Genomic DNA, 50,368 nt, shown 5'->3' on the forward strand with positions numbered 1-50,368 from the left:
TCTTCACGCCCAAAGAATGCGCAAGCTACTTGGCAAACTCAGGATATGCACGAACCTAACTTCATCACGCTCTAGTCCTCGGAGATTCAAAATGAGACGCTGCGCGCAGCGCCCCCTGGCGCGAATAAAGACCGCATTTGAATAAAATGATGTCAGCGGGGGGCGATCGCGGTCGATAATCCAACATATTGGCCGGTAATTGTTTTTTGTGCTTAACGGCAGCTTAAGGAAGGGTGAAGGAAGGCTTAACCTGCACCTCGCGCGCAGCCTTTGCGGAAATCTTTCCTAACGAGGCAAGACTTGCTTAACCAAGCCTGCGCCTGATGTCCTCGCGCATCTGTTCGCGGAACTGAGCTTTGCGCGCCGGCCGTTCCTTCTCCGGGACGTCATGGCGGTCGAACACGTTGAACTTCTCGAGGATCGGATAGTGCTCGCTGGCCATCGCCAGCACGCGCAGGAGATCGGCGACTTGCGCGCTCGGTCCCGTCACCTCCCAGCGGCGGACGGTGTTGGCGCCCTCGGGCCCTTTCAGTCCGCACAGCTTCGCCATCTCGGCCACCGTGAGTGGCCGGCCAATGGCCTCGCCCAGATGCTCGCGAAGCTTTTTCAGCTCTGGGCCGGTCATCGATACCTCATTGGGACCGGAACAGATCCGGAAAAGTGGGCGCCAGCTTTCGAAGCGTCTGCGGGAATATCATGCTCACACAAAAGATAGAGCGGAATGACGGTTCATCACGCTTTAGTGGCGCTGCATTCGGATGGTTTGTGAACCAGATCACATAGCGCATCGCGGAAGCAAGTTATACCGCACGCCGATTCCTGATGAGGAGGAGATCATGCGCAGCTTGATTGAAAGCCTCACACCCGACGCTTGCCGAATCGACTGGAAATGGATCGGCGCCATGTTCGCGTTTTATATGGCAGTGGTGGTGATTGCGGCCGGCCTCTTGATGACCCATCGATCCACGAAAGGCTCGGCTTACGAGCTGTCGCTGGCTGCGGTCGCTTGCGTGTCTTGCGCGCTTGCCGCCGATTGATCGGCTGGATCATGATCCGGCCATACGGATATCGGCTCGTGACCTCGTTTTCTATTTGAACGTGATATTTTTCGAAAAACTACTTTTCCGGATCACGGCTAAGCTTCCGAATGATGCTCGATCACATCGGGCGGCGTGGCCACCATCAATAATCGCGCCGGTCCAAGCCCGGCATTGCGGCCCATATGCGGTCGGTCGCCGAACAGATGGACGCAATCGCCCTGGTCGAGCACGAAGCGTTCCTCGCCGATCTGAAATTCGATCCTGCCCTCGAGCACGTAGAGGATTTCCTCGCCCTCGTGGGACAGCAGCTTGATGTCGAGGTCCGAGGTGACCGGAAAATCAAGCACGAAGGCGCTGAGCTTGGGGTCTGCGAGGTCGCCCGAGAGCCAGTGATAGTCATAGCCGTTGGCGGAGTGCGGCGGAGAGGTCTCGCGCTGGCGCCGGCGCGAGATCGTATAGTATTTGGGCGCCTGGACGTCGCCGGAATCCTCGAACAGGTCACGGAGCGGCATGTTCAGCCGGGTCGCGATCAGGATCACATTGGCGATCGACATCGCCGCCTCGCCGCGCTCCACCCGCGAGAGATAGGCCGCCGAGAGGCCGGTATCGTTGCCGAGCGCCTGCAGCGTGAGCTTCCGATCCGTGCGCGCTTTGCGAATTCGCGCTCCAAGTTGCCGGGCGATCAGCCGCGCCTGATCCATGGCCCCTCCCGAAAGCTATCGTGATGGCTTACCGGGACCTGCTCTAGAGGTGATTTGCATCGGGCGCAAGATCAGCGGCAAAAATGGCGCAAGCTCCGGCTTGCGCCATATCATAATGTGCAAGTCACTTCTTGATCAGCGGGCACACGCTCGCTTCCAAAGGCGGAAACACCTTGTCAGCGGGCAAGGTGGTTAGGATATTGTAATAGTCCCACGGCTCCTTGGATTCCTGGGGCTGCTTCACCTGCATCAGGTACATGTCGTGCATTAGCAGCCCGTCCTCGCGGACCCTGCCATTGTGGGTGAAGATGTCATTCACCGGCAGCTCCTTCATCTTCGCCATCACCGCGGTTGCTTCATCGGTACCGGTCGCTTCGATTGCGCGAAGATAATGGCGCACCGCCGAATAGACGCCGGCCTGCGTCATCGTCGGCATGGCTTTGTGCAGCTTGAAGAACTTTTCGGACCAGGCGCGGGTTTCCGGATTGCGGTCCCAGTAGAAGGCCGAGACGAAGCGCAGGCCTTGGGTGCTGGCGAGGCCCATTGCGTGGATGTCGGTGATGAAGACGATCGGCGCCACGAAGGTCTTGCTCTTGTTGATGCCGAATTCCGCCGCCTGCTTGATTGCGTTGGCCATGTCGGCGCCGGCGCTTGCCAGCGCCACCACCTTGGCCTTCGAGGATTGCGCTTGCAGCAGATAAGAGCTGAGGTCGGCGGTGTTGAGCGGGTGGCGCACTTCGCCTTCGACGGTGCCGCCGCCTTCGGTCACCGCCTTGCGGATATCGTTGGCGAACGCATGGCCGAATGCGTAGTCGACCGTCAGCAGAAACCAGCTCTTGTCGCCGGCGTCGGTCATCGTCCTGGCGAGGCTGTAGCCGTTGGAATAGCTGGTGTAGACCCATTGCGCCGAGGTGGCGGTGCAGGCCTTGCCGGTGAAGTCGGAAGAGGCCGCCATGATGATGGCGATCTTGTCCTTGTCCTTCGCCAGGGCCTGCACGGCAAAGCCCACCGACGAGTTCGAGAAATCGGCGACCATGTCGACACCATCCCGGTCGAACCATTCGCGCGCCTTTGCCGCGCCGATGTCGGCCTTGTTCTGATGATCGGCGGAGACGAGCTCGATCTTCTTGCCGAGGACCGTACCGCCGAATTCCTCGATCGCCATTTTCGCCGCAACCACCGAGCCCGGACCGGCCAGATCCGCATAGAGCCCGGACTGGTCGTTCATGATGCCGATCTTGACGAAGCCGTCCGAGATCACCGGTTCGGCGGCCCGGCCCTGCTGCATGGCCAGGACCAAGCCGATCGGCACGGCTGCAAGGCTGAGGAATTTCATCAGTGACGGCATCTTGCTTCTCCTTTGGTTTCGCTCGGGGGACGGCGCGCGCTGAAATCTTGCAGTCAGTTTTGCATATCATGCACTTTTGTGCAGGGTTAAATTATCGGCATTTGCTGATCACGAAATAGTCTGGACGAAATTTGCATAATATGCAAAGTTCATTTCTCTAAGCGGGCCGGCCGCCCACGCCGGGAAAGCTAAGAGAAAATAGGAGGTAGAGGATGTCGGACGCCATCCGGATGTCGCTGGCTGACGTGCACAGGTCGGCCAAGGCCGCGCTGCTCGCGCAAGGATTTAGTGCATCGCATGCAAATGCGATTGCGAACACCGTGACTATGGCCGAGCGGGACGAGTGCCGCCATCACGGCCTGTTCCGGCTGCCTTTCTACATGAACGGGCTGCACGCGGGTCAGGCTTCGCCCGACGCCGAGCCCGAACTGTCCATGCTTGCGCCTGCCGTCATCAAGGTCGATGCGAAATACGGTTTCTCGCCGCTGGCACTGGAGCGCGGAGCCGAGCCGCTCGCCGCCCTTGCCAAGAAGATGGGGATCGCGGCGATGGCGGTGAACAACGCGCTCAACGTCGCCGCGCTTTGGCCGGAGGTCGAGCAACTGGCGGAGCATGGCCTGGTCGGCTTCGCCTTTGTCGCTGCCAGTCCCTATGTCGCGCCGGCTGGCGGCACAAGGCCGCTGTTCGGCACCAACCCCATGGCATTCGCCTGGCCGCGAAACGGCAAGCCTCCGGTCGTGTTTGATCAGGCATCGAGCGCCAGCGCCCGCGGCGAGATCCAGCTCCGGCTTCGCGACGGCAAGACATTGCCCGACGGCTGGGCTATCGGACCGGACGGCACGCCGACCCGCGATCCGGCCCAGGCGCTGGCCGGCGCGCAGCTTCCATTCGGCGGCTTCAAGGGCTCCAACATCGCCATGATGGTGGAATTGCTGGCAGGGCCGCTGCTCGGAGATGTCCTCAGCTTCGAAGCCGGCGAGCGCGACAAGGCGAATACGGGCGCCCCGTGCGGCGGAGAACTCGTGATCGCGATCGATCCGGTCCGTTGCATGGCGAAAGGGGATCGCGCCAAACAGCTCGAACATGCCGAATTGCTGTTCGGCAAGATGCTGGCACAGGACGGCGTCCGGTTGCCCTCGGATCGCCGCTACGAGGCCCGCAAGCGCACCGAAGTCGAAGGCGTGTTGGTGCCGAAATCGCTCCACGACTCGATCGAGCTTTACATCGCAGGCAAGCAAGCAGCCGAGCGGAATGCCTATGAGGGCGATCACCTGACGCATCGCAAGGATGCCGGTCAGGCCGTCGCGATGTGAGGGCAGCCATGACAGGCTCGACATTATCGCCGACCGAACGCACCCGCGTCCGGCTTCATCCGGAGCGTGCCGTCTATGATCGCGAGGTGATGTATCGCATCCTCGACGAGGCGCTGGTTTGTCACGTCGGTGTCGTGGTTGATGGCGCGCCGCGCGTGCTTCCGACCGCAATCGTCAGGATCGGCGATTTCGCCTACATCCATGGCAGCCCCGCCAATCAGTCGCTCGCGGCGCTGGCCGCCGGCGCTCCCGCCTGCATCACGGTCACCCTGATCGATTCGATCGTTGCGGGACGATCGGGGTTTGGCATGAGCATGGACTACCGCTCAGTCATGATTTTCGCGGCGGCCGAGAAGATCGTCGATCCCGGCGAGAAGGAGCGCCTCGTCGCGGCGTTCATCGAGGACATCTGCCCGGGCCACCAGGTGCGTGCGCCGAAACCGAAGGAAATTGCCGCCACGCTCTTCATGCGGTTTCCGCTGACCGAAGCCTCGGTCAAGATCAGGAATCAGGGCGTGGTGGATCCCGAAGAGGATTATCGGCTCGACACCTGGTCGGGCGTGATTCCGCTACAGCTTACCGCCGGCGAGCCGCGCAATTGTTCGTCCTTGAAACCCGGTATCGCCGTACCCGACTACGCGAGGAATTATCGCCGCGGCCGGTGAAGCTGTGATTCGAGCTGTATGTCGCTTCGTGCGCCGATGACGATCGGCGCATTGATGTTGGTCAGGTCGCTGCGAGTGAAAGTGATGTGCACATCAAGGCCGCGCGCGGCTGCACGGTCTGATTTGTCGGCTGATCGACCCCCGAAGCTGCTACGGCAACACACGCCGCGGTAGCCGAACTTGTCGTCATACTCGCCGGGCTATTCTCGCCGGATCGCTGACGCTGGCTGTCTCTCTGCCCGCCATGATGCAGATTGCAACTTCTCTTGGTGATGAACGGGTGAGCACAATCGACCGCAACCGTCGCAAAATGCCGCAACCCCGCCATTTGCTTTGACAGCATCGTGATTTATGCCGAAAGAAGGGCCGCATTCTCGATGGGCGAAGTGGGGAACGAACGGCGCGCATGAACCCTTTGTGATGCGCTTGTTGGGCTGTCGACGCTGGCTGAGACTTTTTGGGGGACGTGCTAATTGCTGTTGCCGGTAGTCGATTATGGAGATCGCAGTCCTCGCGATCATCTCTCCCGCGTGGGAGCGGTTCCGGTCATGACCTCTGATCTGAGCCCGCAAGGGCGGATCTGGTGGCCTGAGCGTGAGGATCTCTCGCTTGAGTTCATGCGCCTACTGGCTTCGGTCCAGGAAGGCGGCGCGACTTTTTCGGAATGCTGGCTCACCGCCAGCCGCATCAATTTCACCCGCGACGATGGCGACGATTCCTGGCACCGGGAATGGACAGCCGCCGCGGAGGCAAATCGCGAGCGGGCTTCATCCGCGGCCGCACAGGGCCATCCGGCGACGGCGAGGAGCAACTGGCTTCGCGCCATCAATTATTATCTTACCGCCGCCTGTCCGTTTGATCTTTCGCCGGACAAGCGGCGGTCAGCGATCGCATCGATGCGCGAATGCGCCGCGAACTATCTCAACTGCCGCGAGCCGGTCGGCGAGGTCGTCTCGATACCCTGGCTGAACGAATTCACCTTGCAGGGATATTATCTGCCGGCGCGCCTGTGCGGCGATCGTGCGCCGGTGGTCATCTGTATCGGCGAGCCCGGACATCACAAGGAAGAGTTCCTGTTCAAGCTCGCGCGCCACGCTTCGGAGCGCGGGATGGCGCTGCTTGCGGTGGACGTCCTCGGCGATGGCACCGGCCTGTCGTTCGAGGAGGTATCGCTTCGCCACAACCCGCAGCGGGCCATTGCGTCCATCATGGATTACCTTGTCGGCCGGGACGATGTCGACGAGCAGCGGATCGCGATCCTCGCCGATGGTTGGAGTTCGTCCTTTGTCGCGCGCGGTATCGCCTTCGACCATCGCTTTGCCGCAGCCGTTTGCGACGGCGGCATTTGGGATCTGCATATACGGTCATTCCTGAATCCGCAGAACAGGCCGTTCGGCATTGAGCCGTGTCCTGAGTTAGAAGCCGAGCGCATCCAGAGGAGCATCAGGTGTCCGTTGTTGGTGGCCGCCAGCGGGCACGGCGGACTCAGAGCGGACAGGGTTACCGAACTGACGGATCGGTTGCGGGCAGGGCGGCCCGACCGGGACATTACGCTCGAGATCTTCGAGAGCGCGGAGACCGCGGCAGACCAGGGGCTCTTCGACAATCCAACCCTCGCCAACGAGTTCATCTTCGATTGGATCGCGTCCCGTATCGGGGCGCAGCCTTTAGGATAACAGGATCTAGTCGCAGGCGCGCCGTCGCCCTTCGCGTCTTCGGAGATGATGAACGGAGGCCGGGTGACGTCGCGTCTCTAAAAATCCGCCGCCACTTTCAGGCGGGCTTTCTCCAGCCGCCTCTTGAGGGCGGCGAGTTTGTTGGTCAGATCATCCAGCTCGCGCGGGTTGAACTCCGCGAAAATGAACTCGTTCAGGCTTTCCTGCTGCGAGGTCAGGCCAGCGAGCTGCTTATAGGTCTTGTCGGTTAGCGACATCTTCACGATGCGGGCGTCTTCCTTCGCCGGCTTGCGACGGACAAAGCCTTTCTTCTCCAGAAGCTTCGATTGGGTCGTGACGAACGACGGATCGACATGCAGCATTTTTGACACAGCGTTGACCGGCACGCCGTCGCCCTGATCGAGATCGGCAAGCGCCACGATCATCATCCATTGCGGTCCGCTGATTCCGAGCTTCTTGGCCCAGAAGTAGCGAATCTCCTCGAGATGAACGCTGATCGCCGCGATCTCCCAGGCGAATCGCCGAATGACATTCTCGCTCTTGGTGGCGGACTCATCCATGGGCACTGTACTCACCCCCTTCAGACTCCATAGCGGATGTGCGGCGGAAACGACACCGGTAATCAGTTATATATGTCAATTCGCACGGGAAATTTGGCAACAGGTGGTCCTTCGGTAGCGGCGCGCTCAGTTGCCGAAAAGACACATCGCGTTGGCAATCAATATATGAGTGAGTAAACTAATTTGATTATCTAAATAGCACATGCATAACTTTCATTCCGACGGAGGGGGGCACCCGACCGTCTCGTCTCAGGTGGTTCTCATCAGTCCACCGGCTTGAGAGATGCGTTGATCTTCAACGTTTTTTTCGAGGGCAGTCTAATCCGCTTTGCACGGGGGTTCGTGCATAGCACTTACTTGGAGGTTAACAATGAAGGTGGCAAAGAGCCTTATCCTCGGCTCAGCGGCGGCTCTGCTCGCCGTGGGCGGGGCACAGGCGGCCGATCTTCCCGTCAAGGCCAAAGCGGTCGAGTACGTGAAGGTTTGTTCGCTCTACGGTGCCGGTTTCTGGTACATCCCGGGCACCGATACCTGCATGAAGATCGGTGGTTATCTGCGTGTCGACACCACGTTCAACGGCGGCATCTACGACGGGCCGGCCTGGAACGGTGATGCGGGTCAGCGCAACCGGTATCAAGACTACTTCTCCGCCCGCTCTCGTATGGCGTTGACGGTCGATACCCGCACAGCAACGGAATATGGCGTCGTCCGCACCTTCGGTCAGGCCGACTTCCAGTTCGATACGCTGGGCAACAACACCTACAACCCGAACTCGATCAACCAGAGCCTGCCGGTCGCAGGTGCCAACCTGCTGCACACGCCGGGCGGCGGCTATGTCGCGGTCGAGTATGCGTTCATCCAGTTCGCGGGCTTCACCTTCGGTAAGTCCTCGTCCGCATTCGCGACGCCTTGGAACGGCTATCCGGGCAACAACTCGTCGTTCCTGCTCGGCGGTCATGACACCGTCACCGGCGTGAACAACATCCAGTACACCGCGCAGTTCGGCAACGGCATTTCGGGCACCATCGGCCTCGATGATCCGACCGTCTTCAACCGCACCGTGGTTGCCAACCTGTCGCTGCCTCTCTCCGCGACCGGTGGTATCTCCAACGCCTATGCCGGCGTGCATGCGCCCGACATCGTCGGTAACATCCGCATCGATCAGGCTTGGGGTCTATTCCAGATTTCGGCTTCGGCGCATGAAGTCAGCGGCTCCTACAACGTGCTGAACACCGCTGCGGCTCCTGCCGGTGGCGTCGGTCTGCCGGGTGCGGCTCCGACCGGTGCTTCGGAACTGTCCGGTCACCCTGACACCAAGTGGGGTGGTGCGGTGATGGCTGCGTTGCAGATCAAGAACATCCCGACCGGCCCCGGCGACGACTTCAAGATCGACGCCACTTACGCCGTCGGCAACACCAAGCAGGTCATCTCGACTTCGTCGGCCTCGCCGAGCTTTGCGATGTTCGGCAGCACGAGCCGGCTCGGTGCCTATCAGAGCGTCGGCTTTGGTGCGACCACTGACGGTGTGTATCTTCCGACCGCGTTCGGTGGCGATGGTTCGATCCACCTGACCAAGGCTTGGGGTATCCGTGGTGCGTTCAACCACAACTGGGATCCCTACTGGTCGACCAGCGTGTTCGGCAGCTACGCCGCCGTGAGCTACGACAACACCGCCAAGGCGTTCATCTGCGCCAACTACACCGGCACCAAGGTCGTCACTGCGGACTATAGCTGCAACCCGGACTTCGCCGTGTCGCAGCTCGGTACGGTCACCCGCTGGACCCCGGTCAAGAACCTGACGTTCTCGGCCGAATTCATGTGGTTCCACCTCGACCAGAAGTTCTCTGGTGGTGCCGTTCTCGCCGTGCCCGCTCCGAAGCCGGCCACGCTTTACGAATACAAGGATCAGGATACGTACAGCCTGAACCTCCGCGTTCAGCGCAACTTCTGATCCGCTCGATCTGAAGCATCTCTAGAGAATCCCCGGCGGGCAACTGCCGGGGATTTTTCTTTGCGTGAGTGGTCAGTGGCGAATAGCGAATAGCGAATAGCGAATAGCGAATAGGGAGTAGGGAGCAAGGAGTAGGGAATGCGAGCGGGCATCGCGCATTCCATCACACTTCGCCATTCGCCACCTCCGTAGCTTCGGCATAGTGCACATCAAAAAAATATGATTTACTCAGGTAATTTTCTAAGGTAGTAAGGACTTAAGTCGGCGCAGCATGGCCGGCCCGTTAGGTCTCGCTGAGACAGAACCTCTTAATGCTAAACCTCCGAAACCTCCGGCAATGCCCTGCCGGAGGTTTTTCATTACGGCGATCGCGGCAGGGCTCCGCACCCGGCTCCAACTGATTCGGCCTGATTCGGGTATCGGCGGTGGTCGACCGAAGCTCCGACGATTGTGGCGCGATCGTCCGATCAATCCTGCCTTTGCATCATCGCAACGCCGGCCTCGCTGCCGCAGCGCTCGGGCGGCTTCTCGCCCTTGATGGCGCAGAAGCGGGAAAAGGGGCGGCCGTTGAGACGCAGCGTGCCCGCATAGCCATTCCCGACCACCAGCCCGTCGAAGACGAAGGGGTAGCCCTCCTGCCGCAGAACCATGTGCGCCCCATCGCGCCTCCAGTGTCCGGAAAGCGTGGCCTGGATCGGCCTGCCGCTTGCGGCATCGCGCCCGTCCTCGCGGTAGCTGCCGTCCGGACTCATGCGCCACGTGTAGACGTAGTGCGGGAAAGCGTCGGGAATGATCGCCGTCCAGACAATGTCATCCGCTTCCGCACCGGCATCGCGCGAAAGCCCAGGGGCGACCTGCAGGCACCAGAGCAGCGCGCACCAGGCTGCGAATAGGAAAAACCGGCCGACCATTCATTTGCCTTGTGTTGATTCCCGCGTTGGCTGGGCGCGACGCTCGCTCCGTCGTCGTTATTTCGTCGCTGGTCGCGCGTTGCACCGCTGTCGTCTCGTCGAAAGACAGGGCCAATCCCACACGACGTCGTCATTGCTGTGCATGTTCACTAATTCGCTGATCGAATGGTTTGGGTCTGGGCCTCAGCAAATTCCTTGGGTGTTTTGCCGCCCAGGGCCTGATGCGGCCTGAAGTTGTTGTAGTAGATCAGATATTCGAAGAGCTCGTTTGCGAAGCGGTCGAGGTTGTCGAAGGTTGCGCCGTCGATGACGTCGTCGTCCAACGTTCGCCAGAAGCGTTCGACCTTGCCATTGGTTTGCGGGCGGTAGGGCCTAGTGTAGCGATGCTTGATGCCGAGTTCGAGCAGCATGGCCTCGAAGGGGTGCTCGTCGGGCGTGTTCCGGGAGGCGAACTCGGCGCCGTTGTCGGAGAGGATTTCGGCGAACTGAACCCGGTAGGTCACCTTGAGGGTGTTGATCATCTTCAAGGTCTTGAACATGACCGGCAGGGCTTTTTTCGAGGTCAGGACCTCGGCCCGCAACAACGAAAGGGAGGCATTCATGAAAGTCACACGCCGAACTCTGCTGGGCAGCGTCGCGGCTTGCTTCGCTGCAGGCTGCGGTTCCCGGGCGTTCGCACAGGGCGCCTGGCCTTCGCGTCTTGTGCGGTTTGTATCGCCGTATGGGGCAGGCGGCGCCAACGACATCTCGCTGCGCATCCTGACCGAGCAGCTCGAGCGACAGCTCGGCCAGCAATGCATTGTCGAGAACAGGCCGGGCGCGGGCACGCGCCTCGCCAACGAAGCGGTCGCGCGCGCCACGCCTGATGGCTACACCTTTCTTTACGCCGCGGCGCCCTATGCGACGGCCGAGGCGCTGTTCGGAAAACTGGGTTATGACCGCAAGGACCTGCAGCCGGTGGCGATGGCGGTCATCGCGCCGTTGTTCCTGATCACCAGTGCGGAGGCGCCGTTCAAGAACCTGCAGGACCTGATCGCCTACGGCAAAAAGCAGCCCAACGGGCTTACCTTCGCCTCTCCAGGCGCCGGCTCCCAACCCCATCTGGCGGCCGAGTTGTTGTTCAGGGATGCAGGCGTCAAGGGCCTCAACGTTCCGTTCCGCGGCGATGCGATGTCTTACACGGAATTGCTGGCCGGCCGCGTCGATGCCACGTTGACCGCGATCAGCACGGCCTTGCCTTATATCCAAAGCGGCAAGTTCCGTGTGCTGGGTGTGGCGTCAGTCGATCGCAGCCCGATCTATCCGGACGCTCCCACCTTGCGTGAGCAAGGTCTGCCTAACGTGATCGCGGCCGGCTGGTACGGCTTCATGGCGCCGGCGGCCACGCCGCGCTCCATCGTGGATCGTCTGCAGGACAAGATCGTCCGCATCCTTGCCGATCCCGACGTGAAGCAAAAGCTGTTCGGCCAGGGGCTGGAAGTCCGCGGCAGCACGGCCGCGGAGTTCGGCACGTTCATCGACGCGGAAACGAGCAAATGGGGCCAGTTGATCCGCGACGCCGGCCTCAAAGGAGAATGAGGATCACAACGCTTTTGCCGGCCACGGCTGTTGCGGTGCAATGAAGTCTTCGAGTGATTTGAGCAAAGCTTGATCGACACGTACTGGGTCGCTTCAGGGCCATCATGGCCCACTTGGAATCCAATGTACCAGTGCGCTTGCACCGCGCTGGTTGAGCACTCACGAACACCTGCCTCGCGCGCAGGCACGATCGCGCCGTGTCTCTGTGCGCATCGTTGGAATGAAAAGCGTGAAGTGCATCATTCATTGGAATCCTTTTCCAGACATCGGTCCTCTCATCGCCATATTTTGGGATGATTTGTTTTTGCAACGAGCGTAACGTCGCTCGCTAAGAAAAAAGAATGATCTTGGGAGGAATGCGCCGATGAGTCGGACGAAGTGTTTCGTTTGGGCATCCATCACCTGTCGCTTGCTGCCGACAGGGCACGCGCAGGATCACGCTTCCGCCAGGACCTAGCCGATGATCGCCATAGCGACATCGTTGTCCCGCAGTTCGGGAATCCTTGCGATTGGGTTGGTTGCCGTCGGAACTTGGCTGACACCCGGTGCCGCCGCAGCGGATGTTGCGCTGCAGGTGACCAACGCCCGCGTGCCCGCAGCCGACGAGATCGGCATTAATCTCCCGCTACTGATGACGATCAGGAACGATGCGACCGAGCCCGACGCGATACTGCGGGTCCGCTGTCCGTTCGCGAACTTCTCCGAAAAGCACACCGTCGATCGTGGCGAGGGTGCGCCGGCCATGCGCGAGATCAAGTCGATTCCGATTCCGGAAAACAAGACCACCGAGCTCAAGCGCGACGGATATCACGTGATGCTGCTGCAGACGCGGCAGAAGCTTGCCGACGGCGAGAAGTTCACATGCGCCGTCGTCTTCCAGAAAGCCGGAACCAAGGAAACGGAGGTGGAGGTTTCACGAACGCCGTGATCGCGACAACGGGCAAGGTGAGCCCGCTGAATGAGGCTTCTCGACTGAGCGGTTCGGATGTGCCGGACGCTCGATCCAACATGAACTTGCCAAAGGAGGGCATTTGCTCATGGAGCGATTTTCAGGTCACGCAAGAAGAATCACCAGGCGAGCGGGTCTGCTCGCTGCAGCAGTCGCCGCCGGAGGCATGATGGCGGCATTGCCAGCTTTCGCTGCTGACGAGGTCAACCAGGAACGGCTGCTCAACGTCGACAAGGAACCGGGCAACTGGCTTCATCATCACCAGAACTACTCCGCGCACCGGTTCTCCTCCCTCAAGGAGATCAACCGCGATACCGTCAAGAACCTGAAGGTCGCCTGGACCATGCATCTCGGCGGCATCGAGCCCGGCGGCATCTGGAGCCATGGCGGCCTCGAAGGCACGCCGATCGCCGAAAACGGCTTCCTCTACGTCACCGATGGATGGGGCTCGGTCTACAAGATCGACGCGCATGGCGGCCGCGGCCAGTTGGTCTGGAAGATGGATCCCAAGACCGACCGTGACTGGGCCGGTGCCGTCGCCTGCTGCGGCGTCGACAACCGCGGCGTCGCCTTGTGGGGCAATCTCGTCATTTCCCACACGCTGGACGGCCGGCTGATCGCGACCAACAAGGAGACCGGTCAGGTCGCCTGGCAACGCACCGTCGCCGATCCTGACAAGGGCGAGGTCATCACCGGCGCGCCCCTGATCGTCAAGAACATGGCGATAACAGGCGTGGCCGGCGCGGAATACGGCATCCGCGGCTGGATCGCCGCGACCGATCTCAACACCCAAAAGGAACTCTGGCGCACGCACACGATTCCGGGCAAGGGCGAGCCGGGCAGCGATACCTGGAAGGACAGCAACAACGCGGCCGCCGCCGGCGGCGGTTCGACCTGGGTGACCGGCAGCTACGATCCGTCGACCGACACCATCATCTGGGGCGTCGGCAATCCGGGACCGGACTGGGACAACGAGTATCGGCCGGGCGACAATCTCTACACCGACAGCTCGCTGGCCCTCGATGCCAACACCGGCAAAATCAAGTGGCACTATCAGCACACGCCGAACGACCCTTACGACTATGACAGCGTGGCGGAGAATGTGCTGGTCGATATCCCCGGACCCAGCGGACCGCGCAAGCTCGCGCTCGAGGCCGACCGTAACGGCTTCGCCTATGCGATCGATCGCACCACCGGCAAGTTCATCTGGGGCCTTCCGTTCGTCAAGAAGGTCACATGGACCAAGGGGCTCGATGCGGAGACCGGCAAGCCGATCGAGTACGATCCGAACAAGGCGGTGCAGACTTACGTCGCCTCGGTGACGCCGAGCCGCACCAACATGGAAACCGACATCTGCCCCGGCAACATGGGCGGCAAGAACTGGCCGCCGACCGCCTACAATCCGGACCTGAAGCTCTGGTACATCCCTGTCATCGAGAGCTGCAACCGGATCAAGGTCGAGGTCGCTACGCCCGACAAGCTGAAGCCGCGTGAGTTCTGGACCGGCGGTGGTCCGAGCCAGCCGTTCAAGATCACGGGCAGCGTCACCGCGATCGACGTCACCACCGGCAAGATCGCGGGCAAGATGGAAACGCCGTTCCCCAATCTGGGCGGCATTCTTGCAACCCCTGATCTCGTCTTCAGCGGCCAGCCGTCCGGCGAAGTGATGGCGCTTGATGCCAAGTCGCTGCAGAAGCTCTGGGAGTTCAACACCGGAGGCGGCGTCAACGCACCGCCGATGACCTTCACGGTCGATGGCAAGCAGTATCTCGCCATCCTCGTCGGTCTCGGCGGCGCCTGGGACAAGTGGTTCATCGATTCGACGCCCGAGCTGAAGAAGATCCAGCCGGGATCGATGCTCTACGTGTTCGCGCTCTGACTTTCCAACCATGGAGGGCCCGCAATGTCGGGCCCTCCCGTTTCGTCAACAAGAGACGTCATGATGATCTTCAACGCATCCCCGGCGGCGGCACGCGTGCTGCTTACGAGTGTCGTCGCCCTGACTCTTTCGATGCCAGCCGCAGCTTTCGGCCAGTCGGCGCAGGCGACGGCTTCGGATCCGACCAATGCCGGCAAGGCGGTGTTCAGCAAGGCCAATTGCATGGGTTGCCACAAATGGCACGGCAATGGCGGCGGCGGTTACGGTGGCGATGCGCTGTCGCTGCGCAAGACCGTGCTGACGCGTGAGCAAATCATTGAAACCGTCAGTTGCGGGCGGCCCTCTACAGGCATGCCGTTCTTCGTGCGCGGCGCCTATGATGAGGTGAAGTGTTATGGCATGAACCGCGAGGAGGCAGGCGGCCACATGCCGCCTGAGGCCGGAACGTTCCTGCGGCAGAAGGATATCGAGGCGGTCGCCGACTATGTGCTTGCGCATATCAAGGGCGCCGGCGAGCCGACTTATGCGGAATGCGTCACCTTCTTCTCGAGCACGTCGCGGGTCTGCGACATCTACAAGAAGCAGGATGATGCGACGGCCAGCACGGGGAAGAGCCAGTGACGATCAGGTTGAAGCTTTGTGCAATCCTCAGCGTCCTGCTCGCCTGGCAGGCGGTCGCGTTCGCCAATTCTTCGGCCCGGACGGAAGAATTCGGCGGCAATGACCTGCGCGACATCCGCCTCGGCATGGCCGTGAACGAACTCGCGGAATCAGGCTATGTAGACCTCTACTGTGCGACGGATCCAAGACATACGCTGACCGGCTGGAAAGACTGGCGCGACTGTCCTGCCGGCGCCAGCGGGGCGCGGGCAGTCCGGTTTGGATATGATCCCATGACCAGCCGGGACGGCACGATGGTGGCGGGCCATCCGGCGCTTCTCACCCTGTTGATCGACGATAGCGGGCATGTTTCCGGATTGCTGATCGAGACCGATCCGAAGGCGCGTCTCTATATCCGGAAGAAGGCATTCCTGCTCGGGCTGCAGGCCAAGTCGCGCTATGGCGCCGAGGGCTGGGCCTGCACCGAAGGTCAGCCGGATTCCGGAGACCAGCCGGTCGGCGGCGTCTACCTCAAGGAACGCTGCACCAAGACCATCGGCGGTCGCTCACTCGTCGTCGAACGCAACCTGTTCCGCCGGCCCGATCAGGACACCAAGAGCTTCGTCGACGAAACGCGGATCAGCATCCTGCGCGCCAAGGAATAGAGCGTTTTCGAGCGAAGTGGATACCGGTTCGCGTGAAGAAAACGCGTCGAAACAAGAATCTAAAGCGTTTCCGCTTCACTCAGGCTCCATACCGAGCCGTCTTTCCTCGCGCCGAAGGTTGTTCGGCGTGGCGCCCCACGTCCGTTTCATGGTTGCGGTCATATGGCTGTTGCTGGAAAAGCCGGCGGCTTTCGCCACCGCGGCGAAAGGCATATCGGTCGTCTTGGTAAGCCGCTCGACAAGGGCAAGCCTCTGCGTGACGACATATTGGTGGGGTGCCTGGCCGGACGATTGCCGGAAGGCGCGCAGGAAATGGCTCGGTGAAAGTCCGGCCACTTCGGCAAGGCGACCGACGGACAGGCTCTCCGACAGATTGGCGTGGATGTAGTCCGTCACGGCGCGCCATGCCCTTGGTGAAAGACCGCCGCTGCGCAAACGGCGCGGCCGGTCGCTGAACGACGAATAGCTGCGCAAGAGGTGAGTGCCAAACAGCGTGATCAACGCGTCAAGACAGAGGTCGTTCGCGGCTTCGCCGTGCTGGAATTCGGCGCGGATCAGATTGGCGAGCTGCAGCGCCTGTTGGTCGACGAAGCCGGGTTTGGGTGGCCGGAACTCGAAATCCTTGTTCTGAAACTCGGCTCCGGCGAGCTCAGCCAGACGGTGTTGGTCGTGCGCGATGAGCAGGTTCTCCTTCGTGACGCACCAACGCGCGAACAGGTCAGCCTCGGCCGGCACCACCTCGATCGTCCCGACCGGCGCCAGCGTCGCCGTCTTCCGGCTGCTGTTGAGAGCGATTTCGCGATTGGGTTGCGGCGTCAACATCACCAGTGCCATATGCGCCGGCGCCTTGAAGGCGATTTCGTTCGGGCCAGTCCGCGTTCGTGTGACCGCGCCGCTTTCGGTGTCGAACTTGGGACCCCAGGCGTCGGGAACGCAAGCTAGCAACGCTGGCAAGTCCTTCCTCCACAACATCACTTCGGCGGATGCCGCCGACCTCGTCCACGACGCAAGCACTCGCTCGATCAGTCGACGGCACGCTAGCAGAAAGTGATCAGGTTGTCGAAATACCACCCAGTTTCATCACGTGGGGCGCGCCTGGTTGATGAAATGGCATCGATCATCGGGCAAGGGATAGACTTGGTACAAGGAGAGAAAATATGACTGATCACAGCATCGAGGGTAAGACTGTCATCATCGCCGGCGGTGCGAAGAATCTCGGCGGCCTGCTCGCCCGAGACCTTGCCATGCACGGCGCGAAAGCCGTCGCCATTCACTACAATAGCGCTGCAACCAAACCAGCCGCCGACGAGACGGTAAAAGCCATCAATGCTGCCGGCGCCAAGGCCGTGGCCTTTCAAGGCGACCTCACGACCGCCGCTGCCGTCGAGAAGCTGTTCGCCGAAACCGTTGCCGCCATCGGCAAGCCAGACATCGCCGTCAATACCAACGGCAAGGTGCTCAAGAAGCCGATGGCCGAGATCACCGAAACAGAATTCGACGAGATGAGCGCAGTGAATGCGAAGTCCGCCTTCTTCTTCCTCAAAGAGGCGGGCAAGACGCTTAACGATAACGGCAAGATCTGCACTCTGGTGACGTCGCTGCTGGGTGCGTTCACGCCGTTCTATGCGGCCTATGCTGGCATGAAAGCGCCGGTCGAACACTTTACGCGGGCCGGGGCCAAGGAGTTCGGCGCCCGGGGCATTTCGGTGACGGCGATCGGCCCCGGTCCGATGGACACGCCCTTCTTCTATCCGGCCGAAGGCGCCGATGCGGTCGCCTATCACAAGACCGCGGCAGCCCTGTCGAAGTTGACCAGGACGGGTCTCACCGATATCCAGGACATCGTGCCCTGGATTCGCTTCATGGTGTCTGACGGTTGGTGGATGACGGGTCAGACCATTCTCGTCAACGGCGGCTACACCACGAAGTGAGGCGTCCGCCAGCCAGATCCCTGGTTGGCGTCGCAGTTCGAACTGATCGGAACGTGCCAGGGTTCCTGGCACGTTGTCACATGCCGTCAGAGCCTGAGGCTCATTGTGACGTCAACCGGGGGGCACTCCGATGGATGGCTACAATGACCTGCATCAGAGCCATGAGATCTTCGTCCACATCCGTATCATCGTCGGAATGATCCTGGGCATCAGCCTTGCCCGGCTCGTCAGCGGTGTAACGCGGTTCATTCAGCACCCCGGCAAGGAGAGGATCAACCTCCTCCATATTGGATGGGCTATCTTCCTGTTCCTCGCCATCATCCACTTCTGGTGGTTCGAATTCGCGCTGTCCAGGATCGAGCGGTGGACGTTCGAGAGCTATTTTCTCATCATCTGCTACGCGGTGGTGTTCGTGATGCTGTCCGCGATGATCTTTCCGGATAACATCGGTGAACATGAGGGGCTGAAGGAGTATTTCTGGGATCGCAGGAGGGTATTCTACGTTCTCGTTTTGATTCTATTTTCGATCGATGTCTTCGACACGCTCCTGAAAGGCGCGAATTACTACAAGCAATTCTACGGCTGGTATTATCCGGTGAGGCAGAGCCTGCTGATCGGCGGGACAATAGGGGCGCTGCTTTCGGCTTCCGAACGGTACCACGTCTCGTTCGTCGCCTCTGCGCTGGCAATCCAGATTATCTGGGTCGTGAGTTTGTTCGACGTGATGGGTCCGAACTGAGCCGGTCGACGCGGCGGCATGGCGCACCGCGGCTGTTCGGATCGCTCCACGTCGCACGCAATAGGCATCAACTCCTCTGTGAGTCAGGATCATCTTCGGCGAGAAGGGATCAGCCTCCAGTTCGCGTCGCAAGCGCTTCACCTGAACATCAATGCGTCGATCAAAGACGTCATCGCTTGCGTGCACTGGTGCGGAGATCTACATCCGCGTAGCGGGGCCCCGCATGACGATCTTCAGAATGTCATCCGGCAGCGGCCGCTTCAGCGCTTGGCTTCGTCCTATCGTGTGCACGGCCCGATATCGCGCTTCGCGTTTATACCCGAAAAGGTAGGTTAAAAAGGCACATCCCTGGAACTACCATTCGGCGCCAAACCCTAGCGCATTTTTCCGGAGCCCCCTGAAGGTCCCGTCGCCCCGGCCAGGGCCGTTCTGTGAACCTCGCACGAAAGGTAGGGCAATCGTGCTGTCCAACAAGGTGCTGACACATATCTATCGCGGCCGCGATCAAGCGCGGAAGGGCCAAGGTTGCCGCGTACTGGTCCGCGGCAACAAGAACCGGTGCCTCGTTGAGTTCATGGACGGATTTCGGTTGATGACGAACCGCAACACGCTTCGAACGATCAAGCCGGCCAAGTCAGGGCGGCTCCGCTGAGCGCAAGGGCGCAGCACCGCCGAAGCGGCCACCCCCGCCGAACTGCTTCACCTTTCCGCACGCGAATGCCGTAGTTTTCCGGGGAAGAACGGGAGCCGCCGCGGTGTTAGCACTGTCAAAGAAACCGGCGCCCGGTACATTTTCAGCGTCTCAAGCATTTCCCGATCTGGTCCGCGAAGCCCATCCAATCAATTGCTCGTTTCGATCCGTATTCAAGAGATTATCTCGAGGGATCATGGGACGCCGTTGGTCTGACCTGGACGTCGACGATCTCAAGCGAATGGCGCGTCGCGATTACCCCGCACAGAGCATCGCGCGGATGCTGCATCGATCTCCGAGTGGCGTCATCGCAAAGGCGCACGAGCTGAAGATTTCTCTTCAATCTCATCACCGGCTGCTTCCCCGCGGATTCAAGCGGCCCCGGCCACGCGGGTTTCCGCTCACCTGAGCCGCAGCGCCATCCCTGACGTTGCGAACGAACTCGTTCCGTGGCGAAGCGCGGTCGCGAAAACAAGTGGGAACCGCTCCAGTCTGACGACTCCGGATATATTGTCGCACCACACGGCGCGAATTAAATGTGATTAGGTGTCGCGCAACTTCTGATTTAATATTTTGTAGTTTGGTGGATTTAATTCGATGGGTTCGTTTCATTCTGTAAGAAAGAGATTTGGATGCTCAACTCAGAAGAGACCCCATGGTCGAATCCCAATCCGCTTCTGATCGGCGCGATTTCCTGAAAACTCGCGGCGATTTTGCTTCCGGCGACCGCGGAAGCCGCAACGGCAAGAGCGACGTAGGAGGATAATCGAGAGGTCGCCCGTGGCCGCCGAATACGCGGCCTGAATTTGCGGGCGGGCGCAGCGCACAATCCCGTCATTTAATTGTCATTTATTCCGCATTTTGCGGAATGCGATTTCGTTGCTCGAATTTGATCGACATCATTATCCAGGTGCCAAGGAGGAAAATATGGCGAATTCCATCAAGAGCCAGGCCGCCCAGCAATTGTTGGGAACTGAAGGGTTTTTTCCAGATTCCCGGGCCTTCGATTGGCTTTCCCTCATCGATCGCGTCAACAATTTGATCATCGGCACCCGCCACGACGATGTCCTTGCCGCACAGGCTGACGGCGACATTGTGTTGGGCCTTGCCGGCGATGATCATTTGAGCAGCGCATTCAACCGGACCGCGTTGATCGGCGGTCGCGGCGATGACACTTTGACAACCAATGTTGTCGTGCCGCAGGGCGATTTGCACGGACTTGCCATTCAGTTCGGCGGAACGGGCAATGACCACCTCGATGGGACGGTCACTCTTCAGGGTGAGAGCACGCCTCAGAGCACCGAGAAGACCGCAGATGTGCTCCTCGATGGCGGCAGCGGAAACGACGTTATCAACGCCACAGCAAATGTGGCGCCTCGGGTCTTCGAAACTGTAACCGTCAGCACCCACGTGTTCGGCGGAAGCGGCGATGATACCATTCATGCCCTTGCGGATGGCCACAACGCCTTCGGAGATAGTATCGTCATGAACACCGTCGACGGTGGCTCCGGCGATGACCACATCACGGCTCGTGCCGAAACAGAATTCTCTGGGCTCAACAGCAGCGCCAGCAACGTGCTCTTCGGTGGTGACGGCAACGACGTGCTGGACGCGGCCGCTATAGGACAATCCAATTCCACCGACCTGGTGACAAATGAGCTTCACGGCGGTCGGGGCGACGACATATTGCGCGCTTTCAATCTGACGGACTCAAATAGCAGCACGCCGGTCGGCATCAACCAGCTTTGGGGCGATGACGGCAATGACACCCTCGAGGCGACTCATTCTACCGATGGGGAGAACGCCGTTACGGATCTCACGAATTATCTGGACGGCGGGAGAGGCAATGACACCTTGATTGCGAACTCCACCGCGCTTGGTGAAGCCGTTCGCGCACTCAATCAACTCGAGGGCGGTAGCGGAAACGACAGCCTCACGGCACATCTCGACGCGGTAGCCGGCGGGAGGCTTGGTTCTCCCGGGGGGGAGCTCTACAATGTCGCGAATGTCCTGAATGGCGGGGCCGGAGATGACCAACTCACCGCGTTTCTTTCGGCAACTCCCATTCCCGGGGTTATGGACAACTCTGTTGCCGAGAACCGCCTGGATGGCGGCGCTGGAAATGATGTCCTGACGGCAACTGTTGCGCCAGGTTCGCTCGGATCGAGCTTCCTCAACGGTGGTGCAGGCAACGATCAGCTTACGGTCATTGGCGGGTCAGGAAACGTCCTCGATGGCGGCGATGGCAACGACAGGCTCACGAGCGGCATCGGAAACGACAATATGCTTGGTGAGCGCGGCGCGGATACGTTCGTCTTTGCCGCCCAGAACGGGCATGACACGGCCGATTTCCAAACCGGGCGGGACAAGATCGATCTCACGGCCTTGGCGGCGAACAACATCCACGATTTTGGCGACTTGAATATCCAGGTGACCGGTGGAAACACCGTCATTCACTTTGATGCCAATAATGACGTCACCATCGCGGGCGTTCAGAACCTCAGCGCAAGTGATTTTTGGTTCGCCTAGCTGGCTGGCGCGGTCCATTTTCGGAAAAACGGCCTGCGGGCCATCGCGATGTCTGCTCGTACCTTGATGAGCAGACATCGCCGGCTCAATCGCAGCCGTGCGCTCGAGCAGGGCGGGAGAATTGCTGGGCGTTCTCATTACCGATGGCTGCCAAGGGCGCCGACGGCCAACGATTGCGGAGGCCGGATGCCCGTCCACGTCGAAGAAGCGGCGTGATCGTTGCAAACGCGACCTTGGAAACGCGACCCTTGCAAATTTGTAATCGCGTGAACACCAAGGCGCCATCGGGACGACCAAAAGCCGCCGACGTTTGAGGACTATATGAGGTCCTCGGCCCCACCGGAATTCGCACCGATGTTGTTTCAAGCTGTAATTGTTTGCCTGACGGTCCTCAGCGTTGGCCTTCTCATCGCCCACATGGTCGACGCCCTCAGGACATGAGGTAGCGTCGCTTCGCGCGGCTCAGCCCGCAATCCGATATCACGATCGCGCTTCGTGGCGACGAAAGTACATGTATGCCCCAACGGTAAGGTAATTGGTCGCGACCGCGATCACATTCCACATGACGATGTTCTTTGAGCCGATCGATACGCCATAGATCACCCAGAGAATTTGAAAAGTGCCCATGATGGCTGCCATTCGGGGTCATGCCGACGCTGGAGCGCCGATTCAGCATCGCAATGAGGTCGGGCAGATCTGCGAAGGTTGTCCCGAATCCGCCACGAAGCCGATGATTTGAGTGAGGTCCATCATTTCTCCCCTCAACGCGCGACCAGCCGTTGATATATTGTGCGGTGCTCCCCAGGGCGCAAAATACGATCAGTCGCAAAAATACGATCAGTCTTGGGCTGGACCGTTTTCGAGCGAAGCATGCCCTCGGGCTTGATCCGAGGGGGACACCGGTTTGCATAGCAACCGGCGCTCTAGGGACTTTTTCCGTCGAGAAGGGCGGGTTTCTTCTACTTGAAGACCCGCGGCGAGCGCCGTTACACCAGCTTGCGCTGCTTCTGGCGTGCCCCAAGCCGCTCAAAGCGGTGTCGTTGGTCCGGAGCGGCGCCGCCGCTGCTCCGGACCAACGTGCTGTGATGACGCGTGTGCTTGCCGCGTGGGCAAAACCTCATAGGGAGGCTTGATATGTCGCGTTCAACGCTAGCACTTATTGCTATCATGACGCTTCTCTCGATGGGCTTCGTTCTTTGTCCTCAAGACCCTGCCAATGCTGCCACGTTCTGTGCGCAGTTAAGGGGAGCGAAAGCCGCAGGACAGCCTGACTGCTCATTTTCGACGCTGGATAAGTGTCGCGCGCGCGTCAGGCACAGGGGCGGCGGACACTGCTACAAACTGACCCACTAACCAGATAGCACAAATGCACCACGTATTTGCGAGGCCGCGGCTGGTGCGAGCGGGTCGTCTTCGATAGGGATGCGGTCGGCTTCAACCGACGGCTGGTTTATCCCGTGTGCCCGGATCTGATAGCGCGGATCAAGCCGCGCCGACCTTAGGGAAAATGTTCGACGAGCAAGGGAGCCCCCAAATGTACGCCAATATTCTCTTGAGCACGGATGGATCGGATGTCGCGAGAAAAGGCGTTGAGCACGGGATTGCTTTAGCAAAAGCCTTGAATGCTAAAGTGACAGTCATCGCGGTGACGGAGCCTCTGCCGATCGGGAGCGGGCACGGGGGATGGATTCCCGCGCAGGAAATGTTTGATAGCTTTGACGCAGCCTGCAAGGAACGTGCGGGCAAAGCGCTCGATGAAGCGCGGGCCGTGGCGGAGCAGGTCGGGATATCCGCAGAACTCTTGCATGCTCCGAATGCGCACCCAGCCACTGCGATTATCGACACAGCAAAGTCCAGAGGCTGCGACTTGATCGTTATGGCCTCTCATGGGCGTCGCGGCCTCAGGAAGCTATGGTTGGGGAGCCAAACATCGGAGGTCCTGGCGGACGGAAGCGTGCCGGTGTTGGTCGTGCGGTAACAGACATAAATGATGGTGCAGGGTGTGGTGAAGCCGGCTCCTTGGCTGGGCTTCGCCGGCAAACCCGATGTCCGCCTCGGGGCAACACCGGCAATGCTCTGATCGAGCCGAAGATTTCTGCTATCTTCCGGGCCAAATAATCTCGGAGATGATTCGCTAAGTCATTGATTTGGTGTATTTATCTGGTGCTGCCGGACAGGATTGAACTGTCGACCTCTCCCTTACCAAGGGAGTGCTCTACCACTGAGCTACGGCAGCATGCCCGGGAATAAAGAATCGGCCTAGTTGGCGCCTCCGGGCGCGGCGGTTCTTGCCACAAGGCCCCCTCCGGCGCAAGCGCGGGGACGGGAGGCGGCTCGCAAAAACGCTTCGTCCGGTCGAAATTCGGCCAATCCGGCGCGCTTCGGTTCCCCGGGGGCGTGCTCGGGAGTGTGGCTTTGGCCGGTTCATCCTGCCACCTCACAGAAGACCGGGGGAGCCCACCTCCCCGATCGACCGGTGCATGTCCCTCGGCGCCTGGTCTATTGTCATGCAAGTTTGAAAGACGGATGCAACATGCAGGACGAGAAGGACAGGCAGGAGCGGCAGAGCGCGATCGCATCGAGCGAATCAAGACAGCATCGCCTCAAGCTCGCGCTGCGCGAAAACCTCAAGCGGCGGAAATCGCAGGCGCGCGGGCGTAGCGGTCCTGCATCTTCCGAAACGGCCGAGGGCCGACTAGATGACGCGAGCGGCGGCGAGCCGGATCGCTAGCCGGTCCCAACTGATGGGCAGGTGGTGCGCCCGTGTTTTGGTAAGAGGAGTGAGTTGCTGAGATGGCTGCAGAAGCGATGGCGAATCCGATCAGCGCGAGGTCCCTCGCGTTTCCGCGGCACGAGCAGACCTTTCCGACCCTGACCGAGCATGAGATCGAGCGCATGCGCCGGTTCGGCGAGGTCAGGCACTATAGGGACGGCGAAGCGCTGTTCGAGACCGGCAAGCCGGGACCGGGGATGTTCGTGGTGCTTTCGGGCACGGTCGCGATCACCCAGCGCGATGGCCTCGGCCATGTCACGCCGGTGATTGATCAGGGGCCGGGACAATTCCTGGCCGAGATTGCCCAGCTCTCCGGCCGGCCCGCGCTGGTCGACGGCCATGCCGAAGGCGATGTCGAGACGCTCTTGATCCCGCCGGAAAGATTGCGGGCGCTGTTGGTGGCCGAAGCCGATCTCGGCGAGCGCATCATGCGCGCGCTGATCCTGCGTCGCGTCAACCTGATCCAGGGCGGCGTCGGCGGCCCCGTGCTGATCGGCCCGCCGTCGCTCGGAAAGATCGCGCAGTTGCAGAATTTCCTGGCGCGCAACGGCCAGCCCTATCACGTGGTCGATCCTTCAACCGACAAGGACGCGGCCGACCTGATCGCGCGTTATTCGGCCACGCGCGCCGAACTGCCGCTGGTCGTCTGCCCCAACGGCAACGTGCTGCGTAATCCATCCGAGACCGCGCTTGCAATGGCGATGGGCATGATCGGCGACCACGCCCATGACAAGCTCTATGACGTTGCCGTTGTCGGCAGCGGGCCGGCCGGGCTCGCCACCGCCGTCTACGCGGCGTCCGAAGGCCTGTCGGTCGCGGTGCTCGATTCGCGCGCCTTTGGCGGTCAGGCCGGCGCCAGCGCCCGTATCGAGAATTATCTGGGCTTTCCGACCGGCATTTCCGGCCAGGCGCTTGCCGGCCGCGCCTTCAACCAGGCGCAGAAATTCGGCGCCGATATCCTGATCCCGGTTTCCGTCAGATCGCTCGACTGCTCCAAGCGGGACGGCCTGTTCTCGATCGCGACCGAATGCGGGCACACCTTGCGTGCAAGATCGATCGTGGTGGCGAGCGGGGCGCGCTATCGCCGGCCGAGCATCGAGAACCTCGAGGCCTTCGAGGGCCGCGGCGTCTGGTACTGGGCCTCGCCGATCGAGGCCAAGCTGTGTGCGGGGCAGGACGTGGTGCTGGTCGGCGGCGGCAATTCGGCTGGCCAGGCCGCAGTGTTCCTGTCGGGCCATGTGCGCAAGGTCTACATGATGATCCGCGGCGGCGGCCTCGGGGCCAGCATGTCACGCTATTTGATTGAACGCATCGAGGCGACGCCGAACATCGAACTGATGTTCAACACCGAGATCACAGCGCTGGAAGGCGGCGAGGACGCTACGCTCCAACGCGCGCGCTGGAAGAGCCGCCTGGCGCCGGAGCAGCACACGCTCGACGTCAACAACGTGTTCCTGTTCGTCGGCGCCGATCCCGCGACCGGGTGGCTCGAGGGCTGCGGCGTCAAGGTCGACCGCGGAGGCTTCGTGCTCACCGGCCAGAACGGGCTGGGACAAGTGCTGGAAACCACGGTGCCCGGCGTGTTCGCCGTTGGCGACGTCCGCTCCGGATCGGTCAAGCGCGTCGGCGGCGCGATCGGCGAGGGCGCGCAGGTCGTGGCGGCGCTGCACGGCTTCCTCGCCGACAACGCCACTTCCACGGCTTAGGAAAGAGCAGATGTCGAAAGGCTGCACCCATATCGCCGGCATCCAGACCGTCACGCCGAGTGCGCTCGGCTGCGAGGAGTGCTTAAAGAGCGGCAGCCAATGGCTGCATTTGCGGATCTGCCGTACCTGCGGCCATGTCGGCTGCTGTGACGATTCCCCCAACAAGCATGCGACCGCGCATTTCCACGCGACCGGCCATCCGATCATCGAAGGCTACGATCCGCCGGAAGGCTGGGGCTGGTGCTATGTCGATCGCGTGCTGTTCGATCTCTCGCAGCGCAGGACGCCGCATAACGGCCCGATCCCGCGCTACTATTGATTCATAACGCCGTGGGAAACGCGTAACCCGGGACCACTGCATCCGCGTTTACGAGCGGCCCCCGGGTTACGCTTCGCTTCACCCGGGCTACGGCACTAATACAAATAGTTGGTGATTGCTGTCGGTGTGCTGTCATTTATGACAGGCATGCAAACAGTTTCGGCAAATCCCATACTTTAGTTTATTCGCATCATAATCATCTTATCTTCATCATATAAGTCGGCTTCCGATCCGTGAAGCATGTAGCAATCTCATTTGTTGCATCGTAGTGTTCCGCGCGGTTCTCAATGGGGAGTGCTTCACATGGTCCTGGGTATGAGCTTGGCCACGTTTACGCTTGTTCACGTGGTGATCAGTCTGATTGCAATCGTCGCGGGCCTTGTCGTGATGTTCGCCCTGCTCGGCTCGAAGCAGATGCCCGGCCTCACCGCGATCTTCCTGCTGTTCACGATCCTCACCAGCGTCACCGGATTCATGTTTCCGTTTAAGGAGCTGCTGCCCTCGCATATCTTCGGGATCATTTCGCTAATCCTGCTCGCGATCGCCTGCATCGCGCTCTATGTCATGAAGCTTTCGGGCGCCTGGCGTCCGATCTACATCGTGACGGCGATGATATCGCTCTATCTCAACGTCTTCGTGCTGGTGGTTCAGTCCTTCCTCAAGATACCCCCGCTGCACGCGTTGGCGCCGAGCGTGCCGCCGGCGCCCCCGTCCGGCCCGGTCTTCGCCGTCGTGCAGGGCATCGTGCTGGTGCTGTTCGTGGTGGCGATCATCGGCATCTGGCGGCGCTTCAGGCCGATGACCTCGTTCGCGTGACTGACATCGCGGTTTGATAATCGCAGGGCGATTTTGAAATCCGGAGCATGCCTAGACCGGTATGTTCCATCGGCTTCACTCGTACGAAAGGCTGCGCGATGCCCACGATCACCACCAAAGACGGCGTCATGATTTTCTACAAGGACTGGGGCAGTGGTCAGCCTATCGTGTTCAGTCACGGTTGGCCGTTGTCATCTGATGACTGGGACACCCAGATGTTGTTCTTCCTCAATCATGGCTTTCGCGTGATCGCGCATGACCGCCGCGGCCACGGCCGATCGAGCCAGGTGAGCGATGGCCACGACATGGATCACTATGCCGACGACCTCGCGGCGGTGACCGCGCATCTCGATTTGAAGAACGCCGTTCACGTCGGTCATTCCACCGGCGGCGGCGAGGTGGTCCACTATATCGCGCGGCACGGTGAGAGCCGGGTGGCGAAGGCGGCGATCATCAGCGCGGTGCCGCCGTTGATGGTGCAGACCCCGGCCAATCCGGGCGGCCTGCCCAAGGATGTCTTTGACGGGCTGCAGGCGCAGCTCGCCGCCAATCGCTCGCAATTCTATCGCGAGCTCGCCGCGGGCCCGTTCTACGGCTACAACCGGCCAGGCGCCAAACCTTCGGAAGCCATCATCCAGAACTGGTGGCGCCAGGGCATGATGGGCGGCGCCAAGGCGCATTACGATGGGATCGTCGCCTTCTCGCAAACCGACTTCACCGAAGACCTGAAGAAGATCAACGTGCCCGTTCTCGTCATGCATGGCGACGACGACCAGATCGTGCCCTATGCCGACGCCGGGCCGCTGTCCGCCAAGCTGTTGAAAAACGGCACGCTGAAGACCTACAAGGGCTTTCCGCACGGCATGCCCACCACGGAAGCTGCCACCATCAACGCCGACCTGCTCGCGTTCATCAAGGGCTGAGCGGGCCTTCTTTCACCTCTCCCCGCGCGCGGGGAGAGGTCGAAATTCGAGCGCAGCTTGAATTTCGGGTGAGGGGGAGTCTCCGCGAGTCTGTCTGTCACCCTTTATGCGGATAGAGCCCCTCACTCCAACCCTCCCAGGGCGAGCTATGCTCGTCTCGCCCCCGTAGAACGGGAGAGGGAGCAGCTACTCATCGCGTCCGGGCACTCATTCGAACATCGCGCGGATTGCCGCGAACATCCGCCTGGCGAGAAGCTCGGGCGTCTCGCGGGCGCCCTCGGCGGCCCAGAGTTCGCCACCGACGCGCATCGCGCCGGTAGCGATCATCGCGACCAGCCGCGCCTGCATCTTGTCTGTCTTGTTGCCTGTGCGCCTCAGAAGCGCGTCGGCCAGCGTGCGCTCGAGCTTTTCATACTTGAGCTGATCGCGCGCCTGCAGCGCCGGGTTGTCCTGCTTCAGCCGCGCCAACGCCACCACTTCGGCGGGATCGAGCTGGCCGGCCATTGCGATGATGGCGTTCTCCGCCGCCGCGAGCATGGATTCGCCGGCAGGCCGCGCCGCGACCGCCGCGATCAGGGCCGCGCTGGCTTCCTCCTGCCAGGCGAACACGACGTCTTCCTTGGCGGCGAAATAGTGGAAGAAGGTGCGGCGGGAGATATCAGCGGCGGCGACGATGTCGTCGAGTGTGGTCGCCTCGAAGCCGCGCTCCAGGAACAGCGCCATCGCCGCCCGCGCCAGCTTCTCGCGCGTCTCCTGCCGCTTGCGCGCGCGCAGGCCCGGCGCCGCGCCAGGCGCGGTTTTCTCCTTTGATGACCTGCCCTTAGCCGGTCCGCGCAGGTTCGCCGCTCGCTTCAAAACCTTCACCACTTGCAAATTTGCACCTAGTGCACATTTAGGGAGCGCGGCTGGGAACCACACCCCGATTCGACCAGGAGATATAAGCATGAGCGGCTGGAGCACTGCAGACATTCCACCCCAGACCAGCAAAACCGCCGTGATCACCGGCGCCACCGGCGGGCTCGGCTATGAGACCGCGCTGGCGCTGGCGGGCGCCGGCGCGACCGTGGTTCTGACCGGCCGCAACGACAGCAAGGGCAGGCACGCGCTCGAGCGCATCCGTGCGCAATATCCGAAGGCCGACGTCAGCTACGAGACGCTCGATCTGGCGAGCCTTGCCTCGGTCGCCGACTTTGCCGGGCGCTTTGCCATCAGCCGTCCTTCGGTCGATCTCCTCATCAACAATGCCGGCGTGATGGCGCTGCCGAAGCGGCGGACGACGCAGGACGGTTTCGAGATGCAGCTCGGCATCAATTATCTCGGCCATTACGCGCTCACCGCGCGCCTGCTGCCGCAGCTTCGCCGCGCCCTTAAGCCCCGGGTCGTCAATCTCTCGAGTCTGGCGCACCGCTCCGGCGCGATCGATTTCGCCGACCTGCAGGCGGAGCGGTCCTATCGCCCGTGGCGCGCCTACTGCCAGTCGAAGCTGGCGATGCTGATATTTGCGCTCGAATTGCAGCGCCGCAGCGACGCTGCCGGCTGGGGCCTGATGAGCAATGCCGCCCATCCCGGCTATGCGCGCACCGACCTGATCCCGAATGGCCCGGGCACGAGGAGCCTATCGTCGTATTTCAGCCGCTTGCTGCAACCCTATGCCAGCCAGTCCGCCGCGGCCGGTGCGTTGCCGACATTATTTGCCGCGACCTCGCCGGCCGCCGAGCCCGGCGGCTATTATGGGCCGAACTGGTTCTACGAGTTGAAGGGCCCGCCGGTCGAGGCGAAGATCATGCCGCAGGCGAAGGATGCCGCGGTCGCGGCGATGCTGTGGGAGGCCTCGGCGACGCTAACCGGGGTCTCCTTCGACCAGTTCGCGGCGGCCGCCTGAAAAGCCTACGGAATTGCCCTAAATTTCAACACTTTTGCGGTAGCCCCTTGCTTCGATAGGTTTTTCGCGGATCAGAGCAAGAGGCAGCATGGATCGCATCCGAATCGTCGGCGGCAACGAGCTCAACGGCACCATCTCGATATCCGGCGCGAAGAATGCTGCGCTGCCTCTGATGATCGCGGCGCTCCTCACAAAGGAGACGCTGATCCTCGACAACGTGCCGCGGCTTGCCGACGTCGCGCAGCTCCAGCGCATCCTCGGCAATCACGGCGTCGACATCATGTCCGCGGGCAAGCGGCCCGGCGACCGCGAGTACCAGGGCCAGACCCTGCACATCTCGGCCGCCGACATTATCGACACCACCGCGCCGTATGATTTGGTGTCGCGGATGCGCGCCAGCTTCTGGGTGATCGCGCCGCTGATTGCGCGCATGCATGAGGCGAGGGTGTCGCTGCCGGGCGGCTGCGCCATCGGTACCCGGCCGGTCGACCTCCTGATCATGGCGCTGGAGAAGCTCGGAGCGGAGATCTCGATCGACGGCGGCTATGTGGTCGCGAAAGCGCCCGGTGGCCTGCGCGGCGCCGACATCGCTTTCCCCAAGGTCACGGTGAGCGGCACTCATGTCGCGCTGATGGCGGCGACGCTTGCCAGGGGGACCAGCGTCATCACCAACGCCGCCTGCGAGCCTGAAATCGCCGATGTCGCCGCCTGCCTGAACAAGATGGGCGGGCGCATCACCGGCGCCGGCACGCCCTGCATCATCGTCGAGGGTGTCGACAGGCTTCATGGCACACGCCACACCGTGCTGCCGGATCGCATCGAGGCCGGCACCTATGCGATGGCGGTAGCGATGACCGGCGGCGAGGTGCAGTTGTCCGGCGCACGGCCGGAATTGCTGCAATCGGCGCTCGATGTACTCTGCGAAGCCGGCGCCACCGTCAGCGTCAACAATGACGGCATCCGCATCGGCCGCAACGGCGCCGGCCTTCGCCCGGTCAAGGTCACGACCGCGCCGTTCCCCGGCTTCCCGACCGATCTGCAGGCGCAACTGATGGCGCTGATGACCTGCGCCGACGGCGCGTCCGTCATCACTGAGACGATCTTCGAGAACCGCTTCATGCATGTGCAGGAACTGGCGCGGTTCGGCGCCAGGATCTCGCTCGACGGCGAGACCGCCACGATAAGCGGCACCGACAGATTGCGCGGCGCGCCGGTCATGGCGACGGACCTGCGCGCGTCCGTCTCACTGGTCATCGCCGGCCTTGCCGCCGAGGGCGAGACCATGGTCAACCGCGTCTACCATCTCGATCGCGGCTTCGAGCGGCTGGAGGAGAAGTTGTCGGCCTGCGGCGCGTCGATCGAGCGCATCAGGGACTGATATCGGCGGAACCGGTTCTGATCCAGGAGATTGCTTTCGGCATGATGCCGCCCGCACCACTCAAACTGATCGCACTCGATGCCGACGATCTCGCCGTGATCTCGGCGCATGTGCAGGATGCCCACGTGCAGGCCTCCGACATCGTCTGGCGCCAGGGCGAGAAGCGGCTCGTGGTCGGCATGTCCAGGCTGGATTGGGAGCAGACGCTGTCGGGCGAAACCGCCTCGCGCCGGCTGATCGCGGCGCTGCGCTTCGACCGCGTGCTTGCCTGCAAGTCGCGCAAGATCAACCTGGAGGCGCCGGACGCCACCCTGGAACTGCTCGGCATCGAGTTTCACCAGGGCGCCGCCCCCGGCGGCAGCGCTCTGCTCCTGTTCAGCCAGGGCGCCACGCTCCGGCTCGACGTCGAATGCCTGGAATGCGAATTGACCGATCTCGGCCCCGACGACCTCGGCACCGCGCCGGCAGTCCCGGAGCTGCCGTAGGGTGGGCAAAGCGAAGCGTGCCCACCATTCCGAGCACGCCGTTAGATGGTGGGCACGCGGAGCCTGTCATCGGGCGCGCGTTCGCGCGACCCGTTGGCTTTGCCCACCCTACGGGCCCGGGCCCCTTTGTCGGCCATCGAGGGTTGACGGCCCCTATCCGCCGCGCCATTGAGCAGGGACCCTGAATCCAAATTCAAGAACGCCCCATGCCCCTCCGCCTGGACCGAAGCAGCGCCGATTTCGAGCAGCGTTTTGCCGCCTTCCTTGCCGCCAAGCGCGAGGTGTCGGCCGATGTCGAGCGCGCCACGCGGGCGATCGTCGACGATGTGGTGGCGCGGGGCGATGCCGCGCTGATCGAGGCGACCCGCAAATTCGACCGGCTCGAGCTCGACGCCGCCGGCCTGCGCGTCACCGCGGCGGAGATCGATGCCGCGGTGACGGCCTGCGATGCCGCCACGGTCGACGCGCTCAAGCTCGCCCGCGATCGCATCGAGAGCTTCCATCAGCGCCAGATGCCGAAGGACGAGCGCTTTGTCGACCCGCTCGGCGTCGAGCTCGGCTGGCGCTGGAGCGCGGTCGAGGCCGTCGGGCTTTACGTGCCCGGCGGCACCGCGGCCTACCCGTCCTCGGTGCTGATGAACGCGGTGCCGGCCAAGGTTGCCGGCGTCCCGCGCGTGGTGATGGTGGTGCCGGCGCCCGACGGCAGGCTCAACCCGCTGGTGCTGGCGGCCGCCCATCTCGGCGGCGTCTCCGAGATCTATCGCGTCGGCGGCGCGCAGGCAGTGGCGGCGCTCGCCTATGGCACGGCCACGATCGCGCCCGTTGCAAAAATCGTCGGCCCCGGCAACGCGTATGTTGCCGCTGCCAAACGGCTGGTGTTCGGCAAGGTCGGCATCGACATGATCGCTGGCCCATCCGAAGTGCTTGTCATCGCCGACGACACCGGCAATGCCGACTGGATCGCCGCGGATCTCTTGGCGCAGGCCGAGCATGATACGAGCGCGCAATCGATCCTGATCACCGATTCTGCGCGGCTCGCCGCCGATGTCGAGCGTGCGGTGGAGGCGCAGCTCGCAACCCTGCCGCGCGCGGAAATCGCACGCGCCTCGTGGAATGATTTCGGCGCGATCATCCTGGTGAAAAAGCTCGACGATGCGGTGGCGCTCGCGAATGCGACCGCGGCCGAGCATCTTGAGGTTATGACTGCCGATGCGGAGGCGTTCGCGGCCAAGGTCCGCAACGCCGGCGCGATCTTCCTGGGCCCGCATACGCCGGAAGCGATCGGCGATTATGTCGGCGGCTCAAACCATGTGCTGCCGACCGCTCGCTCGGCACGGTTCTCGTCCGGCCTCGGCGTGCTCGACTTCATGAAGCGCACTTCGATCCTGAAATGCGGCCCCGACCAGTTGCGCGCGCTGGGGCCGGCCGCGATGACTCTCGGCAAGGCCGAGGGGCTGGACGCCCATTCCCGTTCCGTCGGATTGCGCCTCAATCTCTCATGAACAAGCCGCCCACTGAGGAGGACCCCAACAATCGCATCGTCGCGGTGACGCTCGATGAGGAATCGATCGGGCGTTCCGGGCCGGATATCGAGCATGAGCGCGCGATCGCAATCTACGACCTGATCGAACAGAACCTGTTCGCGCCGGCCGGCGCAGAGAGCGGGCCGTACACGCTGCACATCGCCATCACCGGCAACCGTCTGATGTTCGACATCCGGCGGGAGGACGGCACGCCGGTGGTGGCGCATCTGTTGTCGCTGACGCCGTTCCGGCGGATCGTGAAGGACTATTTCATGATCTGCGACAGCTACTACCAGGCGATCCGCACCGCGACGCCCGACAAGATCGAGGCCATCGACATGGGCCGCCGCGGCATCCATGACGAGGGCTCGCGCACGCTGCAGGAGCGGCTGAAGGGCAAGGTGCGGGTCGATTTCGAAACCGCGCGGCGGCTGTTCACGCTGATCTGCGTCCTCCACTGGAAGGGGCAGGACGCATGAGGCGCGCGCGGCCGCAATCCAACAAAGCTTGAGCGATGGGGGCGCCGCCCGCGCGCAATCCGCAGGCCGTATTGTTCGCATGCGGCCAGAACAGCGTGCGTTCGCCGATGGCGGCGAGCCTGCTGCAGCAGATGTTCCCGCAAGGGCTTTATGTGCGCTCGGCGGGCGTGAAAAAGGGCGAGCTCGATCCGTTCGCAGTCGCCGTGATGGGCGAACTCGGCCAGGATATCTCCGCCCACAAGCCGATCACCTTCGACGAGCTCGAGGATTGGGAAGGGCTGAACTTCGACCTCATCGTCACGTTGTCCCCGGAAGCCCACCACAAGGCGCTGGAGCTGACCCGCACGCTCGCCGCCGACGTCGAATACTGGCCGACCCACGACCCGACCGGCACCGAAGGCAACCGCGAGCAGAAACTGCAGGCCTATCGCGAAGTCTGCGACGGTCTCCTGACCCGCATCCGCCGCCGTTTTGCCAAGGCGGGTGCCACGAACGAGTAGGCGTATAATTGCCCACGTCGCTGCCACACACTCCGGGTGAGGGTCCCCGGTCTATCGAGAGACGAGCGCACGCGGAGCCAACCCCTCACCCAATCGAGTCCGCGTCCACCACCTGAGCCGCCCTCTCCCACAAGGGGCGAGGGCACATCAACTCCCACGGCAACCTTCTCCCCTTGTAGGAGAAGGTGGCGCGAAGCGCCGGATGGGCGATTCTCTCCGCACGCACAGGACGGCAGTCAGATGTCATCGTTGGCCGCGCGCTCACGGTTGCCCCCTTGTCGCTTCCCTGACAAAGAGCTGTGCTTATGGGGCGCGTACCCTCCTGATGGAAATGATTCGCAGCCGGGTTCCACGGTTGTGAAACAAGGCCCCTTCCGATAGGTTCCGCGCGCGCTTACCCACCCAATCCTGCTTCTTCCAAGAGCCTGCATGCTTGGCCGTCCCAAACTCGTTCTTGCTTCCGGCTCGCCGCGGCGGCTGGCCCTGCTCAACCAGGCCGGCATCGAGCCGGATGCGCTGCGTCCGGCCGATGTCGACGAGACCCCGCGGCGGGGCGAGCTGCCGCGCGCCTGTGCCAATCGTCTGGCGCGGGCCAAGGCCGAAGCGGCGCTGAAATCGGTGCAGCTCGACGACGACATCCGCGGCTCCTTCATCCTGGCCGCCGACACCGTGGTCGCGGTCGGCCGCCGCATCCTCCCCAAGGCCGAGTTGGTGGATGAGGCCGCGCAGTGCCTGAGACTGCTGTCGGGCCGTAACCACCGCGTCTACACCGCGATTTGCGTCGTGACCCCAAGGGAAGCGTTCCGTCAGCGGCTGGTCGAAACCCGCGTGCGTTTCAAGCGTTTGAGTGAGGATGACATCCAGGCCTATATCGGTTCGGGCGAATGGCGCAGCAAAGCTGGCGGCTACGCCGTGCAGGGCATCGCCGGCTCCTTCGTGGTCAAGATGGTCGGTTCCTACAGCAATGTCGTGGGCCTGCCGCTCTATGAAACGGTCACGCTGCTCGGCGGCGAAGGTTTTCCGATCCGATACGGCTGGCTGAACACCGCTACGGTTGGTTGAATGCCGGAACAGCGAAAACAGGCGGGCGCCGCGGAGGCGCCTGCGAAGGCCGAGAAGCCGTCCAGACCGTGCCCGATCTGCGGCAAGCCCGCCGAGCATGCGTTCCGCCCGTTCTGTTCCGCCCGCTGCCGTGACGTCGACCTCAACCGCTGGCTCTCCGGCACCTACATCGTCCCCGGCCGTGACGACCAGGCCGAGGAGGAATAGGTTAGATTTACCAATAAGTTGTGGAAAAGGCCGGTTCGATCAGGATCCCTCCGCCAGGCCGGGCTCGCCGCGCGGTAGCCAAAGGCGAAGGCGGGTGGACAGCGGCCCTCCACCCCACTATAACCCGCCCGCTCGCTCGGCCTTTTCCGGCCGTCTCGCGACCTGCCCAGGTAGCTCAGTTGGTAGAGCATGCGACTGAAAATCGCAGTGTCGGTGGTTCGATTCCGCCCCTGGGCACCAACGCTCCCACCGACATTTTATTGGGGTGGGGCTGCATCAGGGCGGCTAGGCGCCCGCGAACTTCGAAATGGATCGGATCGCCAGGCCTGATCCGCGGCGCGACGACGATGCTGTCAGTGAGTTCGCGCAGCTTGAGGCATGCAGCTTTGGCATCGGCAGCCGAAAGCGCTTTCGCGAGCTGCTCCACCGCATCGAGATAGACGGCGATAGTCGCCGGATGCAGGGTGATGACGTTCGCCTCGGTCGCCCGATCGATTTTGACCTAATAGAGCAGCTTACGTTGCCCTTCCACTTGCAACATCCCGACGCTCGATCTGCTCGCCTGCGTCAAAGCATCTTCGGGGCGCAAATGCGGGCGTCGCATTCTTCGCGCCATTGGTGCCGTTGAGGGTCATCGGCGGTCGATCAGGCCGCCAAGGCTTCGGACCGGGTTCGAAATACCACCGCGGTTGCCTACGCGATAATGCCAGAGCTGACGAGAAGAGGGCGCTGACCAGGTCGTTGCGGCCGGACCTATGGCAGCCGCCTTCGGATGAACAGTCCCCGTCGGGAGCACCGGCTTTCATTTCCAGGCAGCGCGGGGCCGCGGCGCTTTAAATTGCCTGTCACGCTGGCGACCCTTGAGCTGACCGCAAATCGCATTTCGCCGCTCATTCACCACCTTGATTGCATCGGTGACCGCAGGCGATGGTTGACGGTGGAATCTTATGTTTCCTCCTCCGCCTGTTCGATCGCTGCAGGCATTTTCGCCACTGACATCAACGTGCGGGCGACCTGATTGAGCAATTGATCGGCGTTCTCTTCCTCCGCCAAGGACTTCGAGAGTAGCGCGACTATGGCGCTGTGCCGCAGTTGCTGAGCGAGGTTCTTTGCGGTGGTATAGGCCGACATCTCGTAATGTTCCACGCGCTGAGCCGCACCGATGAGTGCCAAGTCCGCGAGCGCGTCCTCCTTTTTCTCACCCTCGTCCATGACTTCCTGGCCTTCCTCGACCAGGCCCATCATGCCTTTGCAGGCCTTCGCTCGTGCGGTCTCCCCGAGCAGCGAGAAGCACTCGTTGAGCCGCTCAATCTGTTCTTCCGTCTCCATCAAGTGCTGCTCGAAAAGTTCTCGCAGGCGATCGAATCGGGCCGCCTTCGCCATTTTGGGAAGAGCCTTGGTGAGCTGCTTCTCCGCGTGCAGAATGTCTCGCAGTTCATGGACAAGCAGCTCGCTCACGCCCTCAGGGGCCGTCGGTGGGGAACTCTCGGTCTTGATCACGGTGGCCGTTTCGCCGTTGCCTTCGGGGAGCAGGGCCGGAGAGGCCATGAATTCCCAATCGCCGCCTTCGTTCCAAGGCCCGCGAGTATCGATCTCGCCTTCATCTCCAGCACCGGTCGAATCGTTGAAGAACTGATTCACGAGGCCCGGAGTCGGCGGGATCTTGCCAATCGAGAACGCGGGCTTCTTCATGCTCTCGAGCGCGGCAGCAAAGGCCTTCATGTGCGTGATTTCGCGAGTCATCAGGAACTGCAGTGCGTCCTTGCTGCCCGCATCGTCGCAAAAGTTGATCAATCGTTCATAGACGATCTTCGCGCGCGCCTCGGCCGCAATGTTGCTGCGGAGATCAACGTCCAATTCGCCGGTGATCTTCAGATAATCCGCCGTCCAGGGATTTCCCTGCGAATTGAACAGATTGACGCCTCCACCGCCTGCGATCGCGATCAATGGATCGGCCTCGGCCTTCTCACGATCGAACTTCGTCGGTTTAAGATGCATACGGGCGAGACAGCCGACGATCTCGAGATGACTTAATTCCTCCGTGCCGATGTCCATCAGCAGGTCCTTGCGATCCGGGTCTTCGCAGTTGAGCCCCTGGATCGAGTATTGCATCGCCGCCGCCAGCTCTCCATTCGCTCCTCCAAATTGCTCGAGAAGCATATTGCCGAACCGAGGGTCGGGCTCGTCAACGCGCACGGTATACATGAGCTTCTTGACGTGATGATACATGATGGGCCTCGCGGGATGCTGAAATACCTGCCCACAACTCTCCAGATTGAAGGACGTTCCTGAGCTCTCGATGCCAGCAATCCGAATGCTGCGCGAAAGGACGCTCACATAGTCAAGGCCCAATGAGAGGGCTACCAGATCGAAGGGCGCTGTATCATCAGCCAGAAAATGCCCATCACGGCGCCGAATGCCGGAAAGCCAAAGCTAAACCAGGCCCAGAACAGCCTATGATATCGCGAAGGCAGCGGCTTTCGTTCAGCTGCCGAGGCAGTCGCCAGGTTGCGCAGTTGCATCTGAATCCAGACAACTGGAAGCCAGAAGGCGCCCGTCACGAGATACAGGACTATCGATAGCACAATCCAGCTCTCGGTCAGCGAATATCCAGCCTCGTGCGCGAGCGCGATTCCGGTCAAGGGTTGTGCCACCACGGCCGTTGCCGTGAACAGGAAATCAGCGAGGACGACAATGCGAGCGATCGCCGCGACAATCACCGGGTCTCCGGTCAAGTGCGCGCGGAGCATGAAAAAAGCGATCCAGTACCCAACAAAACCGCGGCTCCGATGAGGTGAACATATTTCAAAAGGAAATAGATCATTATCTTTCATCCACGATCGCAAGCGCGACCAGATGCAGCACGAAGATCGGAATGATCTTCAAGAGGGGACCAAGAGGCTCGATCCATAGCTCGGGCTGGAGAATGGTGCCGGACACCGCGTAGAACGCCGAAAGCGCCATCGCGCCGTAGAGTCCCTGCCGCGTGAGGGGGCGCCAAGCGATGCAGAGGCCGACAGCAATATCTGCAAGCGCGCCGGCAACAACCGATGGTACGGACAGCAGACCTGCCCCGGTGCCGCGCATCAGCTCCACCCCGCTCGGGTAACCTACCGTCAGTGAGATCACGCCGGTACAGATCCAGAAGAAAGACAAGACAATGAAAATGATCGCCTTGAGCAGATAAAGTCGGGCAAACCATTTTTCCTGGATGGTTGCGGGTTCGGCCGCCAGCGCCTCCGCCAGTGATCGAGGCGGGATGCCGGTGATCGAGATCCACCCCTGCGGGTCTCCCACGGCCCCTCTCGCAATTTCGCGCGCCGCATTGGTTCGTACCGGCGGCCGCCAACCTAGCGCTCCCGCAACATCGCCGAGCCAGTAGGTGAGCTTCGACAACGGATGCGGAATTACGAACGAGCGGGCCGACGACCAATCGTACCAGTTACGGTATCGCGCAATGATCTCTCCCATCTGCAGTCTTTCGGGGCCGGCGAGCTCGAGCGCCAAGCGGGCCGGAGCATTTTCTTTGAGAAAGAATAAGACGGTATCAACGACGTCGTCCAGCTGCACCACCTGAAGGGGCCGTGTATCGGGCATCAGCGGGACCCAAGGCAGACTGGCAAGTGAGCGGATCAAGGCGCTTGCGCCGAATGCTGGACGACCAAGGACCACCGATGGCCTGAGAATAACCCAATCGAGCTCCGTTGCCATCAAACGGCGATCGCCCTCGTACTTCGTTGAAGAAAAGGGCGATGGCTGCGCGCGATCGACGCCGATCGCAGAAAAATGGATAACGCGACGGACGCCACTTTTCTCACAGGCATCGAACAGGGCGCCAACTCCGGCTGCATGAACGCCCTCGGTATCCTCGCGCCTACCATCCTGCAGGACGCCTGCGCAATTCACGACTGCATCTATGTCCCTGAGAACTGACAGCCAGTCTTCCCGTTTTCGGGTGGATGCAATATCCAGCGTCACCCATTCAGCTATCGGCAATTGACGAGTTGCATGGCGAGCGAGCCCAATCACCTGATGCCCCTCGTGTGCGAGACGAGTCGCGACCGCAGATCCAATCAGACCCGTCGCACCTGAGACCACAATCCTCATTGGTTCTTTCAGCAGGTTTGCCGCCTGCTGCTCCAGGCACTTCACCAAGTCCAAGCCACACGTCAGCTCTCCGCCACGTTCTGCTCTCCAGGCCGCGCGCAAGCTGCCCTATCCAGACTGGTCCGCGAAGCGCCGGAACGTTCAGGAGCAGAGATTCCTGATGTCGACTTCATCCCGGAAGATTGTTTGGTGGCTCCTTTAGCTTGTCCAATTGTTCGGCTTCCGTCCGCAATTCCAGTTCCGCACGGCGCCAAAACTCCTCATCCCTGCCTTCGGGTCTCCCCGCAGCTTCCCATAGTCGATGCGCACGAACTCGGATTTCGTGGTCATTCGGATCCGCCATGGCTTGTCGCGCTCCGCTCAGGAGGGGGCCATTCCGCCCCACTGCTCGATCGGGCATTCCACCGCGGGATCGCCGTCGAGGTAGCACCTTGTCATCGGATGAAAATACGGACGACCGCCGAGTGTTCCCGAAGCTTCAGTCAGGCCGCTGATCTCGCGCGGCTCTGGCCCAGCCGCCTAGTGGGAGATCGAGGGCTTTCGTTGAATGCACCGTTTGACCCTATACTGGGAGGTGCAGGTGCGGCGCGACCTGAATGTTCTTCATCATCGCGAGACCAACAAAGGTTAGCTTTCCTCACCAGAAAAGCCCAACCATAGCAACCATGTAGGCGAGCAGCAGTTGAGCTTTCGAATGTGCCTCCGGCGCGAGAAATTGTTGCCATCTCGCTGATCGCATTCGCGAGTGAGGAGACATTGGAGAGAGGCAGGTGATGCGAAGACTATGACAAACTTCCTGAAACTTCCCACTTGGGCCGATAAAGCGCATGCCCTCGCGTGCCAAGGAGGAGCTTGCGCACTTCTTTCAAGCGACGGATGCGTTCGAGCCGAAAGTGCTTGAGTTTTTGAGTTGGCGTGGTCCCGATGACGCGATCAAGAGGATAAGACGCCTTTCCCGTTAAAGATCGGCCCCGGGCTCGGAGCTTCGGTGCAGATCCTTCTAGGAACAACCGCTATCTAGGTAGGTTTGTGACTAACATTCTCCGAAGAAAGGAAACGTCTATGGCTACGACAGCACGAGATATCTTCATTGTAGGCCTGCGCAATGCGCACGCGATGGAGATCCAGGCAAGGGAGCTGCTGGAGCGGCAGTCGGAGCGGCTCGACGAATATCCGGAAGTCAAATCCAGGGTAACCAGCCACCTCGATGAGACCAATGAGCAGCTCCGTCGGTTGGAGCAGTGCCTGGAGACCTACGGCGAAAGCACGTCGACCCTGAAGGATACGGCCCAGTCTTTCATGGCCAATATGATGGCGATGGGCCATTCGATGGCAGGTGATGAAATCCTGAAGAACACCTTTGCCAATGACGCATTCGAGCACTACGAGATCGCGTCATATAAATCACTTTTGGCACTTTGCAGGGCCGCGGGAGCTGATTCGGCTCGTCCGCTGCTGGAAGCCTCCCTCAAGGAGGAGGAGCGGATGGCGGACTGGGTCGAGGGGAATGTCGAGAAGGTCACGATGCAGTATGTCGACATTCAGGAGCGCCAGGCGGCTTGAGTCGCGGCCATGACTCTCAGCCGACCGGGCTGACGAAGATTGGCGACCCGAGGTTCGCCATCGCTGCGCAATACTCCTCGTCCAGGCAAGGAGCGGCCAAATGGACGCACGACACAACACAGTCCGGCAGGAGTCATCCGTGGAAGCCGGAAGCGGGCCTAAATATCACACTTACGCTAGTGCGGCGGTGATCGGTGCCCTGATCCTTGCAGCAACGGCGCTCGTGAACCGGCAACTAGCGGCGAATGCGGAGCAAGAAAATCCACCGGGGGGCGAGTTTCTCGAGATAGATGGCGTGCGGCTACACTATCTGGAGCGCGGCGCGGGCGATGTACTTGTCCTGCTCCACGGCAACGGCAGCATGATCGCCGATTTCGAAACAAGTGGCCTTTTGCAATTGGCGTCACAAACCTACCGCGTCATCGCGTTCGACCGCCCGGGATTCGGGCATACTAAGCGGCCACGCGGTGTTGTGTGGACCCCCGAAGCACAAGCCGAGCTCATTCAGAAGGCACTCGGAAGGTTGGGCATCTCTAATCCAGTGGTACTCGGACATTCATGGGGAGCTTCAGTGGCGGTAGCCCTTGCGCTGAAATTTCCCGATGCAGTCCGGGCGCTAGTGCTGGCTTCAGGATACTATTATCCGACCCCGCGGCTTGACGTCATGGTTAAGTCTCCGCCAGCCCTGCCCGTCATCGGAAGCGTCCTGAGCCATACCCTCTCGCCCGTTCTCAGTCGGTTGATGTGGCCGCTTCTAACGAGGAAGATATTCGCACCCGCACCGGTGCCGCCGAAGTTCAGGTACTTTCCCAAAGAGATGGCAATGCGGCCTTCTCAGATCCGAGCGGGTGCGGGAGAGGCGGCTTTGATGATTCCCGACGCCATCGTGTTCCGCAGGCAATATTCTGAACTCAAGATGCCCGTCGTGATCATTGCAGGCGAGGGCGATCGAGTTGCCAATATCGACGAACAATCGGCCCGGCTTCATCATGAGATAGCCCACAGTACCTTTCACCGCGTGAAGGGTGCGGGCCACATGGTGCATCAGAGCGCACCTGATCAGGTCATGATCGCCATTGGCGAAGCAACGACGCTTAGCTCGAAGCGCAGCGACAAGGCGACCTCTCTTCAACAGGCGGGGTAGCGAGCCATTTGCGAGGAAATCGAGCCGAGCTGATCAACGGCTCGCGTTCTCAGGCGACCAAACGCCCCTGACATTGTAACTCACGAGGCCGTGGTCGATCGCACGTGTGATGTTTCAGCCATCTTAACATACTTGAATGTAGCTCTGAAGCTCCCGCGATTAACTTTCGATCATGGAAGCCAAGCGCAAGCGCAATCGAGCCAAGCAGACCATTTCGCTCCAGGAGCGGCTGATCAGCTCGGCGCTCGCGGTCGCGCGAAATGTCTGTCGCCCGGCGCGGAGCGGGAAAAGCTGCTCCGGCAAGCGCGGCAAGCCGAGCGCGCTGGCGAGCTGAATGCGGTCCTTAGTTTGGGTCCATCGAAATAAGAGACGTGCAGGTGGATTTTCGCGAGCTCAAGGGCGGAGCATGGGCGAGTTTGCTGAACGTGTTCAAGCGAACATGGACATTGTCCTAGATGAGGTCTGCGCTGAGTGGCCGAATGGCGGCGACCACGAGAGCCGAAAATATATCGCCGAGCAACTCATCCAGGCCGCGCGCGGGGGCCAAACGACTCTCGGAGCGCTGACATACGTGGGCCGTCGAGCCCTCGTTCATTTCAACAACAAGCCGAAATCAGCCTGACGCGCTCGCACGTGGGGATGGTGCGGATAGCTCCGCCCCGGCAATGGCCGCGCGAGGGCGCCAACTCTTCTCTTTTGATCCCGAGGGAAATTGAATGTCCTCTCAAATATGTACAAGAAGGTATGTAACCTGCTGATAGGCACCCGCACCAATGAAGATGGCACAGACGGTTGGCGCCTGATCCCCAGGGATGCCCAAGTCCTGCATATCGATATTTCGCCAGAGGAGATCGGCCGCAACCATCAATCCGTGAGACTGTTAGGCGACGCGCGGGAGACACTGAATGCATTGACCGATGCACTTGCAGGCAGGGCGCTGAATCCTTCCCGCAGCCAGGCCGAGCTCGAGCGGTTCATCGCCGGAGCATGGGAGGCTTTCGAACGCGATCGTGCGCCCTGGCTGACCGACGCCTCACCGATTCGCCCGGAGCGGACTCTTGCTGCCATTCAGCGTCGCCTTGGTCCAGACACCATCGTCGTGCCCGACGCAAGTTACGCTTCGAGCTGGATCGTGGGCCAGCTTCGCACATCGCATCCGAGAACGCGCATCATCTCTCCGCGTGGTCTGGCAGGATTGGGCCGGGGACTGCCCCTTGCACTTGGCGCAAAGCTCGCGCGACCTGCGAGCGAAGTCATCGCCGTCGTCGGCGATGGCGGTTTCGGTCATGTCTGGGCAGAAATGGAGACCGCCGTGCGCAGCGATGTGCCAGTTACCGTCGTCGTACTCAACAATGGTGTCCTCGGCTATCAAAAGGATGCCGAGAAGGTGAAGTTCGGTCGCTATACTTCATCCGCCCATTTGCGGCAGGTGGATCACGCTCTCATCGCACGCGCGGTCGGCGCCCAAGGCCGGTCGTGTCATGGACCCGCGCGATCTCGACGCGGCCCTGGCCGAAGCGGCCAAGGCGCCGATGCTCAACCTGCTGGACATCATCGCCGATCCCGGCGCGCATCCGCCAGTATCGCTGTATGAAGGCACGCTTGACCGTACGGAAAGGTGATCGGATCGTTCAGGATCCCGTGCCGTAGTTGTGACATCGCGCTGTCACCCTCTGCGTCCCACCTCCGGCGTTATGGCCTAAGGATTCCAGCCGCCACTGCCGTATGGGCGCGTGATGATTTCGAGCAGATGCCCGTTCAGCGAAATAGAGGCCGCGTCCGCCGTCGTGATCGTTGATCTCGCTTGGTTTGCGCCGCGCGGGATCCGCCCAGTAGGTCAGCTTCCGCTTGCGAATCCGATCAAAGATCGCGTCGAACTCGGCGTCACCGACCAGGAAAGCATAGTGCTGACGCGCGAGCTCTCCTTGGATCTCCATATAGTCGAGATTGGCCTCGTTCTCGGTGGTGACCATGTAGAACGGTCCCCAGCGCCGCGGCGCCGGCAGCCCCAGCATCTCGGCCAGGAAATCGGCCGATGCCTTGCTGTCGCGAGCCGACAGAATCGTATGATTGAATTGGATAGCCATATTCGGATCTCCGCAGCCATAGGTGAAATCAAAACGAGCCGCGCATGGAGGTGGTTCCTGTTCCAATGCGCGGGGGGCGCGTCATGACTGCAGCGAGACGGCGCCGGTGTGCTGACCGCCCACGAACAGCATCTTATTGCTTATCAAAGGTGCTCGATACGCGCGCGGATGACCGTGCGACGAAACCCCATCTTCTGCCGGACAAGTCGTTCGGTGCGACCAGTAAGTCATTGATTGTTCTCGGCCCATCAGCGGCTCTATCGGAGCTCGCGATCCCGCGATACCCGTCTCCGAAGCACATCAGTCCGACTGGTTCCTGGAGCGCCTCCCTTAACTTGGGCGCGAACAAACGTCGAGCGCACCCCGATCAGAACCAAGCTCGAGAGCCCCGAGCCGCGAGTTAGGAGCATGTTCTCCCCCAAGAAAGCCGCAACTAAATCGCAACGATGAGATCCGCTAAGCATCGGTCCGCTTCGAGCACGTGAGCACGACCATCACATGAGCCTGCCACGGATTGAATTGGGCACCTAGCCGGACATCTCGTGACCGCAATGGTCGGACGTCGGCGACCAGTGACAGTGCGATCACTTCTATCCCTCCTGGAAGCGAACATGTCGCCGTGACGGAACTCCACTCAGGCGGAGCGACCAAATTTTTGCAGGCGCTCTCCGTCAGGCCCTCATTTGGTCACTTGCACACGTCGCGTCTTAGGCATTAGGCGTTCGAGCGAGGTTGCGACGGCGTCAAAACTGCTTCCCAGAGCGAGATACGGTTGAGCGTCGGCTTGCGTTAGGACCAGTTTGCCTACCGGCCGTTCGAAGTGCCGGTGGCGCCGACGTGCCTGCTTGCGTCAGGAGCCATGCACGAAATGCCGAGAGCAGGGGATTGTCGGCTTTCTCTTCCGGGCAGGCGAAATAGTACGAGCCGGCGCTTCTCAACGTGAGGCTCGACAGCACCTTCAGCTTGCCGGAGGCCAACTGGTCGGAAATCAGGAATTCAGGAAGCAGCGCCACGCCAAGACCGGAGTTCGCTGCGCTGATCAAAGTGGATTGAATATCGAAGCGTGGCCCGCGGATCACATTCGTGCCGCCAAGTTCCGCAGCATCGAACCAGCGACGCCATGCATCGGGTCGCGACACCAGATGCAGAAGCCGCAATTCGGCAATCTCACTCGCTCGCAGTTCGGCGCGCTTGCCGATAAGCTTCGGCGATCCGACCGGCAGAAGAACTTCGTCGAACAGATAGTCCGCTTGCGTGCCGGGCCAGTCGGGCTCACCGAAGTATAGCGCACCATCGAGAGCGGTCTCGCTGAAGAAGAAGCGCGTGTTGCGCGCACTCACGTTGACGGCAATGCCGGGATTCCGAGCATAGAAGTCCGGCAGGCGCGGAATGAGCCATTCGGTGCCGACGGTGGGCAGCGCCGCGATGTCCAGAACCGTGCCGTCGGCCTCGTAGCCCATGATCTCGAGTGTATCGCGCTCGATCCGCTCGATCGTCTGCGCTACACGGGTGCTGTAAGCTGTTCCGGCACGCGTCAGGGTGATCCGCTTCTTGATCCGGTGGAAGAGTCTGACGCCGAGTTGCGCCTCCAGCTGCGCGATCTGGCGCGAGACCGCACTTTCGCTCAGCGCGAGTTCGCTGGCGGCACGCGTGACGCTGAGGTGCTTGGCAGCCGCGCTGAAGGCCATCAGCGCGCCGAGGCTAGGTATTCTGCGTCGCATAGTTCATTCCAAAAACGCAAGATATCCGCAGATTAAATTGTTTGCATGCCTAAACGTGAGGCAACAAACTGGTGCGGATGATTAGAGCCTATTGAGCTGCGGCCTTCATCAAGGCCGCGCCCCTCAATGGCGTTGGGAATCTCAGCTGCAGCGCCAGCCACCCTGCAGGCGCTTCAAAGATCAATCTCAAGGGGCATATCCGTGGCGGTCAACAAATTGCATCACGAGTTCCATACGCTCGACATGGAGAGCGGCTGGCCGGTGATCTGATCGTTGGCAATGACGTGAACGGGCAAGGCGGCACGCCGTTTGCTGGATACGCTCGAAATTTCTGCAAGAGGTCCTGATACAATGAGTAATGCGAAGCCTCCCGTCATCATCGCTGGGGCAGGGCCGGTAGGCATGGTGGCAGCGGCAGATATGGTGCGACAGAACATCCCGGTTCTGGTGCTGGAGAAGAACGACCAACTGAGCAGCGAGTCGCGCGCATCGACGTTCCATCCGCCCACGCTGGACATGCTCGATGATCTCGGTTTCGCCAGCACCCTGATTGCGCAGGGCCTGAAGGCGCCGACTGTTCAATACAGTTCGTCCGAAGACGGCGTGCTCGGGACGTTCGACTTCGCGGCGATTTCCGATCTGGTGCGGCACCCGTTCCGCCTGCAGGCCGAGCAGTTCAAGCTGACGCGCATCATTTTGGATGCTTTGTCCGACAACCCGTTGTTCTCGATCGCGTTCGGCAGCGAGGTCAAATCCGTCGAGCAGACGAGCGATGCCGTCAAGGTCGTGGTCGGGGCCCAGGGACGCGACACCATACGTGAATGTGCCTGGCTGATCGGCGCCGATGGCGCGAACAGCATCGTACGCCGCAGCCAGGACATCAAATTCGAGGGCTTCACCTGGCCCGAGCGCTTTCTGGTGATGACAACTCCGGTCGATTTCACGGTGCTTCGCCCGGGTGTGTCGTCGGTCAGCTACGTCGCCGATCCCGAGCGCTGGTACTTCCTTCTCCGTATCCTCGGAGCGTGGCGCGTGATGATGCCGGTGGCTGCGGAAATCTCCGATGCCGAGGCGCTCTCCGAAGACTATGTGACGGCGTCGATCCGGCGGATCGTTCCCGCCGAGATGGACGCCCCCATCCTCCACACGACGTTGTACCGTGTGCATCAGCGCGTCGCCGCGAACTTCCGGAAAGGTCGCGCCTTCCTGGTTGGCGACGCCGCCCATATCAACAATCCGCTCGGCGGCATGGGCATGAATGGCGGCATTCACGACGCATTGAACCTGACGGCGAAGTTGGGTTCGGTCATCAATGGTACGGCCAATGAGCGCGTTCTCGCCGACTACGATCTGCAGCGTCGTACGGTCACGATGCAGGCCATTCAGGGCGATACCATTCGCAACAAGAAGAATCTCGAGGCGAAAGATGAAGCTGACCGCGCGCGTTTCCGCGACGACATTCGCGCCGCGGTCGCCGATCCGGAAAAGGGACGAGCGCTCCTGCGCCGAATTGCAATGCTGGACTCGCTCGAGCGGGCAGCTTCGCTGCATGTCGCCGCGGCCGACCAGGGGTGATCACCAATTCTCTCTTGGACGATGTCGACGGTAACCGGCTTGTCGGCCGGGCAAGAACCACGTCAGTGGAGGCACCAGTGAACTTGGAGGAGTCAATGCCATGGTTCGCCAAGATGTCATGCAGGATGTTCAGAATGCGAAGCAATGATCGACCGATGAAGTGGGCGACGTTTATTTTGGCGGCACTGCTATCGCCAGCATCCTTCGAGGTGCCCGGTGCGGCAGCGGCTGGATTCCCTGAAAAGATGATTACGATTGTCGTCCCGTATCCTGCCGGAAGCACCGCCGACGCGATTCCACGATTGGTGGGTCCGTTGATGTCCAAGTCGCTCGGTGTTCCGGTGATTATCGAAAATCGCGGCGGCGCAAACGGCTCGATCGGGGCGGTTCGCGTCGCTTCGTCACCAGCGGATGGCCACACCATTCTGCTTGCGACGACTGGCATGCTTACGATCAACCAATGGATCTATGAAAAGCCGACGTACAATCCTGAAAAGGATTTCACGCCGATCACCAATGGCGCTTCGACGCCGAACATCATCGTCGTCAATCCGTCGGTCAAGGCAAGCTCGCTGAAGGAGTTGGTGGCGCTGGCCAAAGCTGAGCCGGGCAAGCTGACATTTGCTTCGGCCGGCAATGGGAGCACGAGCCACCTGTGTGGGGAGACGTTGAAGGTGCTCGAAGGCATTGATGCCGTTCACATACCGTACCCAGGAGCAGCTCCGGCACTCCAGGATGTTGTCGGTGGTCAGGTTTCTATGATGTGCGACAACCTGTCGAATGTCGTCCAGCAGGTGCAGAGCGGAGCGCTGAGGCCGATTGTCGTGACCGCGCTTGAACGAAGCAAGCAGCTAACCGATGTGCCGACGTCCCCGGAAGCAGGATCACCTGATCTCCTCGCAGGCAACTGGTACGGCTTTGTTGCTCCATCGGCGACCCCAAAGGACGTGATCGAGAAGCTCAACAAGTGCATCGTGGAGGCCTTGCGAGATTCGACCGTCTCAGCTCGTCTGGAAAGCCTTGGTTTGACCGTGATCGCCGATGAGCCCGCCAAGTTCGGAGAAACCATCGCAAGGGATTCTGCGCGGATGGAAAATATCGTGAAGCGTGCAAAAGCAAAGGTTTTCAACTGACGCTGTCGATCAGAAGGCACCGATGATCGCGCTGAGAAGCACTTGCAGCACGAAGACGTAGGCCGCCGCTACAGCACCCAACGCCTGCAACCCGCCTCTCGCCCACAGAAACGTGTATGTGCGCAAACCGCTTTGGGTGCCTCTGCCCAAAGCTATGGGTGCTTGAAGCGGATGGGGACGACCCTTGTGAGCGGGTGGTGAGAGCTGTCATCAAAGGCGGCCTCTGGTCGCACTCTCGACTGGCGACGAGATGGTGCCCCTGGCCGGCGCCGAATTGGACAGACAAGTTATTGATTTCATTTGGCATTTTATGACGGCGAAATCTCGGTACCAACACGAATACCAACGTTGGCATTCCAAGAATCTGCGCGGATTGTCAGGGCGTGGCCGGCGGTTCCAGTCGCTTCCGGCCATTTTTAGCCCACGATTTCTCATCCCAAACTAGGATTTCATACGATATGGTGCTGGCTATCGTACCCGTGAACGCGAATTGCGACATCGCGTAGCCGGTAGCAGTCGGGTTGTCTCTGAGAACTGATCCCTCGCGCCAATGGCGTACTTCGGCTTCGACCGCACGAGCGAAATCGGAGGATCGGCAGGTTATGGCGCAAACCGGACATTGGAGCCTATGACGGAGCTATGCGGAATTTTGGGTGATGAGGTGATCAGGCGGCGTGGTTTGCCGGCATTTGGATGACCTCGATGCCGTCGTTGAATCTGACACCTGCGATGACCTTCGGCAACTGATTTGTGCCTTTGAGCCGCCGCCAGGTCTTTGATGCGGCGATCACCAGTTTGAACACCATCAGCCTGGCGGTGGTTGGCGACAACGAGCCCTTGGTGTGCACCGTCCGGTGCCGCACGGTGGCGAACACGCTTTCGATGGGGTTGGTCGTCCGCAAGTGATCCCAATGCTCGGCAGGAAAGTCGTAGAAGGCCAGCAGGGCGTCGCGATCCTTGACCAGACATTCGACCGCCCGGCCGTATTTGGCGCGGTATTTCTCGGCGAAAACGTCGATCGCCGCTTCGGCGGACGCCCGGTTCGGCGCCCAGTAGACCTCGCGCAGATCCTTCTTCATGGTGGCCTGCACCGAGAGCGGGACCTTGTCCAGGACGTTCACGGTCTTGTGCACCCAGCATCGCTGGTGCCGTGTGCCGGGACAGACCTCGTCGAGCGCCTTTCAGAAGCCGAGCGCGCCGTCGCCGACGGCAATTTCCGGGGCGATCTGCAACCCGCGCCGCTTGACGTCGATCAGGAG

Annotated in this window: 48 protein-coding genes, 2 tRNA genes and 4 pseudogenes; 35 read left to right on the forward strand and 19 right to left on the reverse strand. The window is 61.2% G+C overall.

Going from position 1 to position 50,368, the window contains the following annotated elements:
* Nucleotides 1–304: 304 nt before the first annotated feature.
* Nucleotides 305–625 (reverse strand): helix-turn-helix domain-containing protein, encoded by a 321-nt coding sequence (locus AC5ZGW_RS34340; protein WP_130227609.1) that lies wholly within the window; start codon nt 623–625, stop codon nt 305–307.
* Nucleotides 626–836: 211 nt separating this feature from the next.
* On the opposite strand from AC5ZGW_RS34340, the gene AC5ZGW_RS34345 reads away from it, so the two are divergent.
* On the forward strand, nt 837–1,037 hold the full coding sequence (locus AC5ZGW_RS34345; protein WP_165435342.1) for a hypothetical protein: 201 nt from the start codon (nt 837–839) through the stop codon (nt 1,035–1,037).
* 98 nt (nt 1,038–1,135) lie between these two features.
* Here the strand turns inward: AC5ZGW_RS34345 and AC5ZGW_RS34350 are convergent, their stop codons facing one another.
* The gene (locus AC5ZGW_RS34350; RefSeq protein ID WP_130227607.1) at nt 1,136–1,741 is read right to left on the reverse strand and encodes a helix-turn-helix domain-containing protein; all 606 of its coding nucleotides are present in this window, start codon (nt 1,739–1,741) and stop codon (nt 1,136–1,138) included.
* A 124-nt stretch (nt 1,742–1,865) separates the two neighbouring features.
* Complete coding sequence (locus AC5ZGW_RS34355) at nt 1,866–3,089, reverse strand: ABC transporter substrate-binding protein (protein WP_245474850.1); 1,224 nt, start codon at nt 3,087–3,089, stop codon at nt 1,866–1,868.
* Nucleotides 3,090–3,301: 212 nt separating this feature from the next.
* On the opposite strand from AC5ZGW_RS34355, the gene AC5ZGW_RS34360 reads away from it, so the two are divergent.
* The 3 genes from AC5ZGW_RS34360 (at nt 3,302) to AC5ZGW_RS34370 (ending at nt 6,743) form a co-directional block, all read left to right on the forward strand.
* Nucleotides 3,302–4,402, forward strand: coding sequence for an Ldh family oxidoreductase (locus tag AC5ZGW_RS34360; RefSeq protein ID WP_130227606.1), 1,101 nt, complete (start codon nt 3,302–3,304; stop codon nt 4,400–4,402).
* Between the two features lie 8 nt (nt 4,403–4,410).
* Nucleotides 4,411–5,067, forward strand: coding sequence for a pyridoxamine 5'-phosphate oxidase family protein (locus tag AC5ZGW_RS34365; protein ID WP_130227605.1), 657 nt, complete (start codon nt 4,411–4,413; stop codon nt 5,065–5,067).
* 548 nt (nt 5,068–5,615) lie between these two features.
* Nucleotides 5,616–6,743: an alpha/beta hydrolase family protein gene (locus AC5ZGW_RS34370; protein WP_130227604.1), complete on the forward strand. Its 1,128-nt coding sequence runs from the start codon at nt 5,616–5,618 to the stop codon at nt 6,741–6,743.
* A 77-nt stretch (nt 6,744–6,820) separates the two neighbouring features.
* Here the strand turns inward: AC5ZGW_RS34370 and AC5ZGW_RS34375 are convergent, their stop codons facing one another.
* Nucleotides 6,821–7,303, reverse strand: a complete 483-nt coding sequence (locus tag AC5ZGW_RS34375) for a MarR family winged helix-turn-helix transcriptional regulator (RefSeq protein ID WP_130227603.1) — start codon at nt 7,301–7,303, stop codon at nt 6,821–6,823.
* A 370-nt stretch (nt 7,304–7,673) separates the two neighbouring features.
* Here AC5ZGW_RS34375 and AC5ZGW_RS34380 point away from each other — a divergent pair, with 370 nt between their 5' ends.
* A complete protein-coding gene (locus AC5ZGW_RS34380; RefSeq protein ID WP_130227602.1) occupies nt 7,674–9,254 on the forward strand; it encodes a porin in 1,581 nt (526 codons plus the stop codon).
* A 467-nt stretch (nt 9,255–9,721) separates the two neighbouring features.
* Here AC5ZGW_RS34380 and AC5ZGW_RS34385 read toward each other — a convergent pair whose 3' ends face one another.
* Nucleotides 9,722–10,165 carry a hypothetical protein gene (locus AC5ZGW_RS34385; protein WP_130227601.1) on the reverse strand — a complete coding sequence of 148 codons (444 nt, stop codon included), beginning with the start codon at nt 10,163–10,165 and terminating at the stop codon, nt 9,722–9,724.
* 149 nt (nt 10,166–10,314) lie between these two features.
* Entirely contained in the window at nt 10,315–10,746 is a 432-nt protein-coding gene (locus AC5ZGW_RS34390) for an integrase core domain-containing protein (RefSeq protein WP_463327124.1), read from the reverse strand.
* 19 nt (nt 10,747–10,765) lie between these two features.
* Here AC5ZGW_RS34390 and AC5ZGW_RS34395 point away from each other — a divergent pair, with 19 nt between their 5' ends.
* The 5 genes from AC5ZGW_RS34395 (at nt 10,766) to AC5ZGW_RS34415 (ending at nt 15,836) form a co-directional block, all read left to right on the forward strand.
* Complete coding sequence (locus AC5ZGW_RS34395; RefSeq protein ID WP_130227599.1) at nt 10,766–11,743, forward strand: Bug family tripartite tricarboxylate transporter substrate binding protein; 978 nt, start codon at nt 10,766–10,768, stop codon at nt 11,741–11,743.
* Between the two features lie 460 nt (nt 11,744–12,203).
* The gene (locus AC5ZGW_RS34400) at nt 12,204–12,671 is read left to right on the forward strand and encodes a copper chaperone PCu(A)C (RefSeq protein WP_130227598.1); all 468 of its coding nucleotides are present in this window, start codon (nt 12,204–12,206) and stop codon (nt 12,669–12,671) included.
* Nucleotides 12,672–12,858: 187 nt separating this feature from the next.
* A complete protein-coding gene (locus AC5ZGW_RS34405; RefSeq protein ID WP_463327163.1) occupies nt 12,859–14,571 on the forward strand; it encodes a PQQ-dependent dehydrogenase, methanol/ethanol family in 1,713 nt (570 codons plus the stop codon).
* A gap of 132 nt (nt 14,572–14,703) precedes the next feature.
* Nucleotides 14,704–15,192, forward strand: a complete 489-nt coding sequence (locus tag AC5ZGW_RS34410; RefSeq protein ID WP_051396781.1) for a c-type cytochrome — start codon at nt 14,704–14,706, stop codon at nt 15,190–15,192.
* Nucleotides 15,189–15,836: a hypothetical protein gene (locus AC5ZGW_RS34415; protein WP_349645098.1), complete on the forward strand. Its 648-nt coding sequence runs from the start codon at nt 15,189–15,191 to the stop codon at nt 15,834–15,836. Before AC5ZGW_RS34410 ends, AC5ZGW_RS34415 begins: the two co-directional genes overlap by 4 nt.
* A gap of 75 nt (nt 15,837–15,911) precedes the next feature.
* Here the strand turns inward: AC5ZGW_RS34415 and AC5ZGW_RS34420 are convergent, their stop codons facing one another.
* Nucleotides 15,912–16,790, reverse strand: a complete 879-nt coding sequence (locus AC5ZGW_RS34420; RefSeq protein ID WP_165435344.1) for an AraC family transcriptional regulator — start codon at nt 16,788–16,790, stop codon at nt 15,912–15,914.
* Between the two features lie 203 nt (nt 16,791–16,993).
* Between AC5ZGW_RS34420 and AC5ZGW_RS34425 the strand changes: the two genes are divergently transcribed.
* Nucleotides 16,994–17,767: an SDR family oxidoreductase gene (locus AC5ZGW_RS34425; protein WP_130227595.1), complete on the forward strand. Its 774-nt coding sequence runs from the start codon at nt 16,994–16,996 to the stop codon at nt 17,765–17,767.
* Between the two features lie 130 nt (nt 17,768–17,897).
* Nucleotides 17,898–18,506 carry a hypothetical protein gene (locus AC5ZGW_RS34430; protein ID WP_028164415.1) on the forward strand — a complete coding sequence of 203 codons (609 nt, stop codon included), beginning with the start codon at nt 17,898–17,900 and terminating at the stop codon, nt 18,504–18,506.
* A gap of 81 nt (nt 18,507–18,587) precedes the next feature.
* Here the strand turns inward: AC5ZGW_RS34430 and AC5ZGW_RS34435 are convergent.
* Together AC5ZGW_RS34435 and AC5ZGW_RS34440 are read right to left on the reverse strand one after the other, a co-directional pair.
* A pseudogene (locus tag AC5ZGW_RS34435) lies at nt 18,588–18,692 on the reverse strand (winged helix-turn-helix domain-containing protein); the annotation flags it as partial.
* A 1,354-nt stretch (nt 18,693–20,046) separates the two neighbouring features.
* Nucleotides 20,047–20,718, reverse strand: coding sequence for a hypothetical protein (locus AC5ZGW_RS34440; protein ID WP_245474852.1), 672 nt, complete (start codon nt 20,716–20,718; stop codon nt 20,047–20,049).
* Here AC5ZGW_RS34440 and AC5ZGW_RS34445 point away from each other — a divergent pair.
* Nucleotides 20,683–21,726 carry a calcium-binding protein gene (locus AC5ZGW_RS34445; protein ID WP_245474851.1) on the forward strand — a complete coding sequence of 348 codons (1,044 nt, stop codon included), beginning with the start codon at nt 20,683–20,685 and terminating at the stop codon, nt 21,724–21,726. The two genes, AC5ZGW_RS34440 and AC5ZGW_RS34445, sit on opposite strands and share 36 nt — an antisense overlap.
* A 480-nt stretch (nt 21,727–22,206) precedes the next feature.
* Here the strand turns inward: AC5ZGW_RS34445 and AC5ZGW_RS34450 are convergent, their stop codons facing one another.
* Nucleotides 22,207–22,365, reverse strand: a complete 159-nt coding sequence (locus AC5ZGW_RS34450; RefSeq protein WP_165435343.1) for a hypothetical protein — start codon at nt 22,363–22,365, stop codon at nt 22,207–22,209.
* Between the two features lie 895 nt (nt 22,366–23,260).
* Here AC5ZGW_RS34450 and AC5ZGW_RS34455 point away from each other — a divergent pair.
* Nucleotides 23,261–23,704, forward strand: coding sequence for a universal stress protein (locus AC5ZGW_RS34455; protein ID WP_130227593.1), 444 nt, complete (start codon nt 23,261–23,263; stop codon nt 23,702–23,704).
* Nucleotides 23,705–23,887: 183 nt separating this feature from the next.
* On the opposite strand, the gene AC5ZGW_RS34460 is transcribed toward AC5ZGW_RS34455, so the two are convergent.
* Nucleotides 23,888–23,962, reverse strand: a tRNA-Thr gene (locus AC5ZGW_RS34460).
* Nucleotides 23,963–24,259: 297 nt separating this feature from the next.
* Between AC5ZGW_RS34460 and AC5ZGW_RS34465 the strand changes: the two genes are divergently transcribed.
* The 5 genes from AC5ZGW_RS34465 (at nt 24,260) to AC5ZGW_RS34485 (ending at nt 28,263) form a co-directional block, all read left to right on the forward strand.
* Nucleotides 24,260–24,457, forward strand: a complete 198-nt coding sequence (locus AC5ZGW_RS34465; protein WP_130227592.1) for a hypothetical protein — start codon at nt 24,260–24,262, stop codon at nt 24,455–24,457.
* Between the two features lie 62 nt (nt 24,458–24,519).
* Nucleotides 24,520–26,205, forward strand: coding sequence for an FAD-dependent oxidoreductase (locus AC5ZGW_RS34470; protein ID WP_130227591.1), 1,686 nt, complete (start codon nt 24,520–24,522; stop codon nt 26,203–26,205).
* Between the two features lie 10 nt (nt 26,206–26,215).
* On the forward strand, nt 26,216–26,524 hold the full coding sequence (locus AC5ZGW_RS34475) for a UBP-type zinc finger domain-containing protein (RefSeq protein WP_130227590.1): 309 nt from the start codon (nt 26,216–26,218) through the stop codon (nt 26,522–26,524).
* A 303-nt stretch (nt 26,525–26,827) separates the two neighbouring features.
* The gene (locus tag AC5ZGW_RS34480) at nt 26,828–27,340 is read left to right on the forward strand and encodes a hypothetical protein (RefSeq protein WP_130227589.1); all 513 of its coding nucleotides are present in this window, start codon (nt 26,828–26,830) and stop codon (nt 27,338–27,340) included.
* Between the two features lie 98 nt (nt 27,341–27,438).
* A complete protein-coding gene (locus tag AC5ZGW_RS34485) occupies nt 27,439–28,263 on the forward strand; it encodes an alpha/beta fold hydrolase (protein ID WP_130227588.1) in 825 nt (274 codons plus the stop codon).
* Nucleotides 28,264–28,470: 207 nt separating this feature from the next.
* On the opposite strand, the gene AC5ZGW_RS34490 is transcribed toward AC5ZGW_RS34485, so the two are convergent.
* Nucleotides 28,471–29,118 carry a TetR family transcriptional regulator gene (locus tag AC5ZGW_RS34490; RefSeq protein ID WP_130227587.1) on the reverse strand — a complete coding sequence of 216 codons (648 nt, stop codon included), beginning with the start codon at nt 29,116–29,118 and terminating at the stop codon, nt 28,471–28,473.
* Between the two features lie 88 nt (nt 29,119–29,206).
* Between AC5ZGW_RS34490 and AC5ZGW_RS34495 the strand changes: the two genes are divergently transcribed.
* The 11 genes and pseudogenes from AC5ZGW_RS34495 to AC5ZGW_RS34545 form a co-directional block, all read left to right on the forward strand.
* Entirely contained in the window at nt 29,207–30,145 is a 939-nt protein-coding gene (locus tag AC5ZGW_RS34495) for an SDR family oxidoreductase (protein WP_130227586.1), read from the forward strand.
* An 88-nt stretch (nt 30,146–30,233) separates the two neighbouring features.
* A complete protein-coding gene (murA, locus tag AC5ZGW_RS34500) occupies nt 30,234–31,523 on the forward strand; it encodes a UDP-N-acetylglucosamine 1-carboxyvinyltransferase (protein ID WP_130227585.1) in 1,290 nt (429 codons plus the stop codon).
* A 41-nt stretch (nt 31,524–31,564) separates the two neighbouring features.
* The gene (locus AC5ZGW_RS34505) at nt 31,565–32,008 is read left to right on the forward strand and encodes a DUF2948 family protein (RefSeq protein WP_130227584.1); all 444 of its coding nucleotides are present in this window, start codon (nt 31,565–31,567) and stop codon (nt 32,006–32,008) included.
* 206 nt (nt 32,009–32,214) lie between these two features.
* On the forward strand, nt 32,215–33,510 hold the full coding sequence (gene hisD, locus AC5ZGW_RS34510; RefSeq protein ID WP_456640762.1) for a histidinol dehydrogenase: 1,296 nt from the start codon (nt 32,215–32,217) through the stop codon (nt 33,508–33,510).
* A complete protein-coding gene (locus AC5ZGW_RS34515; protein WP_028164429.1) occupies nt 33,507–34,010 on the forward strand; it encodes a UPF0262 family protein in 504 nt (167 codons plus the stop codon). The genes hisD and AC5ZGW_RS34515 overlap by 4 nt, the downstream gene beginning before the upstream one ends.
* 35 nt (nt 34,011–34,045) lie before the next feature.
* Nucleotides 34,046–34,510 (forward strand): arsenate-mycothiol transferase ArsC, encoded by a 465-nt coding sequence (locus AC5ZGW_RS34520; protein ID WP_028164430.1) that lies wholly within the window; start codon nt 34,046–34,048, stop codon nt 34,508–34,510.
* Between the two features lie 429 nt (nt 34,511–34,939).
* Nucleotides 34,940–35,572 (forward strand): Maf-like protein, encoded by a 633-nt coding sequence (locus tag AC5ZGW_RS34525; protein ID WP_028164431.1) that lies wholly within the window; start codon nt 34,940–34,942, stop codon nt 35,570–35,572.
* Entirely contained in the window at nt 35,573–35,779 is a 207-nt protein-coding gene (gene yacG, locus AC5ZGW_RS34530; RefSeq protein ID WP_130229817.1) for a DNA gyrase inhibitor YacG, read from the forward strand.
* Between the two features lie 164 nt (nt 35,780–35,943).
* Nucleotides 35,944–36,019: transfer RNA gene (locus AC5ZGW_RS34535), tRNA-Phe, on the forward strand.
* A gap of 67 nt (nt 36,020–36,086) precedes the next feature.
* On the forward strand, nt 36,087–36,407 hold the full coding sequence (locus AC5ZGW_RS34540; RefSeq protein WP_130229816.1) for a hypothetical protein: 321 nt from the start codon (nt 36,087–36,089) through the stop codon (nt 36,405–36,407).
* Nucleotides 36,408–36,587: 180 nt separating this feature from the next.
* Nucleotides 36,588–36,683: pseudogene (locus AC5ZGW_RS34545) on the forward strand (metallophosphoesterase family protein); the annotation flags it as partial.
* Between the two features lie 41 nt (nt 36,684–36,724).
* On the opposite strand, the gene AC5ZGW_RS34550 reads toward AC5ZGW_RS34545, so the two are convergent.
* The 4 genes and pseudogenes from AC5ZGW_RS34550 to AC5ZGW_RS34565 form a co-directional block, all read right to left on the reverse strand.
* Complete coding sequence (locus AC5ZGW_RS34550) at nt 36,725–38,008, reverse strand: DUF892 family protein (protein WP_130229815.1); 1,284 nt, start codon at nt 38,006–38,008, stop codon at nt 36,725–36,727.
* 131 nt (nt 38,009–38,139) lie between these two features.
* A pseudogene (locus AC5ZGW_RS34555) lies at nt 38,140–38,603 on the reverse strand (DUF2269 family protein).
* The gene (locus AC5ZGW_RS34560; protein WP_130229818.1) at nt 38,603–39,886 is read right to left on the reverse strand and encodes an SDR family oxidoreductase; all 1,284 of its coding nucleotides are present in this window, start codon (nt 39,884–39,886) and stop codon (nt 38,603–38,605) included. The pseudogene AC5ZGW_RS34555 and the gene AC5ZGW_RS34560 overlap by 1 nt, the downstream one beginning before the upstream one ends.
* 169 nt (nt 39,887–40,055) lie before the next feature.
* Nucleotides 40,056–40,286: a DUF2934 domain-containing protein gene (locus AC5ZGW_RS34565; protein ID WP_456640799.1), complete on the reverse strand. Its 231-nt coding sequence runs from the start codon at nt 40,284–40,286 to the stop codon at nt 40,056–40,058.
* A 662-nt stretch (nt 40,287–40,948) separates the two neighbouring features.
* Between AC5ZGW_RS34565 and AC5ZGW_RS34570 the strand changes: the two genes are divergently transcribed.
* The 3 genes from AC5ZGW_RS34570 (at nt 40,949) to AC5ZGW_RS34580 (ending at nt 44,187) form a co-directional block, all read left to right on the forward strand.
* The gene (locus tag AC5ZGW_RS34570) at nt 40,949–41,449 is read left to right on the forward strand and encodes a ferritin-like domain-containing protein (RefSeq protein ID WP_130229814.1); all 501 of its coding nucleotides are present in this window, start codon (nt 40,949–40,951) and stop codon (nt 41,447–41,449) included.
* 100 nt (nt 41,450–41,549) lie between these two features.
* Nucleotides 41,550–42,593 carry an alpha/beta fold hydrolase gene (locus AC5ZGW_RS34575; protein ID WP_130229813.1) on the forward strand — a complete coding sequence of 348 codons (1,044 nt, stop codon included), beginning with the start codon at nt 41,550–41,552 and terminating at the stop codon, nt 42,591–42,593.
* Nucleotides 42,594–43,305: 712 nt separating this feature from the next.
* Nucleotides 43,306–44,187: a thiamine pyrophosphate-dependent enzyme gene (locus tag AC5ZGW_RS34580; protein ID WP_130229812.1), complete on the forward strand. Its 882-nt coding sequence runs from the start codon at nt 43,306–43,308 to the stop codon at nt 44,185–44,187.
* A gap of 37 nt (nt 44,188–44,224) precedes the next feature.
* Here AC5ZGW_RS34580 and AC5ZGW_RS34585 read toward each other — a convergent pair whose 3' ends face one another.
* Nucleotides 44,225–44,680 carry a VOC family protein gene (locus AC5ZGW_RS34585; protein WP_245475068.1) on the reverse strand — a complete coding sequence of 152 codons (456 nt, stop codon included), beginning with the start codon at nt 44,678–44,680 and terminating at the stop codon, nt 44,225–44,227.
* Nucleotides 44,681–45,423: 743 nt separating this feature from the next.
* Complete coding sequence (locus tag AC5ZGW_RS34590; RefSeq protein WP_080663741.1) at nt 45,424–46,401, reverse strand: LysR substrate-binding domain-containing protein; 978 nt, start codon at nt 46,399–46,401, stop codon at nt 45,424–45,426.
* A gap of 351 nt (nt 46,402–46,752) precedes the next feature.
* On the opposite strand from AC5ZGW_RS34590, the gene AC5ZGW_RS34595 reads away from it, so the two are divergent.
* Together AC5ZGW_RS34595 and AC5ZGW_RS34600 are read left to right on the forward strand one after the other, a co-directional pair.
* Nucleotides 46,753–47,976 (forward strand): FAD-dependent oxidoreductase, encoded by a 1,224-nt coding sequence (locus AC5ZGW_RS34595; protein WP_130229811.1) that lies wholly within the window; start codon nt 46,753–46,755, stop codon nt 47,974–47,976.
* 134 nt (nt 47,977–48,110) lie between these two features.
* The gene (locus AC5ZGW_RS34600) at nt 48,111–49,109 is read left to right on the forward strand and encodes a Bug family tripartite tricarboxylate transporter substrate binding protein (RefSeq protein WP_165435565.1); all 999 of its coding nucleotides are present in this window, start codon (nt 48,111–48,113) and stop codon (nt 49,107–49,109) included.
* 665 nt (nt 49,110–49,774) lie between these two features.
* Here AC5ZGW_RS34600 and AC5ZGW_RS34605 read toward each other — a convergent pair.
* Nucleotides 49,775–50,368, reverse strand: a pseudogene (locus tag AC5ZGW_RS34605) (IS256 family transposase); the annotation flags it as partial.

Source organism: Bradyrhizobium sp. Crot121, from assembly GCF_059512385.1.

Excerpts from the sequence above, each read along its gene's own strand:
- AC5ZGW_RS34340 (WP_130227609.1), bottom strand. The coding sequence starts at position 625 with ATGACCGGCCCAGAGCTGAAAAAGCTTCGCGAGCATCTGGGCGAGGCC.
- AC5ZGW_RS34345 (WP_165435342.1), top strand. The coding sequence starts at position 837 with ATGCGCAGCTTGATTGAAAGCCTCACACCCGACGCTTGCCGAATCGAC.
- AC5ZGW_RS34350 (WP_130227607.1), bottom strand. The coding sequence starts at position 1,741 with ATGGATCAGGCGCGGCTGATCGCCCGGCAACTTGGAGCGCGAATTCGC.
- AC5ZGW_RS34355 (WP_245474850.1), bottom strand. The coding sequence starts at position 3,089 with ATGCCGTCACTGATGAAATTCCTCAGCCTTGCAGCCGTGCCGATCGGC.
- AC5ZGW_RS34360 (WP_130227606.1), top strand. The coding sequence starts at position 3,302 with ATGTCGGACGCCATCCGGATGTCGCTGGCTGACGTGCACAGGTCGGCC.
- AC5ZGW_RS34365 (WP_130227605.1), top strand. The coding sequence starts at position 4,411 with ATGACAGGCTCGACATTATCGCCGACCGAACGCACCCGCGTCCGGCTT.
- AC5ZGW_RS34370 (WP_130227604.1), top strand. The coding sequence starts at position 5,616 with ATGACCTCTGATCTGAGCCCGCAAGGGCGGATCTGGTGGCCTGAGCGT.
- AC5ZGW_RS34375 (WP_130227603.1), bottom strand. The coding sequence starts at position 7,303 with ATGGATGAGTCCGCCACCAAGAGCGAGAATGTCATTCGGCGATTCGCC.
- AC5ZGW_RS34380 (WP_130227602.1), top strand. The coding sequence starts at position 7,674 with ATGAAGGTGGCAAAGAGCCTTATCCTCGGCTCAGCGGCGGCTCTGCTC.
- AC5ZGW_RS34385 (WP_130227601.1), bottom strand. The coding sequence starts at position 10,165 with ATGGTCGGCCGGTTTTTCCTATTCGCAGCCTGGTGCGCGCTGCTCTGG.
- AC5ZGW_RS34395 (WP_130227599.1), top strand. The coding sequence starts at position 10,766 with ATGAAAGTCACACGCCGAACTCTGCTGGGCAGCGTCGCGGCTTGCTTC.
- AC5ZGW_RS34400 (WP_130227598.1), top strand. The coding sequence starts at position 12,204 with ATGATCGCCATAGCGACATCGTTGTCCCGCAGTTCGGGAATCCTTGCG.
- AC5ZGW_RS34405 (WP_463327163.1), top strand. The coding sequence starts at position 12,859 with ATGATGGCGGCATTGCCAGCTTTCGCTGCTGACGAGGTCAACCAGGAA.
- AC5ZGW_RS34410 (WP_051396781.1), top strand. The coding sequence starts at position 14,704 with ATGCCAGCCGCAGCTTTCGGCCAGTCGGCGCAGGCGACGGCTTCGGAT.
- AC5ZGW_RS34425 (WP_130227595.1), top strand. The coding sequence starts at position 16,994 with ATGACTGATCACAGCATCGAGGGTAAGACTGTCATCATCGCCGGCGGT.
- AC5ZGW_RS34430 (WP_028164415.1), top strand. The coding sequence starts at position 17,898 with ATGGATGGCTACAATGACCTGCATCAGAGCCATGAGATCTTCGTCCAC.
- AC5ZGW_RS34445 (WP_245474851.1), top strand. The coding sequence starts at position 20,683 with ATGAACACCGTCGACGGTGGCTCCGGCGATGACCACATCACGGCTCGT.
- AC5ZGW_RS34450 (WP_165435343.1), bottom strand. The coding sequence starts at position 22,365 with ATGGCAGCCATCATGGGCACTTTTCAAATTCTCTGGGTGATCTATGGC.
- AC5ZGW_RS34455 (WP_130227593.1), top strand. The coding sequence starts at position 23,261 with ATGTACGCCAATATTCTCTTGAGCACGGATGGATCGGATGTCGCGAGA.
- AC5ZGW_RS34465 (WP_130227592.1), top strand. The coding sequence starts at position 24,260 with ATGCAGGACGAGAAGGACAGGCAGGAGCGGCAGAGCGCGATCGCATCG.
- AC5ZGW_RS34470 (WP_130227591.1), top strand. The coding sequence starts at position 24,520 with ATGGCTGCAGAAGCGATGGCGAATCCGATCAGCGCGAGGTCCCTCGCG.
- AC5ZGW_RS34475 (WP_130227590.1), top strand. The coding sequence starts at position 26,216 with ATGTCGAAAGGCTGCACCCATATCGCCGGCATCCAGACCGTCACGCCG.
- AC5ZGW_RS34480 (WP_130227589.1), top strand. The coding sequence starts at position 26,828 with ATGGTCCTGGGTATGAGCTTGGCCACGTTTACGCTTGTTCACGTGGTG.
- AC5ZGW_RS34485 (WP_130227588.1), top strand. The coding sequence starts at position 27,439 with ATGCCCACGATCACCACCAAAGACGGCGTCATGATTTTCTACAAGGAC.
- AC5ZGW_RS34495 (WP_130227586.1), top strand. The coding sequence starts at position 29,207 with ATGAGCGGCTGGAGCACTGCAGACATTCCACCCCAGACCAGCAAAACC.
- murA (WP_130227585.1), top strand. The coding sequence starts at position 30,234 with ATGGATCGCATCCGAATCGTCGGCGGCAACGAGCTCAACGGCACCATC.
- AC5ZGW_RS34505 (WP_130227584.1), top strand. The coding sequence starts at position 31,565 with ATGATGCCGCCCGCACCACTCAAACTGATCGCACTCGATGCCGACGAT.
- hisD (WP_456640762.1), top strand. The coding sequence starts at position 32,215 with ATGCCCCTCCGCCTGGACCGAAGCAGCGCCGATTTCGAGCAGCGTTTT.
- AC5ZGW_RS34515 (WP_028164429.1), top strand. The coding sequence starts at position 33,507 with ATGAACAAGCCGCCCACTGAGGAGGACCCCAACAATCGCATCGTCGCG.
- AC5ZGW_RS34520 (WP_028164430.1), top strand. The coding sequence starts at position 34,046 with ATGGGGGCGCCGCCCGCGCGCAATCCGCAGGCCGTATTGTTCGCATGC.
- AC5ZGW_RS34525 (WP_028164431.1), top strand. The coding sequence starts at position 34,940 with ATGCTTGGCCGTCCCAAACTCGTTCTTGCTTCCGGCTCGCCGCGGCGG.
- yacG (WP_130229817.1), top strand. The coding sequence starts at position 35,573 with ATGCCGGAACAGCGAAAACAGGCGGGCGCCGCGGAGGCGCCTGCGAAG.
- AC5ZGW_RS34540 (WP_130229816.1), top strand. The coding sequence starts at position 36,087 with ATGGATCGGATCGCCAGGCCTGATCCGCGGCGCGACGACGATGCTGTC.
- AC5ZGW_RS34550 (WP_130229815.1), bottom strand. The coding sequence starts at position 38,008 with ATGTATCATCACGTCAAGAAGCTCATGTATACCGTGCGCGTTGACGAG.
- AC5ZGW_RS34560 (WP_130229818.1), bottom strand. The coding sequence starts at position 39,886 with ATGAGGATTGTGGTCTCAGGTGCGACGGGTCTGATTGGATCTGCGGTC.
- AC5ZGW_RS34565 (WP_456640799.1), bottom strand. The coding sequence starts at position 40,286 with ATGCCCGATCGAGCAGTGGGGCGGAATGGCCCCCTCCTGAGCGGAGCG.
- AC5ZGW_RS34570 (WP_130229814.1), top strand. The coding sequence starts at position 40,949 with ATGGCTACGACAGCACGAGATATCTTCATTGTAGGCCTGCGCAATGCG.
- AC5ZGW_RS34575 (WP_130229813.1), top strand. The coding sequence starts at position 41,550 with ATGGACGCACGACACAACACAGTCCGGCAGGAGTCATCCGTGGAAGCC.
- AC5ZGW_RS34585 (WP_245475068.1), bottom strand. The coding sequence starts at position 44,680 with ATGGCTATCCAATTCAATCATACGATTCTGTCGGCTCGCGACAGCAAG.
- AC5ZGW_RS34590 (WP_080663741.1), bottom strand. The coding sequence starts at position 46,401 with ATGCGACGCAGAATACCTAGCCTCGGCGCGCTGATGGCCTTCAGCGCG.
- AC5ZGW_RS34595 (WP_130229811.1), top strand. The coding sequence starts at position 46,753 with ATGAGTAATGCGAAGCCTCCCGTCATCATCGCTGGGGCAGGGCCGGTA.
- AC5ZGW_RS34600 (WP_165435565.1), top strand. The coding sequence starts at position 48,111 with ATGCGAAGCAATGATCGACCGATGAAGTGGGCGACGTTTATTTTGGCG.